This window comes from Kitasatospora sp. GP82, from assembly GCF_029892105.1.
In the GTDB taxonomy this organism is placed as follows: Bacteria; Actinomycetota; Actinomycetes; order Streptomycetales; family Streptomycetaceae; genus Kitasatospora.
Genome location: NZ_JARZAJ010000011.1, coordinates 57,672 through 113,836, shown reverse-complemented (window position 1 = coordinate 113,836; position 56,165 = coordinate 57,672). Strand labels below are relative to the sequence as shown.

Sequence of the window (56,165 nt, the reverse complement as noted above, 5' to 3'; positions counted from 1 at the left end):
CAACAGCTAGCGAGCCTGTTGCAGAAGTGCCGCCGAGCCCGCGACGCCGAGCTCCACTTCCGTGACAATCCAGGGGGAACCGTGATCACACCGAAGCTGTCCAGCACCGTCGAACGGCGGCTGCTGGTGAACTACCGGATCGAGCCGGAGGCCGCCGCGCGGCTGCTGCCCGCTCCGCTGCGGCCGCAACTGGTCCGCGGGTGGGCGGTCGCGGGCATCTGCCTGCTCCGGCTCGGCGACACCCGTCCGCACTGGGCCCCGCGCGGGGTCGGGCTGCGCAGCGAGAACGCCGCGCACCGGTTCGCGGTCGAGTGGGACGGCCCGTCGGGCCCTGAGACCGGCGTCTACATCCCGCGTCGGGACAGCGCTTCGGCGATCAACGTCCTGGCCGGCGGGCGGCTCTTCCCCGGCGAGCACAGCGCCGCGACCTTCGAGGTCCAGGAGAACGCCGACGAACTGCGCATCTCCTGTGCCGGACGCGACGGCGCCACCCGGGTCGCCGTCACCGCGAGCCCCGCCGAAGAGCTCTGGGGCAGCAGGCTCTTCGACGACCTCGACCAGGCGTCGGCCTTCTTCCGCCAGGGCACCAAGGGTTTCTCGGCCACCCGTTCCGGCCTTCGGCTTGACGGTATGGAACTCCGGACGGACGACTGGCGGATCGAGGCGGCCGTCGTCCACTCCGTCCACTCCTCGTTCTTCGACGATCCCGGGAACTTCCCTCCCGGCAGCGCCGCACTCGACTGCGCGCTGCTGATGCGCGACGTCCAGGCCGACTGGCACCCGCTGCCGGCCATGCCGACGGCCGCCTGAACGACGGGGCGGGGCGGGGCGGTGGCAGCGCGCCGCGGGTTCGAGGACGCGTACGACCGGCCTGCGGCGCTCGCCACCGGCTGACGCTCCGTCGTCCGCGACGCGTCCGGCGGCCGGCACCTGTCGAACGTCGCAGGCCGGCCGCCGGGCCACAATGACGCCATGAGTTTGATCTACATCCTGGCCGGACTCCTGATCCTGCTGATCACGGTGGCCAGCATCCTGCGCACCCTGGTGGTGCCGCGCGGACTGTACTCGGTCCTGGTCTACCGGCTCTGGGCCCTGCTGCGCGGCGCACTGAAACGGCTGGCGGCACCCTTCGGCGGCGGCTACCGGGTGCACGACCGGGCACAGACCTGGCTGGCTCCGCTGATACTGCTCTGCATGCTCAACACCTGGCTGGTCAGCATGCTGTTCGCCTACACCCTGCTGCTGCACGGCACTTCGGGCCTGCCCTGGGGCGTCTCCTTCCGCGAGGCCGGGTCCAGTCTCTTCACCCTGGGCTTCGCCAGCAGCAACCGTCTGCGGCTCAGCACGCTGGACTTCCTCGCCGCCGCGAGCGGCCCGCTGACCATCGCCCTGCTGATCGGCTACCTGCCCACCCTCTACGGCGCCTACAACCGGCGCGAGGTGGAGGTGACCTTGCTGGAGTCCCGGGCGGGCGAACCCGCGTGGGGCCCCGAACTGCTGGCCAGGCAGTCGCTGGTGGACACCGAGACCGCGCTGCCGCAGCTCTACCGCGACTGGGAGCGGCTGGCAGCCGACATCGGCGAGGGGCACTCCAACTACCCGGTGCTGCTCTCCTTCCGCTCCCCGCAGCCCAACCGCAACTGGGTGGTGGCGCTGCTGGCGGTGATGGACGCCGCCGCGATCCAGCTCTCCATCTGCCCGAGCACGGCTCCGCCGGAGGCCCGACTGGTACTGCGCGCCGGGTTCACCGCCATGCGCGACATCGCACGGACCCTGCGGATCGACTTCGACCCGGACCCGGAGCCGGACACCCCGATCCGGCTCACCTTCGAGGAGTTCGACGCGGCGGTCGCCATGGTGACCGCGAGCGGGACCGTCAAGGAACGCCCGACCGCCGACGCCTGGCCGCACTTCCGGGGCTGGCGGGTCAACTACGAGGCCCTGGCGTACGAGCTGGCGCGGCGCAGCGATGCCGTCCCCGCCCTCTGGTCGGGCCCGCGCGACTTCCCCTCAAGCCCCATCCCGCCCCGCCGCCCGGCCGACCGCCGCCCCAAGCCCAGTTGAGCGGAGAACCCTTCAGGGGCGCGGTGGCCCCGGGGAATCCCCGGTCCAGCCGCACAGCTCAGACGGTGCAGCTCAGACGGTGCAGGCCGAGCCCGTCGTCAGGGCCTGCTCGGCGGCGGCCAGGATCTCCACCACCCGCAGGCCGAAGGCCGCACCGCACGGGTGCGGCTCCCCGCCGCGCGCCGCACCGAGCAGGGCGTCCACCGCACGCCCGAAGCCGACCAGCGGACTCTCGTTCCGCTCGGGCATCCGGACGAGCCCGGCTGCACCGCGCAGCTCCAGGCTGACTCCGGACACGGCCGCCGCCCGGGGTGTGGCCAGGCTCAGCGTGGCCGTGCTGGAAGCACCCTGGGCGTGCCGCAGCACCAGGTGCACGGTGCCGCCGGGGCCCTCGGCCGCCGTCACCCGGACCACGTCCCCGAGCACCGGCAGCAGGACGGACAGGGCGTGCGGCCCGACGTCCCAGAGCGCGCCCTTCTCGTGCCGCCAGGGCGAGGGGACGTACGGGCGGTCGCTGTCGGCGGCGTAGACCGAGCCGAGCCACTCGCAGCGGGCGGTGAACCACTCGGGCTGCGCCGACTGCTCGGCCAGCCAGGACGCCTGATCGCCGCCGAAGCGCAGGGTGAAGAACACCACCGAGGCACGCCCGGCCCGCTCGACCGCCTCGGCCACCCGCCGGGCCTCGGGCACGGTGAGCGCCACCGGCTTGTCCAGCAGCAGATGGCACCCGGCCTCGGCGGCCCGCAGCGCGAGCTCGGCCTGCACGGACGGCGGCAGCGCGACGGAGACCGCGTCGACCTTGCCGAGCAGCTCGTCGAGGTCGGTGCAGGCGGGCACGTTATGCTCGGCGGCGAGCGCTGCCGCCGCCTCGGGCCGACGGCCCCAGACCCCGGCGAACTCCACCTCCGGATGGGCGGCCAGCCCTGGTGCGTGCACCCGCCCGGCCCACGACCCGGTGCCCAGTAGTCCTATCCGCATGCCCTGCCTCTCCCCACCGTCCGGCAACCGCGCACGCCCGCGATCCCGGATCGTACGCACCACCACTGACAGTCCGTCACCGCCGGGACGTCAGTCCCTGACCGGCTCCATCGGCGTCCCGCTCCTGCCGCCCGAGGTCTCGGGGTGCTCGGCACGGGCCTTGGCGGCCCTGCGCTTGAACAGCCAGGCGGAGAAGGCGCCGACGACGAGGGCCACGACCAGACCGATCCAGGCGAAGCTCGACAGCCACTTCTCGGCGACCTTGCCCACCTGGTAGACCAGCAGCGTGGTACCACCGGCCCAGATGACGCCGCCGAGCACATTGGCGATCAGGAACTTCCAGTACGGCATCCTCAGCGCGCCCGCGAGCGGACCGGCGAAGATCCGCAGCAGTGCGATGAAACGGCCGAAGAAGACGGCCCACATGCCCCACTTCTCGAAGGAGCGCTCGGCGGTCTCCAGGTGGTCGGGCCCGAAGTGCCTGGGGAACTTGCGGCCGAGCTTGTCGAAGAGCTGCTTGCCGCCCTTGCGCCCGATCGAGTAGCCGATCGAGTCGCCGACGACCGCTCCCAGGATCGCGCAGATCGCCACCCCCCAGGGGTTGACCGTGCCGCTGACGGCCAGCATCGACGCCGCGACCAGCGCGATCTCACCCGGCAGCGGGATACCGAGGCTCTCGAATCCGATGATCAGCCCGACCAGCGCGTACACGGCCGTCGGTGGAACGCTGTCGATCCACTGGTCGATGTGCAAGGTCGGTTACCTCCGTGGGGCAGGACGAGACCGCGGGTCTCGCGTGTGACAGGCCGGGTCGATCGAGGGGCGGACCGGGCGGGCCTTCGCCTCCCCCGGCGGACCGGCGATCCCCTCAGGGCAGCCTAACCCGACAGCCCACCCGCGCTGGCAACGGTCAGTGCTCGCCGATTGTTCCTGCGGCAGACGGCGCCGATCGGTCCGCGCCTGGCGCTGCGGCTGCTACCGGTCCGCCGGCTTCCGGTCCGCGAAGCGCAGGGCGACCACCGAGGGCCGCCTGGCGCCCAGCAGCGGCAGCCGGGCCACCACCGGGAGCAGCCGGCCTGGGCAAGGCCCGCGTGATCTTCGATTACGAGGGGCTCGACTCCGATATCGAGCGCGACCGCCGGTGGATCATCCAGCGCGCGGAGGACGCCCGCGAGTACAGCCAGAGGCTCAGCTACAACGTGCGAGCCACGAAGGCGCGCCAGCGCGAGCGCGGGGAGTGGTCGCAGGCCGCACCGTACGGGCTTCGGACGAACCGCAAGACACGCAAGCTGTCCCCGGACCCGAAGACCTGGCGATTCATCGCCTTCATGTTCCGCGCCGTCGCCCTGGGAGTCAGTCTGCGGTGAAGACCGCGTCGAAGCCCACGGTGAAGTAGCCGGCGTTGTCACGGATCAGGTACCGGATGCCGGCGGTGCGCACGTCGTCCAGGGTCATCAGGAGATTGCGGGCCTGCTGGATGGCCCATTGGGCAGTGACGTTGCGGGTGACGCCGGCGATGTGCACCCGCCGGGTGCCGTGCTCGATGAAAACAGGACGAGCTCGACGTCCTTGGCCGCAAAAGAGCGGGCCAGCAGACGTGGCCAGCTGAGCAGGAGGCAGCCGAATCGGTAGGCGAGACGAAACGTCACGATCCCCAAGCGTGCGGTGCCGGGCTCGGGCACACTCTCGACGTGATCACATCGTGACCCTGAAGCTGCAGCTCAGTGCAGGTGACAGGGTTGTCGGCACCCACAGGGTCAGAAGTATGAGCCAGCGGTCGGGAGCACCGCGCCCGCGAATCCGACGGCACATGGCACGCGAGGCTCCTGAACGGGCCGTTTACTGCCGCCCGTCCAGAAGCCTCGCTCCGTACTGGAGATCTCAGTGGCGGGAGAGGCCGTGGTCGCTGTTTGCGGCGCAGCCGCCGGTTGCGCAGGTGTCGAGCCAGGTGCTGAAGTCGTCGTCGTAGCGGTTGCCGATGTCCGAGTTGTAGACGGCGTAGCCGCCGGCGTAGTCACCGGCCTGGAACTTGGCGAGCATGTTCTGGATGTCCGCCGGGTGTTTCTCGAACATGTATCGCACCGCCAGGTAACCCCAGGGGTAGGTGCGGGTCACGTCACTGTTGTCGTACGTGCCCTGCCACAGCGTGCTCAGCGCATAGGTGTGCTTGCCGGCTTCGGCGACTGCCTCGGTGTCGGTGACACCGCGGTAGCTGTAGGAGACGTACTCGGCCAGTCCCTCGATCCACCAGATGTCTGGGACGGTGATTTCCTGGGTGAAGTCGCCCTTCATGTCGTAGCGGCCGTCGAGGTAGTGCGTGTACTCGTGGTTCAGGTTCCATATCCGCGCCGCGAAACCGTCGTCCGAGCTCTTCTGGTACATGATGGAGCGGACCTGGTTGGCGGGGTCGGCCGGGTTCCCGGTGAGGGTGATGCCGCCGTTGTCGGTGTCGACGCCGAATATCGCTCCTGCGTAGGTCTGGTAGTCGCCGCGGCTGGCGAAGACGACGACCTGGATGGAATCCTCGTGCTGGTCGGGGATCGGGCCGCTGTCGTTCACGAGGTTGTGGAAGTACCCGTCCTGCTTCTGGAGGCTGTCGCAGGTGGCGGCGAGCTCGTCGGAGGTCATCGCCTGCGCGCGGATGGTGCGCGTCCCGTCGCAGGTGTAAGTGGTCGGCAACGCCGCCGCGGTGAGCTGGTCGGTCAGGTTGCACGTGCCGTAGTACGAGCAGCTGTCCTTGTCGTTGGAGTCGGCCTGCTGCGCGATGCCGACCCACAGCGGGGCGGTCGGGCCGGTGATCGACGAGGCGTCCAGCAGCCCCTTCATGAGCGGCTGCACCTTGTCCTGGAGCGCGGAGTGCTGGACGAAGCGGGCCATCTCGATGCCGGCGTTGGAGGTCAGGAAGGAGTTGTCGGTGCCCAGCAGCCCGAGGTGGTTCTGGGCGAAGGCGTAGAGGGTGTCGAGGATGCTCGGGTCGTTTGTGACCGCGTCGACGAAAGCGGGGTTCTGGTGCCCTCGGAACAGCGGCGTGTAAACGTTGTTGACGGCGTTGATCATGGAGGGGAACGCGTCGAACGAGCTGTCGTAGGCGTTCAGGACCTGCTTGTAGGTGCTGAGGTACCGCGCCTGCTCGTTGGCGCTGTCGGTGAGGGTAATCGCCTCACCGACGACGTCGCCGCTGGCTTGACTGACGTCCATGAAGTGCGGATTGGCGACGAACGTGTCCAGGGCGCCTTCGATGGCGGTCGACAGGTCCGTACCGTAGCTGCCGGTGTCGCTGGGATCGTGGAACTGGACGTAGTAGCCGGCGCGCAGGAAGGTTACGAGCTGCTGCACGCTGGTCGAGTTGTCGCCGGGGTACGTCGTCGCGGCGCTCTGGAAAGCGTCGGCGATGGTGACCATCTGGGCTTCGCGGAACACGTTGTACGCGTCCCCACCGGTGATGGTGAACAGAGTGTTGACACAGTCGGTGGTCGATGCCTTGACGAAGTCGACCAGATCCGATCCGCTCCGGCTGGCGAAGTCTGCCGGGGTACAGGATGCCGCGTCGGCCCGCGCCGCTTTACTCCTTTCTGCCGTCGCGCTGTGCGTTTTCGCCGTTGGGATGTGGGGGCGGAGTCGGGCGGTGGTAAGTGGTGTGCTTTGCGCAGCAGGGCGGTCCGAAGCGGTGGTGGCCGGACCGGTCGGCGGCAGCGGCCGCTTCGCGTTTCTGGTTCCGGCGACGGCCTTGGTATGGGCGGTTGGACCGGGCACCGCGAGAGCCGGGGTGGCCAGCAGGCCGGTGATCGTGGCGAAGGCTGCCAGACAGACGGCCATTGATCTGATACGACGGTGACGTGCCATGAGTTGCTCCTTGTCCATCCGGCCGACCGCGCGTTGATGCGGCTGGCCTTGGTGCTGCGGAACGTGACGTCCTCACAACAGGAGAGACGGGAGGGCGCCGGCGATAACAAAAAACGGGGCATGAACTGCCCCGGGTTTCGTAGAGTTCGGTCTTGGTTCCCCCCGACCGCCCCCTCGCCTCCCTGGGCCCACGTCACCCGCCTGCCGGAGGCGCCGCCGCGCCGCTTGTTGCCGCGGCCACGACCCGCCCAGGTGCGGCCGGAGGACCAACTCCCTGACCCTGGTGGCGAAGTCGGGTGGTGAAGTCGTGGGACAGTGGTGGCCTGACCACTGAAGAGCGTTCTCTGCCAAGGGTGCGGGGGGTTTCGCGTGTTACGTCCGGTCGAGGTTCCGCCGATCCCTGAGGCCACGGCTGAGCTGGCGTGACAGGTACACCCGCACGGGACGGATGAGATGCGGGTGCGCGACGCGTTGGGGCCGCGGTTCACCGACGCGGACTTCACCACCGGCCCGCTCGCGACCAAGGGTTTCACGGTGCTGCCCAGAAGGTGGGTGGTGGAGCGCACCCTGAGTTGGCTGATGCGCACACGCCGCCTGGTACGCGACTACGAGCGGCACACCGACATCGCCGAGGCCATGATGCTGTGGTCGATGACCATGGTCATGACCCGCCGGCCGGCCCGGCGGCCAGCCTGAACCGGCCCGGCACGTCCTCGGCCAGCCACCCGCGGGCCACCAGCCGCTTGGCCCGAGACCGTATCGCTCGATCTTCGACGGCACCAGCTCCACCTCCAGCGCAGCCGCAATCTCCTGGCAGCTCATCGCCTCGGAATCGTCCGTTCGCTGACGGTCCGCCAACAGGTTGACGATGCGCTGATACTCCACAGCCAGCACACCTGCGTCCGATCCCGGCCCCCACACCGGCACCACAAGTGCCTCGCTCCCGTCGACTCCACACCCCCCGAGCAGCAGAAACCTCCACATCACGTCCGGTACGACAACGGCTTCTTACGCCTGGCGGGCCGCGCGCGAGCGACGGCGGCGCAGGAGCACGGTGCCGGCGGCGAGGGCCAGCGCGGCGCCGGAGGCTGTCGGCACCGTGGTCGACGGCCTGGACGGACGGGCCGGTGCGGCGTTGGCCAGGCCGTAGCCGCCGGCCAGGCCGTTGCGGTCGTACGAGGAGCCCGGCATCTTGTCGGCGTAGCGCTGGTGGACGAGCTTCTGGTAGTCGGTCAGCGACACGCTGCTGCGGCCGCCGAGCCCGTCCTGCGCCTTGTGGTTCAGCGGCTGGACCTTGCCGTCGGCGAGCGTGTACCAGGCGTGGATCTGCGGCTCGCTGAAGACCGTGGTGCCCTGGGTGGCCTTCTTGGCGTAGCCGGCGTCCTCGTCCCCATCGCGGATGCCCGCCAGCTGCCAGGAGTTGGCGCCGCGGCTGAGCAGGACGTCCGCATGGTGGCCGTCCTTGCCGGTCACCGGTGCGGCCAGGAAGGACAGGCGCACGGCGTTGCCGGCCGTCGCGGGCTTGGCGCCCTTGACGAAGTCCGGCGACAGCTCGTACAGCGCCACTGGGGCGTCCATGCTGAACGGCTGGTTGCTGTCCGCGGCTGCGCCGGCCGCCGGCATGGCCGGGACGCCGTTGCCGGCCGCGGCGACCGTGCCGAGGAAGCGGGAGACGGTGCTGTGGACCTGGTCGGAGGCCAGGACCTGGTCGGAGGCCAGGACCTGCTGCGCCTTTGGCAGGTCCGGTACGCCCGGCCGGTCGTCGGCCCGGGCCTGCGGGCAGACGGCGGTCAGCAGCGCCGTTGCGCCCACGGCGAGCGAGGCCAGCGGGCTGCCGGCCGACCGGTGCGGTGGTGGTTTCGCGTGCGAGGCGAGCCTTCCTCAGTTGTGGATCCCGATCCGGGAGTGGGTCCAGGTGAACGAGCTGTTGCTGGCGTAACTGTCGTAGTTCCACCAGGTATAGGTCTGGGTGGACGGCCACGGGTCGCCGACGGCGATCATCTTGGAGGACGGGTCGTAGCCGTAGATCACGTTCATGTGCCCGCCGCCGGCGGCCCAGCCGATCCGCACCGCGAACGGGCGGTTGCCGGCTATCTCGTTGGCGGTCTCGGCGAAGGTCGCGCTGCGGACGAACTCCTCGTCAGCGAACAACTCCCCGAGCTCGCCCCGGACCCGGATCTCCAGCGCACCCTTGGGAAACGCCGCACGGGCCACCACCGCCGTCCGCTCTGCAACCTCCGGCCATGAACGCGGCTGCACCGACACCAAGACCCCCGACCTCTCGAAACCCAGCCGGCAGCATCCCCAACAACCACCGAATTAGGCAACGGAGCCCTTCATGCTTCGCCGCCATGTCCGGCCACCCACATGACGTTGCGTGGCATCGCAATTTCTAGCGATGGCGACGTTGTTCATTTTCCCCTAACCTTGGAAGCAAGCCAAGCACGGAGGGCCATCGGACCGGGAATTGTCCATCAATTCTCAATCGCCGATCCAGAAGCAACTTCCCAGAGGAGGGATCTTCGGAAGTGGCAAATTCCTATGGCGTAAAACCCTACGGTGAAAAGAAGACCGCCGTCGTCAAGGGGCGACGCATGGCCTACATTGAGGAGGGCTCGGGGGCTCCGATCGTTTTTCAGCACGGAAATCCGACATCCTCCTATCTGTGGCGCAACATCATGCCCCATCTTGAGGGGCTCGGGCGCCTCATCGCGTGTGACCTGATCGGCATGGGCAACTCGGAGAAACTGAGCCCTTCCGGGCCGGAGCATTACACCTACGTGGAGCAGCGGGAATATCTCTTCACCTTGTGGGAACAATTGGGGATCGACCAGGATGTCGTGCTGGTGCTGCACGACTGGGGTTCCGCTCTCGGATTCGACTGGGCCAACCAGCATCGGGACCGCGTAGCAGGAATTGCCTACATGGAATCAATCGTCACACCACTGGTGTGGGACGACTGGATAGTTCCCGCACGACGCGAGGCCTTTGAGGGCCTGCGGTCGCCCGCAGGCGAAACGATGGTGCTGAGGGACAACTTCTTTGTCGAGACGCACATGCCCAGAGGGATCCTGCGTACGCTGAGCTCTGAGGAGATGGCGAGTTACATCAAGCCGTTCGCAACTCCTGGAGAGGACAGACGTCCTACACTCACCTGGCCCCGCGAGGTGCCGATCGACGGATACCCTCCGAACGTCGTAGACATTGTTCATGGCTACGGCAACTGGCTGGCGCAGTCAGATGTCCCCAAGCTCTTTATTAACGCGGATCCAGGGGCGCTGCTCACCGGCCGACCCCGAGAGTTCTGCCGCACTTGGACCAACCAGACAGAAGTTACCGTGCCTGGGAAGCATTTTGTACAAGAGGACAGTCCTGACCAGATCGGCGAGGCCATCCGTCGGTTCGTTCAGGGCCTTCGACGACCGTAGCGCAAAGTACTCAGGCCACGCCTGGAGTCCTCAAGTTTTCATTCGCAGCGTCCCCTTGAACTTGTCGGGTGCGACCACGACCAGGCCGGCTGACGGTACTGCTCGGGACATGCCGTCACGTCTCACCGATGGTTGAGCGGTTCTCAGCGAAGGTTGACGGAGCCGCTTCCAAGTGGGTTCTCGTCAGCAGCATCAGCGCGGTCACCTCCATGATGCGTGCCCCGGTGGGCGATAAAGTCGCGGCGCCGGGCGATACGGCCTTCGGGGAGCTGGTCCTCGCCGAGCGGCTGGCGTCGCCCGCTCGGCAGGCCATCCGATGACGGAAGGCGACCTGGCAGCGACTCGGACCATCCTGACGAGGGATCACCAACGACGTCCTCGATGTCGCGGGACCTCGCCGAAGGGGGCTATACGGAGGTGGACAGTCCGCCCTGTGACCTCTGCGGGCGCGCCCGCGTACTGCGCGCCGACACGCCGATGAGCGGGATTCGCCGCACTTGTGCCGTGAGTCCACAACCGCCGCGTCCTGCAGGCAACCGCCGGACCGCGCCCACGCCACGCACCAGATACCGAAAGACCGGACGTCCAAGGAGGCTGTCATGCCCTTTATCAACATGACCGTGCGAGAAGGCGCACTCACCACCGAGCAACGCCACGAGGCCATGGCCCGCCTGACAGACGCGCTCATGTTCTGGGAAAAGGTGCCCGAGACGCCCGCGGCCCGCAAGATTATGAAGGGCTGGGTCTACGAGGTCGCCGCCGACGCCGACTACAACGGCGGCAGCCCGGATCACGAGAAACCGTTCTACTTCATCGAGGTGCGCATCCTGAGCGGACGCCTCGACGTCCTGGACAAGCAGGGCATCATCCGCGACTTCACCGAGATCATCATGCGGATCGAGAACAGCGAGCGCACTCCCGAGAACCTTCGTCGAGTCTGGGTGACGATCAACGAACTCGACCGCGACGACTGGGGCATCGGCGGCCATACCGACTGGCTACGCGATTACACCACCGCCCTGGAAGAAAACGGCTGAAACGGAGCCTTGGGACGGAACAGTTCCGGTCCCGTGCGACTGCGGCGCCGGTGACCTGTCTCATCGAGCCCTGGGCGATCTCAGCGAAGGTTGACGGAGCCCCCTGTGCCGCACCGCCCGCCGTGCCGGTCAGTACGACCAGCAGCCGCGGAAATGCACCCCAGCACCGGGCCTACGGCCGGGGACGGCCGGTTGCCACTTTGTGGGGGGCGAGCGCCTGGTGCGCGCTCGTCGTCCAGCCGCGCTCGTCGGGCACGACGGGAACGCTTCCTGGATCTTCATCCGGGCCTGGTGCCCCACGCCAGCGCGAAACGGGTGCTCTGGCTTGAGGCGAGACCGACGACGTCGCTGACGGCCGCACTCCTCGTACTCCTGGGGGCTGACGCGAACTGGCCGTGCACCCGAGAGATCCTTGAACCAGTGGGTACCCGAAGGTGAGGTGGCACCATGGGCGAGCCGTCGAGCAGCCCCGGGGGCGACTCCTTCCCAGCCGCCGTGGCTTCGGCCGTGGCGACCGCGGACGGGCTGGTGGCCAGCTGGGGCGCCGGGGCGGAGCAGTTGCTCGGGTACTCCGCCGCCGAGGTCGTCGGCCGGCCCGCGGCGGAGTTGCTCTCCTCGCCGCTCCCCTCGGCTGCGAGGGAGCGGTTCGGCCGACGGGAGGGCTGGGCCGGACGGGTGGTACTCCGCCACCGGGACGGCAGTGCGGTGAAGTGCTCGTTGCGGGCTCAGCCGCTGGCCAGGGGCAACGGGCTGGGCCACTGGCTGTTGGAGGTCCGAGCAGAGCGGGAGTCCGCGGGCCGTGAGACGGACCCGCTGATCCACCAGTCGTTCGACCAGTCACCGTTCGCCCTGGCGATCTTCGACACCGAGGGCCGGTTTCTGCGGGTCAACGAGGCCATGACCAGGCAAATGGCCGCCTCCGAGCAGGAGCTGCGCGGGCTGCGGATCACCGACCACATAGCCGATCCGGCCTTCCAGCAGCCCGAGCAGTGCGTTGACAGGGTGCTGGCGACTGGCGAGCCCGAGTACCTCGTGAACTACCTCAAGGTTCCGGGAGAACCGCGGGCGCACGCCTGGATCGTCCACGTCACCCCGCTGACCGACTCGCTCGGCTCGGTGACCGGTGCGCAACTGGCCGCACTCGACTTCTCCGAGCAGTACGCTGCCCGCGAGCACCTCGCGCTGCTCAACGAGGCCAGCAAGCGGATCGGCAGCACTCTGGACGTGCTCCGCACCGCCCAGGAGCTGGCCGACGTGGCCGTGCCCACCGTCGCGAACTTCGTCTCGGTCGATCTCCTCGACGCCACACTGCGCGGCGAGGAACCCCCGCCGATCCCCCCCGACCGCCCGCTGGAACTGCGCCGCGCGGCCGTCCGATCCGACGCGAAGGAGATCGTCGCGGTCGGCGAGATGGCCCACTACGCGGAGTTCTCACCAGTCGCCCGCTGCCTGGCCACCGGTCGCGGCATCGTCGACCGGGTCAGCGGACTGGAGATCGCGCGCTGGCTCGCCCACGACCCGAAGCGCGCCGCCTGGGTGAGCCAGCACCGCCCGCACTCACTGATGGCGGTCCCGCTGCACGCCCGCGGCACCAACCTCGGCGTCGTCCTCTTCACCCGGCTCGCCCCCTTCGCAGCACCGTACGGGCAGAACGACCTGCAGGCTGCCGAGGAACTGGCGGCCCGCGCCGCGGTCTGCATCGACAACGCCCGCCGCTACACCCGCGAACGCACCACGGCCCTGGCCCTCCAGCACAGCCTGCTGCCGCAGCGGATCCTCGAACAGGCCGCCGTCGACGTCGCCGGCCGCTACCTGCCCGCCGACACGAAGGCCGGCATCGGCGGCGACTGGTTCGACGTGATCCCTCTCTCCGGCGCCCGCGTCGCCCTCGTCGTCGGCGACGTGGTCGGCCACGGCATCCACGCCTCCGCCGCCATGGGACGCCTGCGCACCGCCGTCCGCACCCTCGCCGACGTCGACCTGGCCCCGGACGAACTGCTCGCGCACCTGGACGACCTGGTCGTCCGGCTCAGCGCCGGACCCGAACCGGAAGCCGAGGCGCCCTTTGGAGAACTCGGAGCCACCTGCCTCTACGCGGTCTACGACCCCATCTCCCGCACCTGCTCGCTCGCCAGCGCCGGCCACCCCTCTCCCGCCCTGGTCACCCCGGACGGCGAGGTGGAAGTCCTCGACCTGCCCACCGGCCCGCCCCTCGGCCTGGGCAGCACGCCCTTCGAGTCCGTGGAACGCGAACTCCCCGAAGGAAGCCTCCTGGCGCTGTACACCGACGGCCTGATCAACGCCCGCCATCACGACATCGACACCGCCCGGCACGCCCTGCGCACGGCCCTCGCGGACTCAGCCCCCTCACTGGAAGCCACCTGCGACAACATCCTGACGGCGCTGCTCGACGAGCAACTCGCCGACGACGTCGCCCTGCTCATCGCCCGCACCCGCGCCCTGGGCAGCAGACATGTCGCGACCTGGGACATTCTCCCCGATCCGGCCGTCGTCGCCAAGGCCCGCGCCCAGGCGGCCGCCCAACTCCATGCCTGGGAGCTGGACGAGCTGGTCTTCGTCACCGAACTCGTGGTCAGCGAGCTGGTGACCAACGCGATCCGCTACGCGGCCCCGCCCATCCAGCTGCGGCTGATCAAGGAACGGACCCTGATCTGCGAGGTATCCGACGCCAGCAGCACCGCACCGCACCTGCGCCGCGCCCGCATCTTCGACGAGGGCGGACGCGGCCTGATGCTCGTCGCCCAGCTCACCGAACGCTGGGGGTCACGCCATACCGGCACAGGCAAGACCATCTGGGCCGAACAGCCCCTCCCCACGTAGGCGCATTCGGGCCCGCGGCGTTCAGCGCCCGGCGGTGCACCACCTGACACCCCGAGGGAAGCCTCTTGGACCAGCCCGCGCGACGGCATCACAAGGGCCGCGACACCCGAAAGCGATACGCTCGCCGCCCCGCCCGCCCCTGGCACCGGATCAACCCTGCTACGCCTCGCCATCCACAGCATCGGATTCCTCCCACGGGGCGTTGAGTGAAGTCATGCCGACACTCCCCCAAGGGCCGGGCGCCAGCTGACGATGATCGCTGCGCCGCCGTGCACGCGGAGGCCCGGTCCGCGCCTGTGACGACCTATCGGTATCGAGTCGTCTGTACATCAACTCGGTTCTGTCTCAGCGCAGAGCCCACCGGCAAGAGCCTGGATCGGGCGCATCCTGGTGTTCGTGGCGGCAGGCACGGTTCGCCCGCAGGTGGTGCAGCGGCTGTTCCGGCGGCCCGGCGGCTGGTCCGGACGCGGACCTCCTTCGAGCTGCAGCCCTTGTCGCCGATGACAGCGGCGGACCGGGCCCGAGGGCGTCCGACGCCGTCCGGGAGCGTCCGGGAGCGTCCGGGACGGTGCTCGACCAGTTGTTTCGCGTTCCGCCGGTTGCTGAGATTCGGGGTGTGCCCCGGTGCCGACTCCGGGGCGGAACCGACTCACTGGAGGAGTTCATGCGATTCACCAGGACCAGGAAGCGCGCCACGGCCGCCGTGATCGCCGCGGTGGCGATGGCCGGGATCGGGATAGGGACCGCGACCTCGGCCCAGGCCGCCGAGGGCACCTGGCAGTTCGGTACCGGTGGCTGTGTGGCGCTGGAGGAGATCAACCTCGGGAGCGACTACCACGACTACATGGCGATCGTCCCGACCCAGAACCCCGGCCACTGTCTTTTCGGTGTCTTCAACCGGAACACCTGGAGCTGGATGGGCAACGGCGCGAGCGGCAGCTCGGCCGCGCAGGGGTGGTTCTACGACGGTCCGGGCCAGAGCCTGGAGGCGTGCCTGATCGACACGGCCAACAACAACACCTGGGCATGCGGCCCGATCAACTGAGCAAGGTGCGGTGAGTGAGGCAGGAGCGGGCCCTTGCGGGTCCGCTCCCGCCGCTCGACTGCCGTGGGGACCTGACGCGAGCTCAACCAAGGTGCTGAGCAGGGACCCGAACGCTCCGGGACGCCGTCCGGGTCACTTCGTGAGTGAGTCGAGCAGGGCCCGGGCTTCGTCCGCCTCGGGGATGTTCAGCGAGGTGTGGATCTCGACTGCCTGTTCGGCGTGCTCCCGAGCGGTGTCGGATTCTCCCAGGCGCTGGTGCGCGCGTGCCAGCCCGAAGTGGATGCGGCCGAGGTTGTACCGCTCGCCGGTGTGCGGGAGGTACTCGATCGCGGCCCGGTAGTGCTGGAGAGCGCTCGCCGGAGCGTCCATGGCCAGCAGGGCGTCGCCGAGCAGGGTGTGCGACTCGGCCTGGCCGAAGGTGTCGCCGAGGCCCTGATGCAGATCCAGCGCCTCCTGGTACAGGTCGAGCGCCTCCGGATGGCGCTGCAGCTTCTGCTGGTACTCGCCGAACTGGTTGAGCACTATGGCCTGGCCGAGGCGGTTGCCGCTGCGCCGGTGGAACTCCAGCGCCTCACGGTGGTAGTCCAGGGCCTCCTGCAGTTGTCCGAGTCTGGTCAGCGTGGGCCCCAGATTGCTCAGGACGATCGCCTCGACCGCCGGCTCGGGGATGTCCCGGCTGAGCCGCAGCGCCAGCCGCTGGTGGCCGAGGGCCTCCTCCAGACGACCCATCCGGGTCAGGGTGAAGCCCAGGTTGGCCAGGACATGGGCCTCACCGTTGCGGTTCCCGATCCTCCGCTGGATCTCCAGGGCCTGGCGGAGCAGGTCAAGCGCCTGGGGGAAGTCGCCGAGCTGGTACTGGACCAGCCCGAGATGCCGTAGCGCGGTTGCCTCACCGGCCGGACTGCCGAGCTGCCGGGTGGCCCGCAGGGCCCGGGTACCCAGCACGAGCGCTTCATGGGCGGGCATGTTGCGTTTGAGATGGCGCCAGAGGACCGCCGGCAGGTCCGCCGCGTACTCCGGCAGGTCCGCGTCGGCGGCGTGGCGGGCGACCGCCAGCAGGTTGGCCTGTTCCCGGGCCAGCCAGTGCGCCGCGTCCGTCTGGTCGGCGAACACCAGGGGGGTACCGCTGGGCGCGGGTGGCCGCGGTCGATGATGCCGTTCCAGCGGGGCCAGTCGGTCCATCGCCGAGGCGGCGGTGTAACGGTAGTGGTCAAACAGCCGTATGAGCGCAGCCCGCCGGCCGGGTTCGGATTCCTCGTGGGCGAGCAGTTCACCGGCGAAGGTGCGAAGCAGGTCGTGGAAGGTGTACCGAAAGGCCGTGTGCTCGATCAGCAGGTGGTGGTTGTGCAGCGACTCCAGGAGTTCCTCGGTCTCGTCCAGGGGTGCTTCGACCAGGGCGGCGAGGGCGTGCGGCGCGAAGTCCTCGCCGGGGTGCAGCGCGGCCAGCCGGAACACACGCTGCTGTGCCGGGGTGAGGGCGTGGTAGGAGTCCACGAAGGCCGCCGCAACGCCCTGGTCGTGGTTGGAGAGCTCGGTCAATAACTTCTGCGGACGCCGGATCCGCTGCAACAACTCGACGGGCGTCCAGGCGGGATGATGGGCCAGTCTGGCGGCGGCGATCCGCAGCGCCAGGGGCAGCCTGCCGCACAGTGCGACGATCTCGTCCACGGTGGAGGCATGGCCGGCGACCCGGTCCAGGCCGACGATCCGGGCGAACAGCTCGACGGCCTCGTCATGGCTCAGCACGTCCAGCGGCACGCTGACCGCCCCGTCCAGTGCGGGCATTCGCCGCCGGGACGTCACCAGCGTGAGGCAGCGCGGGTCGCCGGGGATCAACGGGCGGACCTGCTCGGCATCGACGGCGTTGTCCAGCACGATCAGGTACCGCCTGCCGGCAGCCCGGGTGCGCCACAGCTGGGCGCGTTCCTCGGTGAGCAACGGCAGCGCACTCTCGCTGACACCGACCGCCCGGAGCAGACTCGCCAGCGCCGCGCCCGGTTCGAGCGGCCGCTGGCCCGGAGTGAAACCGCGCAGGTCCACGAAGAGCTGCCCGTCGGGGAACCGGCTGGCGAGGGTGTGCCCGGCATGAACGGCCAAGGCGGTCTTGCCGACGCCGGCCATGCCGTCGATGGCCGAGATCACCAGCGGACGAGCGTTGCCCGGTCCGGCGGCCAGCTCCAGCAGCCGGTCCACCTCGCTGCGCCGTCCGGTGAAGTCCGGGACGGCGTACGGCAGCAGTCGAGGCACCACGCGTTCGGCCGGCTCCATGCCCGGCTGCGGCTCCGGTTCTCCGCGTACCGCGGCGAGCAGTCGGTCGCGGACGGCCGGGTCCAGGCCCAGGGCTGTTGCCAGCCGCGTCACCGACGACAGGCGAGGCCGCCGCCGCCCCGACTCCAGCACGCTGATCGCATGCGTCGAGACACCTGACTGTTCCGCGAGCTCCTCCTGCGTCAACCCGGCCGAGAACCGGTACTGTCGCAGCAGCGTTCCGAAATCCCCCAGCATGATCGCCTCCGAACGGTGGTCACTCTGCGGGAGTGACGACGGCAGGAACGGCCTGACGCCCCAGACGCGTACCCCCGTCGGCGACTCCCAGCCTGCAGCCCTGGCGGGTGCCTGACAGCAGAGCATCATAGAACGCCAAGCAAACGCCATGGAGCGCTCAGTTGGTGTTGGCCAGGATGGTCCCCGGCACACGCTGGATCGGCCGATCGGGCCGATCCCTCAAAGGGGGACATATGACCGGGCAACACATCGGCGGGGATCCAGACCGGTTATCGCAGCAGATTTCAGCCACGATGCCCGATCCGGGCGAAGCGACCACACCGCAGGAGTTCGTTCGCCGACTCCAGGCGTTCAAGGTATGGTCGGGCAGCCCATCGCTGCGCGAACTCGAGCGCCGCACCGGCCTTCCACGCAGCACCCTTTCGGGAGACCTGAGCCATCAGCGGATTCGTCTCCCGCCCCTGGAACGGGTGTTGGCGCTGGTCACTGCCTTCGGCGCGTCCGCCGAGGAACTCGCACGCTGGCAGTTGGCCTGGCAGCGCATCCAGATGCGGCAGCAGTCGGCCGAACCGCCGGTGCCGGCTTCGCGCTCCGCCGTCGAGCCGCCGAGCAACGCTCAGGATTTGTGGATCGGTGCGGGGAGGGACGCGGAGGGCGCACCTTCCCGAATGATCCGTGATGGTCTCCGAGTAGGCCCGCGTTGCAGCGTGGGTCGGGAAGGTACGCCCGTGCTCAGCGTAGTCACCGATGACGGCTCCACCCAGTCCGGTTCCCTGATCGACGAGATCGTCCGCGAGGGCGCCCGCCGGATGCTGGCTGCCGCGCTGGAGGCGGAAGTCAATCAGTACATAGCCGAGTTGGCGGCCGAGACCGACGAGCATGGACGGCGTCTGGTGGTCCGCAACGGTCACCACCGGCCCCGCACGGTGGTCACCGCGGCCGGCCCGGTCGAGGTCACCGCGCCTTGCCTGAACGACCGCCGCATCGACGACAAGACCGGCGAGCGCAAGCGGTTCTCCTCGAAGATCCTCGCGCCGTGGTGCCGCAAGTCGCCGAAGATCTCGGAGGTCCTGCCGCTGCTCTACCTGCACGGACTGTCGTCAGGGGACTTCGGTCCCGCACTGGAGCAGTTCCTCGGCGGCACGGCCGGCCTGTCGCCCGCGACCGTCACCCGGCTGACGAAGCAGTGGAGCGACGACCACGCCGGCTTCCAGGAGCGGGATCTGTCCGACCGCGACTTCGTCTACGTATGGGCCGACGGGGTCCACCCGAAGGTCCGGCTTGGTCAGGCGCACTCGTGCGTCCTGGTCCTGCTCGGCGTCCGCCTGGACGGCACCAAGGAGCTGATCGCGCTGGCTGAGGGGCTGCGGGAGTCCACCGAGTCCTGGGCCGACCTGCTGCGCGACTGCCGCCGACGCGGCATGCGAGACCCCGAGCTCGTCATCGGCGACGGCGCGATGGGCCTGTGGAAGGCACTCGCCGAGGTCTTCCCGGCCGCTCGCCATCAGCGCTGCTGGGTTCACAAGGCCCGGAATGTCACGAACTGCCTGCCGAAGTCCGCACAACCGGGCGCGACGAAGGCGATGCAGGAGATCTACAACGCGGAGGACCGCGCGCACGCCGAGAAGGCGATCGAGGCGTTCGCCCGCACCTACGGTGCCAAGTGGCCCAAGGCCGTCGCAAAGATCACCGACGACCAGGAGGAACTGCTGGCGTTCTACGACTTCCCGGCCGAGCACTGGGTTCACCTGCGGACCACGAATCCGATCGAGTCGACGTTCTCCACGGTCAAGCTCCGCACCAAGGTCACCCGCGGGGCCGGCGGCCCGGCCGCGGCCCTCACGATGGTGTTCAAGCTCGTCGAATCCGCCCAGGCGCGATGGCGTGCGATCACCGGCGCCCACCTGGTGCCTCTTGTCCGTGCGGGAGCCCGGTTCGAGAACGGCATCCTGGTCGAGCGCACCGAGGTGGCCGCGTGAAGGACATGTTCGCTGCACTGGAAGCCCTGACCGACCGCGATCCGGGCTGGCGTGACGTCGCCGCCGCCTCGCTCGGGGATCTGCTGCGCGGCACCGCCCTGGACACGGACACGGCCCGCCTGGTCGTCGGGCGTCTGGTCAGCCTGGCCGTCAACGAACCCATCACCCGGGTTCGGGAGTCCGCTCTGAACGCGGTCAGCGAGGCGGTCAACCACCACAGCCTGCACCTTGACCTCGTCGAACCGCTGGCGGCTGCCATGCCGACAATGGAACCCGAACTCCTCGGGCACGCGATCTACATCCTCGGCGCCACGCACGCCCCCAAGGCGCTACCGATGGTCGAGTCCTTCCTCGAGCATCCCGACCGGGATGTGCGCGAGGAAGCCTGCCTCGCCGCAGCCGAGATCACCGCCTCAAACCCAGCCCGCGAACGGCCCGAGCACCCCGACCCCGCGCCACGCCAGCCCCCATGACCTGCGGACTTCAGGATGGAATTAGCTCATTGGTGGTCGAGCGGGGTGAAGTCGTCGTCGATCCACACCGCGGGGGCGGTCGCGAGCCAGTCGGCAACGTGGTTGCGCTTCCAGAGGTAGCCGTCGGGGTGGCTGGTGGTGATCGGCAGGGTGGTGGTCCTCGCCCGGCGGTGGAGCACCTTGTGGACGTTGGACCCGCATGTTCTGCCCCTGGCCATCAAGTCGCGAGTAGGCCAAGCCCAAGAGGCGATCTGAGAGTGGAACTCTGTCGGAGTCAGGTTGGACAAGGCCGATACAGCTGCCCTACAGAACGGCCTCAACCCACGGAACGAAGATCATCGTTCGCTCTACGTTGCCCTCACCAGAGCACGTCGCAGCAGCGTCGCCGTCCAACCACCGCGCGCCTCGTTTCAGTCGGGTGGGTCCCACCATTCCGCCCGTCACGACTGCTCGGGCCGCTCGGCAAAGTCCAGGACGGTGACCGAGGGACGGCGGGTAGCCAGCAGTGGGACGGCCAGCGCGAGTGGCAGGAGGGCACCAACGATCCCGCGTCCGCCGGTCGGCCGGACGTCCCGCACCTCCGTCACCGCCGCACTCGCGGTGCGGAGCTTGTACCGCTCACCCGAGTCCATCGCCCACGGCATCGCGGGCGCCTGGTAGCCACGGGTACGCATCTTGCCGCTCAATGTGAGCCGGCTGAACCAGCGCGGCACGGCGTCCAGCACCATCGAGCCACCCGGGAACAGCTCGGCACAGCCCCCGATCAGGGCCCGCACCCGGGCCGGCTGGAGATACATCAACAGGCCCTGCGCGGTGACCAATACCTCACGGCTGCGGTCAACCTCCTCGGCCCACCCCAGCTCGGTGACGTCAGCGGCCAGATAGCGCTGCCGCGGCCCGGGCGGCAGCAGCTCCTCCCGCAGCGCCACCAACTCGGGCAGGTCCACGGTGATCCACCGGGCCCGGCCGTTGTCGACCCGCCAGTACTGGGTCTCCAGCCCATCCCCCAGGCACACCACAGTGCCACGCGGCTCCCGCAGCAGGAAGTCCGCCACCTCACGGTCGAAGCAAGCCACCCGCAGCGCCTGCAGCTGGGCCAGAGTGCCGCTGGTGCCAAACCGATCAGCGAACGGGTAGTCAATCCGGTCGACCAGCTCCACGGCCTTCGGATCGAACAGCACCGCGTCCGGCCGGCGGGCCTCGACGGCACGCTGATACAGCGTCCAGAGCGCGGTCTCGGGCACAGCACTGAGCTCGGCCGACAGCATTCCGGTCGGCGATGGTGCCGACGGTTCGTCAAAGGCCACGCGGGTCTCCTCGGGAGCGGGCGGAATCGAGAGCGGCAGAAGGGGAACACATAGATCGGCAGAGGTTCACCGAACAGTCTGGCATCAGGTCAGGTCGCCGGCCTGCTCAGCCGATGCCGAACGCCCGTCGGCGGTTGCTGAGAGAAACCGGCCGGTGTCAGCCACCACTGCGGCCGAGCCGACCAGCCGACGGGCCGGGAACGAGTCGGCGGCCGGCCGACGGGCCGGCGCCTGGTCGGCACCGCCTATCCGTGCCGATCATCAACACGTTACATAACCAGCTTCGCGCATCACCTGGGTCCGCAGCACGATGGGTCGCGCGACGGGCGGCAGCAGGCGCTCGCGCAGGGCGACGGTCTCGGGCAGGTCGGCCGAGAGCCAGTTCGCACGGCCGTTGTCGACACGCCAGTACTGCGTCTCCAGGCCCTCGCCGAGGCAGACGACGGTGCCCCGCGGGCAGCGGTCGAGGAAGTCGGACACCTCGCGGTCGAAGGAGGCGACCCGCAGGGCCTGGAGCCGGAGGAGGAGGCTGCTGCCGGTGCCGAAGCGCTCGGCGAAGGGGAAGTCGATCCGCTCGACCAGCCCGACCGCCTTGGGGTCGTCGAGCAGACCGTCGGGGCGGCGGGCCTCCAGGGCCCGGTAGTAGAGCGTCCAGAGTGCGGTCTCCGGGACGGCGTCCAGCTCCGGCTTCACCAGGGCCGCCGGTTCCTGGGCCCCCGGGGCTGTCGGGCTCTGCTCGGGTTGGTCCAGCGCCATCTGACCCTCCTTCACCTGGTCGACCTGGGCATTCTGGCACCGACCGGGCGCCGTACCGGTCAGCCGATGCTGAACGCGCCGTCCGGGGGTGGTGGGGAGTCCTGGGCGTCCGCGTCGCTGACGGGTGCCGTGCGGCCGATCAGTTCGGCGAGGTCCGGACCGTCGCAGAGCCTGGCCGGGAAGGGGTCGGCGGCCAGGCGCCGGCTGAGCGCCTCGACCGGCAGCGGGCGATCGGAGCCGATCAGCAGGATGTTGCCGTAACGACGGCCGCGCAGCACGGACGGTTCGGCGGCCAGGCAGGTGTACGGGAAGACGGCGCTGACGGTCGCGGCCTGGGCCTTGGCGAAGGCGAGCGGCGGGCCGTCGGCCAGGTTGGCGGCGTAGCAGCCGCCGGGGCGCAGGGCGGCCGCCGTCAGCCGGAGGAACTCGACCGAGGTGAGGTGGGCGGGAGTGCGCGAGCCGCGGAAGACGTCCGCGACCACCAGGTCCGCGCCGGCGGCCGGGGCGTCCCGCAGACCGTCGCGGGCGTCGGCGACGGCGACCTCGATGCCGGACGGCCAGGGCAGGTGGTCGGCGATCAGCTGTATCAGCGGCCCGTCCACCTCGACCACCCGTTGGCGGGAGCCAGGACGGGTGGCGGTCAGGTAGCGGGGGATGGTGAGTGCGCCGCCGCCCAGGTGCAGGGCGTCCAGCGGCCGGCCTTCGGGGGCGAGGGCGTCGACGAGGTGGGCGAGCCGCTGGATGTACTCGAATTCGAGGTAGGCCGGGTCGGCGAGGTCCACGTACGACTGCGGGGTCCCGTCCAGGGTCAGCAGCCAGCCCTGCTCGCGGTCGATGTCGGGCATCAGCTTCGCTGTGCCGAGGGCGACCCTGCGCTCGACCGGACGGCGCTCGTCGGCCTCCGGTTCCGGCTGGTCGCTCATACTCGCTCCTTCTTGCACACGCCGGCCGCTTCGCGGCACCCGGCAACCAGGCACTGCATCGCGGACTCGGGGCTCGGCTCGATCAAGTGCGGGCGCGGGCGCCCTGCGCCTCCGTGGAGTGCTGCCCGCGCCGCGCCGCGTACCCCGGGCCTCCCGCTCATGCGGTCGGTGCCGGGAGGTAGGCGGCGAGCCAGCGGTCCAGCTCGGCGAAGACCTGCGCACGGGCCTGCTCGCCGGAGAGGACCAGGTCGTGCATCCCGCCCTCGATCCGGACGGTGGTCACATGGCGTCCGAGGCGGGGCGCGAGGGCGGCGATGTCGTCGGCTCGGAGCACCGCGTCGGTGCGGAGCAGCGCCGGATCCCACTTGGCGGTCAGGGTGGAGGCGGTGGAGGCCATCAGCAGGACCGGGCAGTCGATCGCGAGACCGTGCCGGATCTGACGGTGCCCGCGCTGGATGGCGGCCAGCCAGCCCGCGAAGAGCGGGAAGCCCTCGGCGGGCTTGAGGGTGAGGTCGAAGTCCCACTCACCGCGGTGGTCGCGGTGCAGGCTGTGTACGTAGTGCGGGTTGAGCGGTGCGGGCAGCTTGCGAGTGGCGGCGAGCCGGCCGATCGCCTCGACGGCCGGGGCGCCGAGGGTGCGGATCGCCGGGGCCGCGGGCATCGACAGGAAGGGGCTGTTCAGGAAGAGCCCGTCGATCAGTCCGCGCCGCGCTCGGCGAGCGGCCCACAGGGCGGCGATCAGCCCGCCGGTGGAGTGGCCGTTGAGCAGCAGCTGCGTGTGCCCGTCGATCTCCCGGATGATCCGGACGGCCTCGTCCAGCTCCTCGTCGTAGGCCCGCAGGTCCCGGACGAAGTTCGGCGACTGGTGCGGCCTCAGCGAGCGCCCGTACTTGCGCAGGTCGAGGGCGTAGAAGGAGAAACCGGCCGCGACGAAGTGATCGGCGAGATTGGTCTGGAAGAAGTAGTCGGTATAGCCGTGGAGGTAGAGCACGGCCCGCTGGGACCCCGGGACGAGCCGCCGGACCAGGGTCGCGCTGACGGCGCCCTCCTCGTCGGCGACCAGCGGCAGTTCGGCCGCCTCGTACGGTGCACCCAGGATGTCTTCTCGGAACTCCACGTCTGCTGCCGCCCCCAATCTCTGCTGTGACCTGCTGTTGCAGGGAGCACCGACGATACCGTCCGCCGGGCGGAGGTCAGCCGTCGGAGTCCCCGGCGGCCGGGGTGCTCGTACCGCGCAGCACGGAGATGACGCCGAGGCCCGCCGCGCTGAGCGGGACGGCGAGCAGCGCACCGAGGATCCCGGCCACACCGGAGCCCGCCACCACAGCGATCATGATGGTGGCGGGGTGCAGTTCGACGGTGCGGCTCTGGATGACCGGCTGCAGGATGTTGCCCTCGATCATCTGGACGGTGAGCACCACCCCGAGCGCCCACAGCGCGGTGCCGAGGCCGCCGTCCGCGAGAGCCACCAGGACCGCGACCGTCCCCGAGAGGAACGCCCCGATGAAGGGGATGTAGGCGCCCATGAACACCAGCGCGCCGAGTCCGGCTGCGCCCGGCACGCCGAGGAGGAGCAGACCGATGGTGATGAAGGTGGCGTCGATCAGCGCAATCAGGGTGGTGCCGCGCATGAACCCGGCCATCGCGGCGAACGCCTTCCGCCCGCAGGCGATCACCGTCTCGGCCCTGTGGTCCGGCAGTACCGCCCGGACCTGCTCGCCGGTGCGGTGTCCGTCGCGCAGGAAGAAGAAGACCAGGGCCAGCCCGAGCACGCTGCCGGTGATCAGCTGGGTGACCAGCCCGAGCCCGGAGAGGACACCGTCGGCCAGCGAGGAGACCAGCGAACTGCCGGAGCCTGCGGACTGCTTGAGCGCGTAGCGGAGCTTGTCGCCGAGCGGCCCGAGCCAGCCGGCCAGCTGGTCGCCGGCCTGCCGCAGCGAGTCGGCGATCTGCGGGGCGCTGTGCACCAGGGAGTTGGTGAGCACGGCCAGTACCGCGAAGACCGCGAGGACCAGCACCACGCAGGTCAGCCCGGCCGCCGCGCCGCGTCCGAGACCGCGTCCCACCAGCCAGAGCATCACCGGGTAGAGCAGCGCGGTGGCCAGCAGCGCGAGGATCACCGGGACGGTGGCGGCCCGCAGGGCGACGAAGGCGTAGATGACGAACCCGGCCACCGCCAGGAAGAGGATCACGGCGGCCGACCAGGCGGCGGCGCTCCGGACGGCGGGCGGAAGTGCGGCGTACGGCGGCCGGGGGTGGTCTGCGGATCCCGCCGGACCGGTGCCGTCTCCGGGCGTGGGGTCCTCCGGCATACCGTCTCCCGCGTCGAAACCTCCAGATCACCCCATATCAGCACAGGATCTGATGAAATATCCGACTCTCGAAACCCTCGGCGTGGTCGGCTACGAGTCCGGCCGGCCCCTGGTCGCCCCGGGCTGCCGGCCCGGTCACTCCGCCGGATCCACCACTATCCGCTCCCCGCCCGTGAAGGCGAGCAGCCGCTCGCCCTCCGCCGTGACCTCGGCGTGCTCCGCCCGCCGCAGCCTGACGAACGGCCGTACCCGCAGCGTGCCCTCGGCCAGCCGCCAACTGCCCGCGACCAGACCGTCCACCAGGACGGAGCCGAGCACGATCCCGTTCCTGGTCATCACCCGGGGCCGGTACTCCTCGGGCAGGACGCGGGTGCGGTCCGCGTGCGAGAGCAGCAGGTTGTCGAAGGGTGCCAGCAGGCGCACCGGCGCGGGTGTGTCCTCGGACGGGCGGGGCGCCTGCGGCAGGTCGTAGAGGATGCGGCCCCGCTCGTCGTGGAAGAGCTCCAACTGCGGGGCGAGGCGCGTCAGTACGGAGCCGAGTCCGGTCAGTCCGCACCACTTCTGCACATCGGCGGCGCTCGCCGGGCCGAAGGCGGCGAGGTAGCGCAGGACCAGCCGCTCCACCGAAGGCGCCGGGTCGAGCGGTCGGCGCAGCCAGTGTTCGGCTGTGGTGTGCGCGGCCGGGCCGCTGCGCCCCCAGATGCCGCGCGGCGGTACCTGCACCAGCGCCAGCCTCGTCCGGGCGGCCTGGGCCAGCGCGGCCGGTTCGGATCCCGGGAAGCCGGGCGCGAGCAGCCCGCCCAACTGCTCGAAGGTGCGCGGCTCCTGCTCGACCAGCACCCTGGCCTGCGCGGCGACGGCGTCGAGGTCGGCACCGGCCAGGCGCTTTCTCCAGTTGCCCGCGAACCCCCGCTCCAGCACCGGCTGGAGGACCGGACGGAGCGTCAGGCAGTCCTCGGCCGTCACCAGGTGGATGGTGCTCCGGTGCAGGGCGATCCTGACCGCCTCGCGGCGTTCGATCAACTCGCTGAGCCGCTGCGGACGGAAGCCGTCCAGCCGTGACCAGAGGCCGAGGTAGGGCGGGTCGGGGACGGCCTGGGCCTGGAGGCCGCCGAGGTGCGCGACCATGGCGGCCGCGTCCATCGCGCTCCGGGCGAGCAGATGCTGGCGGGCCAGCAGGGCCCGGCCGAGCGCACGAGTGCGCAGAACCGGCCGGATCATGCCCGGCGGTCCGCGATCCGGCGGTCCAGGAACTTGCGCAGCACGGAGATCCGGTTGCTGGTGAGCGAGTCCACGCCGGCCCGCTCCAGCCGGAGCATGGTGCGCCGAAGGTCCACCGTCCAGGTGCTGACGGCCAGTCCGGCCTCGCGGGCGGCGCCGACGTACGCGGCGTCGACCAGGCCGAACGGCGGGTTGACGTAGCGCGGCCGCAGATCGTCCAGCAGGGCGCGTCCGGGCAGCCTGGGGTGTTTCCAGGTGAGCGCCAGCTCGGCCTGCGGCGCGTGCTCCCGTACGGCCAGCATGGCGGCGACGGGACCGCAGAAGGCGACGCGGTCCTCGACTCCGAGGCCGGTGACGGCGGCCCAGGTGGCGGCTGCCGGGCCGGCGTCGTCCAGGTCGACGAGGAGCTTCGCGCGCGGCGTGGCGGTGACCGACTTGAGCACCTCGGCGAGGGTCGGCACCCGCAGATCGCCGCTGCCGAGTTCGGCGAGCTGGTCGAGGGTGACCGAGCCGATCCGGCGCGGGTCGCCCCAGAGGCGCTCCAGCGTGCGGTCGTGCAGCACGACGGGGACGCCGTCGCGGGTGAGCTGGACGTCCACCTCCACGGCGTCGGCCCCGGCCGCGAGGGCCGACTCGACGGAGGCGAGGGTGTTCTCGCGGTACCGGTAGGGGTCGCCCCGGTGGGCGACGGCGAGCACCTGACGGGAGGACGGAGCAGACACGGTTATCTCACTCGGCGGTATGTGGTCGGGCGTGACCAGGACGTGGTCGGACATGGGTGACGAGGTATCAGCCGCGCTCGACGACCACGTTGGTCGACTTGATGACGGCGGTGGCAGGGGCGCCGGGCACCAGGCCGAGTTCCTCGGCCGACTGCCGGCTGATCAGCGAGACCACTCGGAACGGGCCGGCCTGGATCTCCACCTGAGCGGCCACGTCGCCGAGCACCACGTCGGTGATGATGCCGGGGAAGCGGTTCCGGGCGGAGGAGGGCCGCCCCTCGGCCTCGGCGTTCTCGGGCTTGGCGAGCTCACGGGCGAAGGCGGCCAGTTCGGCACCGGCGATGATCCGGTGGCCGTGCTCGTCCCGCTGGGCGGCGAGGCGGCCCGCGTCGACCCAGCGCCGCATGGTGTCTGCGCTGACGCCGAGCATCGCCGCGGCCTCGCCGATGCGATAGGGGTTGATCGGCCGGGCGGACTGGCCCATGGGCGCTCCTGGCGGTGTGTGATCCGGTGCTGCTGTTCTCGTCCCGGGTCATCCTGCCGTACGCGGGGACGTCGCTCGACCAAGGGCCGGTCGGAAACTTTTCGGATTTAAATAGTATTAATCGGGCATGATCGGACGCGTTGGATCGTTGCCGCACTGGATCCGTCGCCGGAGGCGACGGATCCAGTGCGGCAACACAGAGCTGACGAGGGAGATCCGGATGGCACACGGGGCGGAGTCGGTCCCGTTCGCGTTCATCGCCGAGGCGGAGCGCTACCAGAGCAACGTCACCCCGCCCGCGCGGGAACGGCGTTCGGCGAAATCGGTACTGGCCGGGCTGTTGATAGCCCTGCTGGTGGTGGCAGCCCTGACGACCGCCGTCCTGGTGGGTGCGCCGGCACTGAGGTCGCCCGCCGCCTGAACGCAGCGGCCGAGCCGTCCCGACCGGGGCGGCTCGACCCTTTCCCGGGCTCCCGTCCTCCACTCGTTCCGCGCCGCCCCGTTCTCCGGGCCGCACGCCCGGTCACGGCTCGCCGAAGAGATCCCGCCGTACCGCATCACCCGCCGTGAGCACCGCACCGGCCAGCACCGCGCCGCCACCGGCCGTCCCGGCCCGCACCTCGGTGCGCAGCGGCAGCAGCCCGGCCAGCCGACGCTCCACCAGATCGGCCAGCTGCTCCCCGCCCGCCCGGCCGACCTCGCCGCCGAGCACCACACAGCCCGGGTCGAGCACCACGCACAGCGCTGCCGCACCGACCGCGATCCGCTCGGCCAGCTCGTCGAGGAAGGCCGCTGCCGCCGGGCCTCCGTCGAGCGCGGCGCGGACCACAGTCTCGGCCCGGGTCACGGCCTCGGCCTGGGCCTCCGACTGCGGCGTGGCGGCGATCCCGGGGACCGCCAGACCGTGACGGCGGGCCAGGGCCCAGATCGCGTCGCTGCACACCAGCGAGTGGAAGCCGCCTTCGCAGCCGGTGGCGCTCGGGAGTATCTCGGTACCCGGCACGGGCAGGAAACCGATCTCACCGGTGCCGCCGGAGGCGCCCCGGCGCAGCCGTCCGTCCAGGACCACGGCGGCCCCGACGCCGTGGCCGAGCCAGAGCAGGACGAAGGTGTCCCGGTCCCTGGCGGCGCCGATCCGGTGTTCGGCGATCCCGGCCAGGTTGACCTCGTTCTCCAGGATCAGCTCGGTGTCCGGCTCGGCGCGCAGTGCGGCCAGCAGGTCGATGTGCCAACGCGGCAGCTTCTCGGGGTGGTTGAGCTCACCGGTGGCCGGGTCCACCAGGCCCGGTGCGCCGACGGCCACGGTGTGCAGCCGCTCGGCCCCGGCCTCCCGCGCGCTCTTGCGCAGGGTGCGGATCGTCCGGGCGGCGAGGTCGCCGGAGTCCGCGCCCTCCTCGGCCCGGATCTCGGCGGTGGCCAGCGTACGGCCCGTCAGGTCGGCGACCACCAGGCCGACACCGGTCGCGCGTACGTCGATGCCACCGAGGTGGGCCCGGTCGGCAACCAGCGCGTACAGGCGGGCGTTGGGGCCCCGCCGTACCTCGCCGCTCTCGCCGACCACCTCGACCAGACCGCTGCGCTGGAGGCGTTCCAGCAGGTCGGCCACGGTGGGGCGGGAGAGCCCGGTGAGCCTGCGCAGTTCCGGGGCGGTCAGGGGGCCCTGACCGAGCAGCAGGTCCAGCGCCAGCCGGTCGTTGATGGCGCGGGCGGTGCTCGGAGTGGCCGTGCGCGCGGTTGTCATGAAGATGCATCCTTCCAGAGGTTTCTATCAGGATCCCTGCCTGATAATTTAGCCAGCGCCAGGCCGCGCCATACTGTCCGGGAGGGGACGAGGCCATGTCGCAGTTGCAACCACAGGCCACCAGGGATGTGCGACGCGCCAGAGTGGGCGTCGCGCTGGTCTTCGCCGTCCACGGCGCGGTCACGGGAAGCTTCGTCACCCGTATCCCCTGGATCCAGGCCCATCTCGATCTGAGCCCCGGTCAGCTGGGCCTCGCCCTGGTCTCCCCCGCCGTCGGCGCTTCGCTGGCGATGCCGCTCGCAGGGCGGATCGTCCACCGCTTCGGGGCCCGCGCCGCCGTCCGAGGTCTGCTGACGCTCTGGTGCCTCTCGCTGGCGCTCCCCGCCCTCTCCCCCGACCTGCCGCTGCTCTGCCTCTCCCTGCTGATCTACGGCGGCACCTCCGGAATGGCGGACGTCGCGATGAACGCCCAGGGCGTCGAGGTCGAGGAGCGTCTCGGCCGCTCGATCATGTCCGGACTGCACGGAATGTGGAGCGCGGGCGGCCTGGTTGCCTCCGGCTTCGGCGTCCTGGCCGCCCATCAGCGGCTGGACGCCCGCCTCCAGCTCTCCGTCACGGCGCTGGTCCTGGTCGCGCTGGCCCAGGTGGTCTGCACCGGCCTGCTCGACGTCCGGCCGGAGCCGGAGGCCGAGGCCCCGCCGCGTTTCGCCCTGCCGCCCCGATCGGCGCTGGTCATCGGCCTGGTCGGGTTCTGCGCCGTCTTCGCCGAGGGCGCCAGCATGGACTGGAGCGGTGTCTACCTGCGGGACATCACCGGCTCCTCGGCCAGTACCGCCGCCGCCTGCTACAGCGCCTTCGCCGCCACCATGACGGTCGCCCGACTGGCCGGGGACCTGGTGATCCGCCGTCTCGGCCCGGTCCGCGCGGTACGCCTCGGCGGCGCCGTCGCCACCCTCGGGGGCGTCCTCGTCGTCGCGGCGGACACCCCCTACCTCGCCATCCCCGGCTTCGCCCTGGTCGGTGTCGGCATCGCCGTGGTCGTCCCACTGGCCTTCGCGGCAGCCGGGCGCACCGGCCCCAACCCGAGCCAGGCCATCGCCGGTGTCGCCACCGTCACCTACACCTCCGGTCTTGTCGCCCCCGCGATCGTCGGCGGAATCGCCCAGGCCACCTCGCTGACCGGCTCGTTCATGGTGGTGACGGCCCTCGCGGCCGCGCTGGTACCGAGCGCCGGCGCTCTGCGGCAGGGGCCCTCGGGCGGCGGGCAGGCGGCGGAGGCTGCGTCCCTCGAACGCTCCTCAGACTGACGCCGCGGCGCGGTCGCCGCCGCACCCTGCTCCGCCAGGCCCTGTCCGGCTGCCCTGCTCGGCTGCCGCGAGCGCGGCGCCGCCGGGCCTTGCGCGCGACCCCGTCGGGCTCCCGCCGCGCGCCACACCCCCGCGACGCCCCGCTCGCGGCCTCCGAGTAGGGACGAGCGGCGGGCATGGCATCCTCCTAGGCATGAATTCCGCAGCTCAGCCCCTGTCGCCAGCCCGCCGCCGAAACCCGCTCGGGGCGCACGTTCCGGTCGCCGGGCGCGGGCTGGTCGGCACCGGGCTCGCATATGCGCGGAAGGTCGGCGCCGAGGCGGTACAGGTCTTCGTCGCGAATCCGCGCGGCTGGGCCACCCCCGAGGGCAACCCGGCCCAGGACGCGGAGTTCCGTACGACCTGCGCCGAGGCGGGCATTCCCTCGTACGTCCACGCGCCTTACCTGATCAACTTCGGCTCGGACAGTGCCGCGACCAGGGCCCGTTCCGCCGACTCGTTGCGGCACTCGCTGCTGCGCGCCCACCGGATAGGCGCGCTCGGTGTGGTCGTCCACACCGGTTCGGCGGTCGGCCGCGCACCGGACGGCGGCTCCCGGTACGCGGCGGCGATGGCCCAGGTCCGCGAGGACGTACGCCCGCTGCTGGACGAGCTCGACGCGCTCGGCGAGGACGCGCCCCGGCTGCTGCTCGAACCGACCGCCGGGCAGGGCAGTTCGCTCTGCTCCCGGATGGAGGACCTCGCCGAGTACGCCGCCGCGCTCGACCACCACCCCAAGGTCGGCGTCTGTCTGGACACCTGCCACGCCTTCGCCGCCGGGCACGACCTCGCCGCCCCCGAAGGCGTCGCGCAGACCCTGGACGCGCTGGTCGCCGCCGTCGGGCCCGGCCGGCTGCGGCTGATCCACGCCAACGACTCGATGGACGTGGTCGGCGCCCGCAAGGACCGGCACGCCAACATCGGCGCCGGGCACATCGGCGCGGCCGCCTTCCGCGAGCTGCTCGCCCACCCCGCCACCGAGGGAGTCCCGCTGATCATCGAGACCCCGGACGGGCGCCACGATCCCGAGCGCATCGAGGGCGCCCGCCACCGGGCCGACCTCGATCTCCTCAAGCGCCTGCGCGGCGAGGCCCATCCGGCCCAGGTGATCGGCCCCAAGGGGTCAGTGATCGTCGGCGATCGGTGAACGCTGGACCGGTTGGCCGATGTGCTCCTCCGCTGGAGCAGGACGGCGAACAGCTGCCGCAGGTGGGCGTGGGCATGACCCGGACACCGGTCCGTCCGCGGCACACCGTGGAAGAGGCGGTTGCCCGCCCGACCTGGCCCGGTGCGGGTGACCGCGTGGCCGTTCCCGACGGAACGCGGTGGCGCTCAGAACCGCGCGGCTGCCATGTCGATGGCCTCCTTGGCCGTCTTCAGGCCGAGGCCGGTGCGCTCGCGGTAGACCTTGATGGCCTGGATCTTCTTGCCCGCGTGAACGAACTTCATCACCTCGGGCATCCGGCGGGGGTCCGTCTCCGGCAGCGGGTGGGTGATGCCGAGGTGGGTCAGGATCGTGTCGAGCTTCGACTCGATCGCGATCAGTCGCTGTTCGAGCGTCACATCGTCCGTGGGTTCCATGGGCAGCACCCTAGTCCTTGCGGAACGGACGGCCGATCGCCAGTACCACCCGGCGAGGCCCCGCACCCCGCAGGGCGTCGCGGTGAGCGGGCCCGGCGTCGACCGGCCGGCCCGCCAGGTACGCTCACCCGGTGCTCCCCGACGCCTCCCCCACCCGTTCGCCCTGGCTGCGGCTTGCGCTGCTGCTGGTCATCCTCGGTGCGGCGGCGAGCTCGCTGCTGTTCTGGGATCCCACCCGGCTGCTGACGACCGGGGCGCCGGGCCTGTGGCGACTGCCCGCCTTCGCCCTGGTCTACGCGCTGGGCACACTGGCCTTCGTGCCGAAACCGGCACTGAACACGGCCGCCGGGCTGCTCCTCGGCGTCGGCTGGGGCCTGCCGCTGGCCGTCGTCGGCACCACACTGGGCGCGGCAGTCGCCTTCGGGCTCGGACGGCTGCTCGGACGTGACGCGCTCCGGCCGCTGCTCAAGGCCAAGGTGCTCGCGGCCCTCGACCGCAAGCTCACCGAGCAGGGCTTCCGCAGCGTGCTGCTGCTCCGCCTCGTCCCGGGCGTTCCGTTCCAGGCGGCCAACTACGGCGCCGCCTTCTCGGGCGTACGGGTACTGCCGTTCCTGGCCGCCACCGCCCTCGGCGTCCTGCCCGGCACCGCTGCGTACGTCATCGCGGGCGCCAGCGCCGGTTCCCCCGACTCCCCCGCCTTCCTTCTCTCCGCCTCGGCGATCGCCCTGATGACCGTCCTCAGCCTCCTCTCCCTCTGGCGCGCCTCCCGTCGCCCGAAGACGGTCGCGGTGTCCGCCACCGCCTCCTCCTGACGCAGGCCGAGATCGCCTCGGGGACGGCGGTCACCGGTGGCCGGCAGCGAGCGTCGGCGCGTGCGACCCGCCTGGGCCCTCCGGGCCCCCCACGTGCTCGCCACTGCCCTCGGCAGTCTCACGACCGCCCGGCTCGGTCAGGGGAGTTCGAGTGCCGGATCAATTCGCTGTCGGTGTGTCAGTGGCCTTCGCCAGAATGTGTGTCATGAGCACTGACGCCGATTCCGCCCGCCCGGTCCGACTCGACCCTCCGCTGGTCGCCGACGAGGCGCCCATGCTGACCGCCTGGCTGGACTTCCACCGTGCCACCCTCGCTCTCAAGTGCGAGGGCTTGACGGACGAGCAGCTCCGGCTGCGCTCCGCCGCCCCCTCCTCGCTCTCGCTGCTCGGCCTGGTGCGGCACCTGGCCGCGGTCGAGCAGTACTGGTTCCAGCACATCCTCGCCGGGGTCGATCTCGACGGCCGGGCCCTGTACTGGACGGAAGAGGACGAGGACGCCGACTTCAACCAGGTGGACACCGCCGATGCCGCCGAGGGCTTCGCCACCTGGCGTGCCCAGATCGAGCTGGCCCGCGAGGCGGTGGCCGGCCTGCCACTGGCCACCATCGGCAAGAACCCTCGCCGCGGCCAGGATGTGACGCTGCGCTGGATCCTGGTGCACCTGATCGAGGAGTACGCCCGGCACAACGGACACGCCGATCTGATCCGGGAATTGATCGACGGTTCCACCGGCGAGTGAAGCTGTTACACGGTTGTTGACAGGGAGTCAATTCTTCACTGACGGACACCGATATGGTCTACGCGCGCAACCGTCCACCGAGCCGTGGCGTCGCAGCAGATACCGACCAGGTCTGCTCGCCACGCACCGCACGGAGGCCGCGAGCGGGCACCGAAGCGGTGATCAGTGCGATACTCGGACAGTTCCGACGAGTGGATGACGTGTCAAAAGGGCACGGACACCCGGGGGGACGGGTACGGGACGAGGCAAGGAGGCGCGGCATGGGAGCACTTCGCGACGAGCACCACAACGGGTGGCTGATGCCCTCCGGCAACTACGCCGCGGCAGTGTACGACGATCCATGGGCAACGCAGGCAATGACGCCCGCGGCCCCCGCGGCCCAGGCCCCGGCGAAGATCGTCTCGCTGAAGCCCACCGGGTTCGAGTCCGCCCGTACGGTCGGCGAGCACATCCGCGCGGGCATCCCCGTGGTCATGGACGTGACCGAGATGGACGAGGGCGAGGCCAAGCGCATGGTCGACTTCGCCTCCGGCCTGGTCTTCGGCACCCGGGGCGGGATCGAGCGGATCGCCCGCCGGGTGTTCCTGCTCACCCCGGCCGACGTCGAGGTGACGGTGATCGACCGGCCGCTGGACGAGACGGGTTTCTTCAACCAGAGCTGAGCCCGGGCCCGGGCCGACCCCACCGGGCCGGCCCACCCGACCGGGCTGTCTTCGGCCGGGGACGACATCACGATGTCGTCCCCGGCTTTTTGCTGCCCCAGAACCCCCGAAGCCTGTCTCGAATGAGATCCACGGGAAAACATTGAGACATCAATGTCTCATTTGAAGTAGACTCGAAGCATGGCTACTGACCGTGACTCCGTCCTCGAGGCAGCCGTCGGCGTGCTGTCCCGGCGGCCGACCGCGCATCTCGACGAGATCGCCCGCGCCGCCGGAATCAGCAGAGCCACGCTGCACCGGATCTTCCCGGGCCGCGAAGCCCTGATCCGCGAGGTCGGCGCTCTCGGCCTGCGCAAGTTCGCGACCGCCCTCGACACGGCGGAGATCGAATCCGGCGATGCACAGTCCGCGCTGCGCCGCCTGGTGGACGCGATCGTCCCCGACGCCGCGCTGTGCGCCTTCCTCGCGGGCGAGAGCCAGCTGTACGACGACCCCGGGATCAACGAACTCTGGGAGCTCCAGGACGCCCGGGTGCGCGCACTGTTCCTGCGCGGCCAGCAGGAGGGCGTCTTCCGGATCGAGCTCTCGGCCGGCTGGCTCAGCGAGGCGTTCTTCGACCTCGTCGCAGGCGTCGGCTGGGCCGTCCAGGACGGCCGGCTCGCCCCTCGTGACAGTGCCTACTCGCTCGCCGAACTCTTCCTCGGCGGCGCACTCAGGAGACCTGACCGATCATGACCGCCACCTTCACCACCAGAGCCCGGCAGCGCTGGGCCGGCCTGGCCGTCCTGGTCCTGTCGGTCACCCTGGTCGCCGTCGACGCCACCGTCCTCTCCCTCGCCATTCCCTCCATCAGCGAGACCCTCAGCCCGAGCGGCACCCAGCTGCTCTGGATCGGCGACAGCTACTCCTTCGTGCTCGCCGGTCTGCTGGTCAGCATGGGCGCGCTCAGCGACCGGATCGGCCGCAAGAAGCTGCTGCTGCTCGGCTCCTCCGCCTTCGGGCTCGCATCGCTGCTCGCCGCGTACGCACCCGGCCCCGGCTGGCTGATCATCGCCCGCGCCCTGCTCGGCGTGGCCGGGGCGACGATCATGCCGTCCACCCTCTCACTGATCCGCAGCCTCTTCCCGGACGCCCGCGAGCGGGCTACCGCGATTGGCATCTGGGGCGCCGGAGCCACCGCGGGCGCAGCGCTCGGCCCGCTGGTGGGCGGGGTCCTGCTGGAGCACTTCTGGTGGGGCTCGGTCTTCCTGCTGAACCTGCCCGTACTCGTGCTGCTGCTGATCTTCGGCGCCTGGCTGCTGCCCGAGTCCAGGGACCCGAGACCCGGCAGCTGGGACATGCCGAGCGTGCTGCTGTCGATGGCCGGTGTGATCGGCATCGTGTACGCGATCAAGGAGCTGGCCGCCGACGGATTGAAGCACTGGTACCTCCCCGTCGTCCTGGTGGTCGGCGTGATGGCGCTGGTCGCCTTCGTCCGGCGGCAGCTGCGGCTGGCGACGCCGATGCTGGACGTCCGGCTGTTCCACAACCCGCGCTTCACGGCGGCCGTGCTCGGCTCGCTGACCTCACTGATCGGGCTCTCCGGTGTGATCTTCTTTATGTCGCAGTACCTCCAGCTGGTACGCGGCTACGCTCCGCTCGCGGCCGGGATCGCCGAGATGCCCGCCTTCGCCGGTGCGGTGGTCGGTGGCCTGCTGACCGCCTGGACGGCCCGCCGGGCAGGTGCCCGCGCGACCCTGGTCGGCGGTCTGCTGGTGATGGGTACGGGGATCGGTCTGCTCGGCTGGGTCCACCAGGACAGCGCGTACCTGCTGCTCGGCGTCGCCTTCCTCGCGGTCGGCACCGCCGAGGGCGTGGTCTACACACTGGCGTCGGACCTGGTGCTCGGCGCCGCGCCCGCCGACCGGGCCGGCGCCGCCTCGGCCGTCTCCGAGACGGCGTACGAGCTCGGTACCGCACTGGGCATCGCCCTGGTCGGGTCGGTGGTCACCGCCATCTACGCGGGATCGCTGAACCTGCCCGACGGGACCGGGGCCGCGGCGGCAGAGCGGGCCAAGGAGTCGATAGGCGGCGCGGTCGAGGCCGCCGGGTCGCTTCCCGCGGAGGTGGGCCGGCCTCTGCTCGCCCACGCGGAACATGCCTTCGTGCACGGCATGAACGTTGCTGCGGTCATCGCGGCCGGGCTGCTGCTGGTCTCGGCCGGCGCCGCCTGGTACCTGCTGCGCTCTCGGCCCGGCGACGCGGCGACGGCCGACGGACCGGCCGACGCAACCAGCGGACCGGCAGGTGCGGCAGGCACGACCGGCCCGGTCGGCAAGACCGAGCGGTCGGAGCTGGCGGCCTGACCTCAGGCGCGACGGTGAGTGGCCCGGAGAGGACTCGCGTGCTGCCGTCAGTGGCGGAGGGGGAGTTCCAGTTCCGCCCAGACCACCTTGCCGTCCTTGGTCGGGCGGGTGCCCCAGCGGTGGGCGAGTTCGCTCACCAGGTGCATACCGCGGCCGCCCTCGTCCTCCGCCGCCGAGGCTCGGACCCGAGGTGGCGGGCCGCCCGAGTCGGCGACCTCGACGGTCAGCGTGCGGTCGCGGAACAGCCTCAGGCGCCGGGGTGACTCCGCGTGCAGCAGGGCGTTGGTGACCAGCTCGCTGACCATCAGCTCGGCGAAGTCGGAGAGCGAGGACAGGCCCCAGCTCTCCAGCGTGGCCCGGGTGAAGCGGCGGGCCCGGCTGGGCAGCGGCCCTTCCCCGTCCAGTGGCAGGGTGGCGATCCGGTCGGCGGGGACGGGCAGCGCACGGGCCATGATCATGGCGATGTCGTCGTCGGTCCCATCGGTGACCAGTGCGGACAGGGCCGCGTCACAGCTCGCCTCCAGGGTCCGGCTGCGCCCCGCGAGGGTGCGCGAGAGCAGGCCGATGCCCTGGTCGATGTCCTGGCCCCGGCGTTCCACCAGACCGTCGGTGTAGAGCGCGACCAACCCGCCCTCGGGCAGGGCGAACTCCATGCTCTCGAACGCCACCCCGCCGACGCCGAGCGGCACCCCCGGCGGCAGCTCCACCGGGCTGGCCACCCCGTCGGGCGAGACCCGCAGCGGCGGAAGGTGCCCGGCTGCGGCCACCGTGCAGGTGCGCTCGACCGGGTCGTACACCGCGCAGATACAGGTCGCGAACTGGCTTTCGCCGATGCCCATCGCGGTCTCGTCCAACCGGGTCAGCACCTGCTCGGGCGGCATGTCCAGGGTCGCCAAGGTGCGGGCCACCGTCCGCAACTGACCCATGGTCGCGGCGGCGCGGATGCCGTGGCCCATCACATCGCCGACCACCAGCGCCACCCGGCCGCAGGAGAGCGGCACCACGTCGAACCAGTCACCGCCCACCTCGCTGACCAGACTGCTCGGCAGATAGCGGTAGGCGATCTCCAGCCCGAGGGTGCGGTGGATCTCCTGCGGCAGCAGGCTGCGCTGCAGGGTGAGCGCGGTCTCGCGCTCACGCCGGTAGAGGCGGGCGTTGTCGAGCGCGATTGCGGTCCGTGCGACGAGTTCCTCGGCCAGAGCGACGTCGGCGTCGGTGAACGACTCCTGATTGCGTGTACGGACGAACTCCGAACCACCGAGCACCATGCCCCGGGCCATGATCGGCACCAGCAGGTACGAGTGGATGCCGGCCTCCAGACCCGGCGCAACCCGCTCCGGTTCGGAGACCAGCGCGGAGAGGATCTGCTCGTCCACATTGGTGCGCAGCAGCGGCCGGCCGCTGCGCAGGCACTCGGTGTAGGTCCGGTCGGCAGCGTACTGGGAGGTCTCCCCCACCGCATCGGAGGCGTTGACCAGGCCCGACTCGTACGCCTCGCCGACCGCCACCGCGCGCAGGATGACGCCTCGGTCGGAGGCGATCGGGGCCGGTTCCTCGCCGCGCAGGACGGGCTCCAGCAGGTCCACGGTGGCGAAGTCGGCGAACCGGGGGACGACCGCCTCGATGAGTTCCTCGGCGGTGCGCTGGAGATCGAGGGTGGTGCCGATCCGGGCGGTGGCCTCGGCGAGCAGGGTGAGCCGCTCCTGGGCGCGGGCGGCGCGGGCCTCGGCCTGGAAGCGCTCGGTGACGTCGATCAGCGAGGAGCTGAGGCCCAGGACCTGTCCGGTGGAGTCCTCCAGGCGGTAGTAGGAGGCGGACCAGGCCCGGTCGCGGCGCGGGTCACCCGGGGTGCGGCCGTGCGAACGGGCGTCCACGACGGGGCGTCCGGTGGCGAGGACCTCGCGCATCACGGCTTCGATCTCGGTGCTGTTCAGGCCCGGCAGGACGCTGCTGATCCGGCGGCCGATGTGATCGGCGATCGACACCCCGTTGATCCGTGCCAGCGCGCTGTTGAGGCGGACGAAGCGCAGCTCGGTGTCGTAGACCGCCATGCCGATCGGGGACTGGGTGAAGCAGCCGTCCAGGACGGCGAGGTCCGCTTCCACCCGGCGCAGCCCTTCCAGGTCCGAGGCGGTGGCCAGCAGCATCCGCCGCCCGTCGGGGCCGGTGACCGGGTAGGTGTGGAACTCCAGCTCGATCAGGTGGCCGTCGCGGTGGCGGACCGGGACAGGACCCGACCAGCCGGTCCCGGCCATGATGCGGTCGAACATGGCGGTGATCCCGGACCGCTCGGACTTGGGGACGAGGAGCTTGGCGGCATAGGCGCCGACGGCTTCGGCCGCCGCGTAGCCGGTGAGGTTCTCTGCGTCCACGCTCCAGTGCAGGATTCGGCCGTCGCCCTCCAGCAGGGCGCTGGCGAGAGGTACCACCCGGTGGCCCTCCGGGCGCGCCGAGTCGGCGCCGGCCGCCGCCTCAGCGTCCTGGCCGGCACCATCGGGAGCGGTCCGCTCGAATCCATGCATGATCAGGAACCCACCTGCCAGGTACCTTCCCGGTCGGGGCCGGGGCAATCCGGCTCACACCAGACTGTACGGCGCAAGGCCGCCCGGCGACTCCTCGCAGCAACGAGCGCTGCGGGCCGTCGGAGTGCTGCTCCGGACGGGTGGTACCGGGTGTTCGGCGGGGTGGTTGCCGTGGACGTCCGCGGACGGCCTCGTGCGGCCGATCCCGGGTGCGACCTCGGCCATACGCTGTCGACGGACCCGGGGAGCGGGCACTTCTCACCCCGGTGGAGCGCCGGTCGCGCCGAGCGGGCAGGGCCCCGCGCCCCCGGACGGTGCATCACCGTCCGGGGAAGGTCGGCCGGACAGCGCCTATGCGGTGGGCGCGCCCGGGAGGACGGCGTCGAGGGTGCGGGCCCACTGCCGGATGACACCGCGGCGGCGCGGGCCGTCGTCGGTGAGGAGGTTGGCCAGGCCCAGGCCGCGGGCCATGTCGAGGGTGGCCTGGACGGTCTCCCTGACTCCCGGGGTGGACTCGTCCACCCCGAGGAAGTCGACTGCCGCGCGGTGGGACTCGCGTCCGACGTGGTTCTCCAGTGCGATGATCCGCTCCCGCAGCGGTTCCTCGGTGGCAGCGGCGACCCAGAGGTGGAGGGCGGCGCGGAAGAGAGGTCCGGTGTAGAGGCGGACGATCATCTCCACCACCGCCTCCGTCCGGGCCTCTCCGGCGGGCGGCAGCTCGCCGGTGTGGGCCCGGACGGCGGCCAGCCGCTCGGCGGTGACGTGTTCGACCGCGGCGGTGAACAGGTCCTCCCGGGTCGGGAAGTGGTGCTGGGCCGCTCCCCTGGTGACACCCGCCCGCTCGGCCACCACCGCGACCGTGGACCCGTTCCACCCGAGCTCGGCCAGACACTCCACGGCCGCTTCCAGCAGCTTGCGGCGGGTCGCCCGGCTGCGGCTCTGCTGCGGGGCGCGGGGGGCGGTGGCGTGGAGGTTCATGGCTGCTTTCGGGTGACGGTGCGTCGGTTGCGGCCGATCCTCTCAGATCATCCGCCGAGTCCGGACGGCGACCGGTAGCGGGTGGGGATCAGCGGGCGCGGTCGCGCAGTTCACGACGGAGGATCTTCCCGGACACGGACTTGGGCACCGCATCGAGGAACTCCACCGCCCTGACCTTCTTGTACGGCGCCACCTGCCCGGCCACGAAGTCGACGACCTCCTGCTCGGTCAGCGCACTGCCCGGTGCGCGGACGACGTACGCCTTCGGCCGTTCGACGCCGTCCTGACCGGTCACGCCGATCACCGCGGCGTCCACGATCTGCGGGTGGGTCAGCAGCAGTGCCTCCAGCTCGGCCGGGGCGACCTGGTAACCGTTGTACTTGATCAGCTCCTTGACCCGGTCGACCACGAAGAGGTAGCCGTTTTCGTCCACGTAGCCGATGTCACCGGTGTGCAGCCAGCCCTCCTCGTCCAGGATGGCGTCGGTCTCGGACGGCCTGGCGAAGTAGCCCTGCATCACCTGAGGTCCGTGGAAGAGCAGCTCACCCTGCTCGCCGACGCCGAGTTCCTTTCCGGAGCCGTCCAGGGAGACCACCCGCAGCTCGGTGGAGGCGACCAGTTTGCCGACCGTACCGCGCGGCGGGTTCGGGTCGTCCAGCGGCACCACGTGGGTGACGGGAGAGAGTTCGGTCATCCCGTAGCCCTGGTGGATGCGGGGCAGGCCGAGGCGGCGGGCACAGGCGTCGGCCAGTTCGGCGTCCAACGGGGCCGCCGCGCTGAGGATGTAGCGGATGGAGGAGAGGTCGTACTGCTCCACCAGCGGGTGTTTGGCGAGCGCGAGGACGATCGGCGGGGCGACGAACACGCCCTCGATGTGCTGCTCCTGGATGGTCCGCAGGAACTGCTCCAGGTCGAAGCGGGGCAGGACGACGACGGTGGAGCCGCTGCGCAGCGGTTGGTTCAACAGGGCCGTCAGCCCGTAGATGTGGAAGAAGGGCAGCACGGCGAGGATGCGTTCGCCGACGGCCGTCCGGTGTACCGAGTCGGTCTGGAGCAGGTTGCTGGCGATGTTGCGGTGGCTGAGCATCACGCCCTTGGGCAGTCCGGTGGTGCCGCTGGAGTAGGGCAGCACGGCGATATCGGTGGCCGGTTCGATCAGGGGCTGCGGTTCGGGGGCGGTCGAGGCGAGGAGATCGCCGAGCGAGCGATGGCCCTCGGCCTGGTCGCAGAGGAAGATCTCCTGGATCGGATCCCCCTCCGCGGCGAGGACGTCGGCCGCCTGCCTGGCGGTCGCCAGGAAGTGCGAGACGGTGATGATCCAGCGGGCATGGCTGTCGCGCAGCTGCCCGGCCAGCTCCCCGGCGGTGGCCAGGGAGCTGACGGTGGTGACGGTGGCCCCGGCCCGGGTGGCACCGTAGAAGGCGGCCGGGAAGGCGATGCTGTTGGGGCTGTACAGCGCTACCACCTCGCCCTTGCGGACGCCCGCCTCGGCCAGACCGGCCGCGATCCGCCTGCTGGCCGAGTCCAGTTGGGCGTAGCTGACGGACGCTCCGGTGATGCCGTCGACGAGGGCCGGCACGTCGGGGTGCCGGCCCGCACCGGCCAGCACCGCTTCGTGGATCGGCAGGTCGAGGGGCTCGATCTCGGGGTGGTCGCTGCGGAACACCATGCATGCCTCCGGGTCGGCTGGGTGGTACGAGTCCTCCCAGGGTGACCCGAGTCGCGCCGTGAGGACAGAGCGCGAACACGAACCTCGCGTCACACCGGTGCGGTCGGTACCGGTTCAGTACGACTTGGGCAGGCCCAGAGTGTGCTGGGCCACATAGTTGAGCACCATCTCCCGGCTGACCGGTGCCACTCGGGCGACCCTGGTGGCGGCGATCAGTGCGGCGAGACCGTACTCCTGGGTGAGCCCGTTGCCGCCGAGGGTCTGCACGGCCTGGTCGACGGCGCGGCAGGCGGCCTCGCCCGCGGCGTACTTGGCCATGTTGGCGGCCTCGCCCGCCGCCGCGTCGTCGCCGCAGTCGTAGAGGTGCGCGGCCTTCTGCATCATCAGCCGGGCCAGTTCGACCTCGATGGTGCACTGGGCGAGCGGGTGGGAGATGCCCTGGTGGGCGCCGATGGGGGTGTCCCAGACGGTGCGTGTCCTGGCGTACTCCACGGCGGAGTCGAGGGCCTGGCGGGCGAGCCCGAGGGTGAAGGCGGCGGTCATGATGCGCTCGGGGTTGAGCCCGGCGAAGAGTTGCAGCAGACCGGCGTTCTCGTCTCCGACCAGGGAGTCCGCGGGCAGCCGGACCTCGTCCAGGAAGACCTGGAACTGCCGTTCTGCGGTGACGAGTTCCATCGGGATGGGCCGGTATTCGAAGCCGGGGGTGTCGCGGGGGACGACGAAGAGGGCCGGCTTGAGCTTACCGGTGGCGGCGTCCTCGGTGCGGCCGACGAAGAGGACGGCATCGGAGTGGTCGATGCCGGAGACGAAGACCTTGCGGCCGGAGAGCAGCCAGTCGTCGCCGTCACGGCGGGCGATGGTGGCGATGCGGTGGGAGTTGGATCCGGCGTCGGGTTCGGTGATGCCGAAGGCCATCCTGCGGGTGCCGTCGGCCAGTCCGGGGAGCCACCGCTGCTTCTGCTGCTCGGTGCCGAAGCGGGCGATCACGGTTCCGCAGATGGCGGGAGAGACGACGAGCATCAGCAACGGGCTTCCGGCGGCGCCGAGTTCCTCCAGGACGATGGCGAGTTCGCTGATGCCGGCGCCTCCACCGCCGTACTCGGTCGGGAGGTTGACGCCGAGGTAGCCGAGTTTGCCCGCCTCGGACCAGAGTTCCTCGGTGGGCAGCCCCGCGCGGGCCTTGGCCTGGAAGTACGCGGCGCCGTAGCGGCGGCCGAGGTCGGCGACGGCGCGGCGCAGGGTCCGGCGTTCAGGGGATTCGATGAACACGGACATGGGTGGTGTGGTCCTCTCCGTGCGGATCTTCGGACATGTGCTCGGCCGTGCAGGAGCTCAGGGCAGTTGGCCGGCTGCCGTCTGCTGCACGACGGCCAACAGGGCTCCCAGTTCGACCTGCTGGCCGGGGCTGACGCGGAGTTCGGTGAGCAGGCCGTCGGCGGGGGCGCAGACGCGGTGCTCCATCTTCATCGCCTCCAGCCAGAGCAGGGGTTGGCCTGCGGTGACGCGCTCGCCCGGGGCGACGGCGGTGCGGACGACGGTGCCGGGCATGGGGGCGAGCAGTGCACCCGGGTCGGTGTGGACGGCGGGTTCGAGGTGGCGCGGGAGAGCGGTGAGGGTGATGGCGCCGAGCGGGGAGTCGAGGTGGACGGCGTCGCCGTAGGTGGCGATCTCGAAGGTGCGGGTGAGGCCGCCGGTGCGGAGGGTGACGCGTCCGGGCGTGGCGGCGAGGAGCTCGGTGTCCGGGTGGCCTTCGGCGTGCAGGCCCGTGCGGGTGAGGCGGTATCGGACCTCGTGCTCGGTACCGTCGGCGGCGCGGTAGCACTTGAGCTGGGACTGGGAGGGCAGGTTGCGCCAGCCGGAGGGGAAGGCGTTCGGCCGGGCGGCGGCGTCCGCGAGGGCGGCGGCGAGGGCGGCCAGCGGAGCGTGCTTGTCCGGTCCTGCGGGGTTGAGTTCGGCGGCGTGTTCGGCGAGGAAGCCGGTGTGCAGTCGGCCGTCGAGGAAGGCCGGATGCCTCAGGGCGGCGACCAGGAGGTCGCGGTTGGTGGTCAGGCCGTGGATCCGGGCCCGGCCGAGGGCGTCGGCGAGTCGGCGGGCGGCGGCGGCCCGGGTCGGAGCCCAGGCGATCACCTTGGCGAGCATCGCGTCGTAGTGGATGCCGACGGCCGCCGGCCCGGTCACACCGGAGTCCAGCCGCAGCCCGCCCTCCCGGCCTGTGGTGGTGAACTCTGCGCATGCATCGGCCAGTTGGAGCAGGTGCAGGGTGCCGGCCTGCGGCCGCCAGTCGTGTTCGGGGTCCTCGGCGTAGAGGCGGGCCTCGATCGCGTGGCCTCGGATCTGCGGCTGCCCGGACGGGAGCGCTTCGCCCTCGGCGATGCGCAGTTGGAGGGCGACGAGATCGAGTCCGGTGACGCACTCGGTGACGGGGTGTTCGACCTGGAGGCGGGTGTTCATCTCCAGGAAGAAGATCCGACCGTCGGGTGCGAGCAGGAACTCGGCCGTACCGGCGCCGGTGTAGCCGATGGCGCGGGCGGCCGCCACGGCGGCGCGGTGGAGTCCGGCGCGGCCCTCGTCCGAGAGGCCGGGTGCCGGGGCCTCCTCGATGACCTTCTGGTGCCGCCGTTGCAGCGAGCAGTCCCGTTCGCCGAGGGTCCAGACGGAGCCGTGCTCGTCGGCCAGCAGCTGGACTTCGACATGGCGTCCCGTCGGAAGGTAGGGCTCGCAGAACACCTCGTCGCTTCCGAACGCTTTGGCCGCCTCCGCCCGTGCGGACTCCAGTGCTCCTTCGAGCTCCGCCAGTCGGCGGACGATCCGCATGCCGCGCCCGCCACCGCCGGCCGCCGCCTTGACCAGGAGCGGCAGGTCGGCCTCGGTGGGCTGTGCCGCCACCGTCAGGACGGGGACCCCGGCGGTGGCCATCAGCCGCTTGGCCTCGGTCTTGGACCCCATCGCGGCGATCGCCGAGGCCGAGGGTCCGATCCAGGTCAGTCCGGCCTCCTGGACGGCGCTCGCGAACTCGGCGTTCTCGGACAGGAATCCGTAGCCGGGGTGGACGGCGTCCGCCCCGGCGGCCAGAGCCGCCTGGATGATCAGGTCCGCGCGCAGATAGGTGTCCGCCGGCGCGGCGCCCGGCAGCCGTACGGCGGTGTCGGCCTCGTGGACGTGCGGGGCGTCGGTATCGGGGTCGGAGTGGACGGCAACGGTGGCGATGCCGAGTTCACGGCAGGTGCGGAAGATCCGGCGGGCGATCTCGCCACGGTTCGCGACCAGGAGTGAGGTGATCATAGGTCTGCTCTCTCCAACTACATTCGGAAGACGCCGTATCCGCGCGCGCCCTCGACCGGGGCGCTGTGGATCGCGGAGAGGCAGAGGCCGAGGACGGTGCGGGTGTCGCGGGGGTCGATGACGCCGTCGTCGTAGAGCCGGCCGGAGAGGAAGACGGGCAGCGACTCCGCCTCGATCTGCTGCTCGACCATGGCCCGGATCGCGGCGTCCGCGTCCTCGTCGTACGGCTGCCCCTTGGCCGCGGCCGACTGCCGGGCGACGATGGAGAGCACCCCGGCGAGCTGCTGCGGGCCCATCACCGCCGACTTGGCGCTCGGCCACGCGAACAGGAAGCGCGGGTCGTACGCCCGTCCGCACATACCGTAGTGCCCGGCCCCGTAGGAGGCGCCCATCAGTACCGACAGGTGCGGGACGCGGCTGTTGGAGACCGCGTTGATCATCATCGCACCGTGTTTGATGATGCCGCCCTGCTCGTACGCCTGACCGACCATGTAGCCGGTGGTGTTGTGCAGGAAGAGCAGCGGGAGGTCGCGCTGGTTGGCCAACTGGATGAACTGGGCGGCCTTCTGGGACTCGGCGCTGAACAGCACACCCTGGGCGTTGGCCAGGATGCCCACGGGGTAGCCGTGCAGGGTGGCCCAGCCGGTGGCCAGGCTGGCGCCGTAGAGCGGCTTGAACTCGTCGAAGTCGGAGCCGTCGACCAGCCTGGCGATCACCTCGCGCGGGTCGAAGGGGACTTTGAGGTCGCCGGGGACGATGCCGAGCAGTTCCTCCTCGTCGTACTTGGGCGCCGGCGCGGCCGGCTCCGGGTCCGCGCCCGCCTTGCGCCAGTGCAGGCGGTGGACGATCCGGCGGGCGATCCGCAGGGCGTCCGGCTCGTCCAGGGCGAAGTGGTCGGCCAGCCCGGAGGTTCGGGCGTGCATCTCGGCGCCGCCGAGCGACTCGTCGTCGGCCTCCTCGCCGGTGGCCATCCTCACCAGTGGCGGACCGCCCAGGAAGACCTTGGCGCGTTCCTTGACCATCACCGTGTGGTCCGACATGCCGGGCACGTACGCGCCACCGGCGGTGGAGTTGCCGAACACGACGGCGACGGTGGGAATCCCGGCGGCGGAGAGCCGGGTCAGGTCGCGGAAGAGGGCACCGCCGGGGATGAAGATCTCCTTCTGGCTGGGCAGGTCCGCGCCGCCGGACTCGACCAGGTTGACCAGCGGGAGGCGGTTGCGGAGCGCGATCTCGTTGGCGCGCAGGGCCTTTCGCAGCGTCCAGGGGTTGCTGGCACCGCCCCGGACGGTCGGGTCGTTGGCGGTGATGACACACTCGGTGCCCTCGATCACGCCGATACCGGTGACCAGCGCGGCGCCGACCGGATAGTCACTGCCCCAGGCGGCCAGCGGGGAGAGTTCGAGGAAGGGCGAGTCCGGGTCGATCAGCAGCTCTATCCGCTCACGCGGCAGCAGTTTGCCCCGGCTGCGGTGCCGTTCGACGTACTTCGGGCCGCCCCCGGCGAGTGCCTTGGCATGCTCGGTGTCGAGTTCGGCCAGCTTGGCGAGCATCGCGTCCCGGTTGGCGGTGTACTCGGGCCCGGTCGGGTCCAGCCGGGTGGACAGGACGGTCACAGCAGGGCCTCCGGAAGGTCGAGGTGGCGGGCGCGCAGCCACTCCCCCAGTGCCTTGGCCTGCGGATCGAACCGAGCCTGTGCGGCGACGCCCTGGCCGAGCAGTCCTTCGATGGTGAAGTTGACCGCGCGGAGATTGGGGAGGAGGTGTCGGGTGATGGTCAAGTCCGAGGTCTCCGGCAGGAGTTGGCGCAGCACGTCGACGGTCAGGGCGTGCGCGAGCCAGCGCCAGCCCGGTTCGGTGCGGGCCCAGACGCCGAGGTTGGCGTCACCGCCCTTGTCGCCGCTACGGGCCCCGACCAGCAGGCCGAGCGGCGCCCGCCGGGTGGGTCCTGACGGCAACGGGCTCGGCAGCGCAGGCTGTTCGAGCTGGACGAGCTCCCGGGTGCTGGTCGGCGGCGGTACCGCGCGGCTGGTGCCGTCGGGGAGAACGGCCGTGTGGGCGACCTCGCGGGTGTCGACATGGGCCGTCTCGAACACTCCGTAGGGCGTGCCGGGACCGGGCGGAGCGGTGAGATGGAAGCCCGGGTAGCTCGCCAGGCCCAGCTCGACCGCCGCGCTGCCCAGAGAGCGCCCGACCAGGCGCTGGTCGGCGTCCCGGACGGTCAGCCGGAGCAGGGCGGAGGCCGTCTCCTCGGTGTCGGCGTCGGGGTGGTCGGTGCGGGCGAGGGTCCAGCGCAGCTCGGCCGGGCGCGGATCGAGGGCCTGCTCCAACTGCTCCTGCAGAAGAGCCGACTTGGCCTCCGCGTCCAGGCCGGTCAGGACGAAGACGACCTCGTTGCGCCAGCCGCCCAGCCGGTTGAGTCCGACCTTGAGGGTGGGCGGTGGCTCCTCACCCCGGACGCCGCTGATCCGGACCCGGTCGGGGCCGTCCTGGCCCAGTCGGACGGTGTCCAGTCGCGCGGTCGCATCAGGCCCGGCGTAGCGCGCACCGGCGGTCTCGTACAGCAGTTGGGCGGTGACGGTCTCGACGGTGACGGCGCCGCCCGTGCCGGGGTGCTTGGTGATGACGCTGCTGCCGTCGGCCTCGATCTCGGCGATCGGAAAGCCCGGACGGCGTACGTCGTGCTCGCGGAAGAAGGCGTAGTTGCCTCCGGTGGCCTGCGCTCCGCACTCCAGGACGTGCCCTGCGACGACCGCTCCGGCGAGCGCGTCGAAGTCCTGCGGACCCCAGCCGAAATGCGCGATGGCCGGTCCCACCACCAGTGCGGCGTCGGTGACCCGGCCGGTCACCACGAGGTCGGCACCGCCGCGCAGGCACTCGGCGATACCCTGGGCGCCGAGGTAGGCGTTGGCGGCCAGCAGCCCACCGGGGAGCGCCAACTCCTCGGCCCTCGGCAGCAGATCGTCTCCGCCTACCCGGCCGACGCGCAGCGGGATACCCTGCTTGTCCGCCAACTCGTGCAGTGCGTCGGCCAGTCGGGCCGGGTTGAGTCCGCCCGCATTGACCACGATCCGCACGCCGGCCTCGTGCGCCAGGCCGAGACACTCCTCCATCTGGCGCAGGAAGGTCTTGGCGTAACCGAGTTGGGGATCCTTCAGCCGGTCGCGGGCGAGGATCAGCATGGTCAGTTCGGCCAGGTAGTCGCCGGTGAGGACGTCCAGCGCGCCGCCTGTGAGCATCTCCCGGAACGCGGAGAACCTGTCCCCGTAGAAGCCGGACGCATTGCCGATCCGCAGCACCGTATGCCTCCCCTGCCGCCGCCCGCTCTCGCGGTGCCGCCTGCCAACGGCCAGCAGCCTGGCACCGGGCGGGCGATAAAGCAAGCATGCATGCTTGTTTTCATTCCGGCCAAGTCTCTTGACCTGAAGTGCACTTGATCTCATACGGTCACAGACATGGTCTTCACTCCCAAGGAACGCGCATACCTGGCCGGTCAGCAGCTGGGGCGCCTCGCCACCGTCACTCCGGCCGGTGCACCGCAGGTCAGGCCCGTCGGCTTCAGGCTGAACGAGGACGGGACGATCGACATCGGCGGCCCGAAGCTGAGCAGCTCCCAGAAGTACCGCAATGCCCTGACCAACCCCCAGGTGTCCTTCCTGGTGGACGACATGACGCCCGAGGACGACCCCGAGGCGGTCGCGCCAGGCTGGGGCCGGGGCGTCGAGATCCGGGGCCGGGCGGAACTGCTGGTTCTCGACCAACCGCCGCTCATGCCCGGGTTCTTCAGCAACGAGGCCATCCGGATCCACCCCGAGCGCATCATCCCGTGGAACCTGGAGTCCAAGGGCAGCACTCCGCGCAACGTCGGCTGAGCCGCCGGCGGGACCGCCTGAGCGGACACGGTCGCAGGGCTGTTCGCGTTGTCCGAGCGGACACGGTCGCAAGGCTGTTCGCGTTGTCCGAGCGCTCAGAGGGCGCCGACGAGCTTCTGGTGCAGGCCGTCCAGCCCCGGCGCGGCGAGTGAACGGGCCGCCAGCCAGGCGGCGGCACCGGCCGCGTTGCCGGCGAAGGTGATCTCGGCCCCCGGCCACTGCTCGGCGATCCGTCCGCCGACGGCCGCAGCGAGCGGCGAGGACGGCGACAGCACCCCGCCCGCCAGCACCACCGGGTCCACCGACCCCACCGCACGGACCGTCCCCAAGGTCGCGAGGAGATGCCCGGCGGCCTCCTCGACCAGGGCGAGTGCCTCGGGTTCGCCCGCCTCGGCCGCCCGCAGCACCATCGGCGCGAGCCGGGCGAGCCGTACCGGGGCCTCGGCGTGCACGGCTTTGATCAGTGCGGACCGCAGGTTGCCGGCCTCGCCGACCCCCAGCAGTCCGTCGACCACCGCGCGGGCCGGCCCGGTCAGCCGCTCGCCCCGGTCGATCCGGGCCAGCGCGAGCCGGACGGCCGCATGCCCGAGCCAGTAGCCCGAACCCCGGTCGCCGAGCAGCCATCCGTGCCCGTCGGCGAGGCGGACCGGGTTGAAGTCCCGGCACTCCCCCGCCACCGCACCCGTCCCACTGATCAGGACCGAGCCGACCGGGCTGCTGGTGCCCGCCGCGAAGGCGAGTTCCACATCGGTGACCTGCCGGGGTGCGACGGTCAGTCCGGCTGCCGACCAGACCTCCGTCAGGTCGGCAGCCGAGACCAGGCCACCCGCAAGGCCGAGCACTCCGGCGGCGACCCGGGCCGGATCCACCCCGGCCAGCGCCCTGTCCAACGAGTCGGCGATGCTGCGGGAGGCGGCGGCGCCACCGTGCGAGACGGGATTGCCGCCGTCGCCGCGCGCCGCCCCGACCACCCGGCCGTCCAGGTCCGCGACCACCACCCGGGTGGCAGTGCCTCCGACATCCAGACCCAGGACCAGCGGTGTGCTCATGCGTCCACCTCGCCGTGTTCACTCATACCGCCGCCGTACCGGACCGCGCTGCGACCACGCCCCTCGGGCACGACGCCAGCCTCGCACTGTTCGGGGGGCTCGGGGCAGTACACGGTCACCAACCACCGAAAGATCTCTCCGAAACCTTGTCGAAAGAAATGTTTCGAGCGTAGTGTTTCGAGACATGGCTCCCGAAGAATCCCTGCCGCCTCCGGGCGACGGCAAGGGCACCGAGCGACCCCTGCGACAGCTCCGCGATCCACGGACCATGCGGGCGATAGCGCATCCGACCCGCCTCGCACTCCTGGAGGCACTCGGCCACCACGAGCGGCTCACCGCGACCGAGGCCGCCGAGATCATCGGCGAATCACCGACGAACTGCGCATTCCACCTGCGCACACTGGCCAAGTACGGCTTCGTCGAGGAGGCCGGAGACGCCCCGGGCCGACGCCGGCCCTGGCGGCTGAGGAACATCGGCTTCGCCTTCAACGGCACCGCCGAGGACGCGGAGACCGCGAGCGCCGCCGAGGCCCTGACCAGACTGCTGTGGGACACCTGGCTCGGACGGGCCGGTGTGGTGAACGCCCGCCGAGCCGGATTCCACGGGACCTGGCAGCAGGTCACCAGCGCCCAGCAGACCGTCGCATACATGACGCCCGACGAGGCCGACCAGTTCATGGCCGACCTCGGCCGGCTCCTGGGACGCTACCGGGACCGCCTGGAGAATCCCGCCCTCCGACCGCCGGACGGTCTGCCGATCGAACTGCTCCTGTTCAGCTACCCGCTCGACGCGACCAATTCGGAGGACTGAGCCGTGCGACTGCTGCTGGCCAACCGGAACGCCAGGCTCTACATCCTCGGCCAGAGCCTGTCGTCCCTCGGCGACTCCGCGCTCTGGCTGGCCCTTGGCATCTGGATCAAGATGCTCACCGGCAGCGCCTCCGCAGCCGGCCTGTCCTTCTTCATGTTCACGCTCGGCGGCCTGGGCGGCCCGCTCGGTGGCCTGCTCGCCGACCGGGTACGGCGGCGCCCCCTGCTGATCGTGGTCAATCTGGCCACCGCGGCACTCGTCCTGTTCCTGCTCCTGGTCGGCGGCCGGCAGCAGGTCTGGCTGATCTACGCGGTCATGTTCGGCTACGGCCTGTCCGCCGCGGTTCTCGGCCCGGCCCAGAGTGCGCTGCTCCAGACCGTGATACCCGAGGAACTGCTCGGCGAGGCGAACAGCGTCATGCAGACCCTTCGGGAGGGAATGCGGCTGATCACTCCCCTGCTCGGCGCGGGTCTGCTCACCGCGTTCGGCCCGACCCCGGTGATCGTGGCCGACGCGGTCACGTTCCTGATAGCCGTCGCCGCCCTGCTTGCCATGCAGGTACACGAGGAGCGGCCGAAGCCGTCCGGGCAACGGCTGATCGCCGAGGCCGTCGCCGGCGCCCGCCACATCCGCCGCACCGCCGTACTACGGCAGGTGACCTTGGCAGCCGGTCTGGCGATCGTCGCGTTCGGGCTCGCCGAGACGGCCGTCTTCGCTGTCGTCGGCCAAGGACTGCACCGTCCCGACGGCTTCATCGGGGTGGTGGTCTCGACACAGGGCGTCGGTGCGATCGTCGCCGGGCTGACCGCGACCGCGCTGATGCGGCGCCTCGGGGAAGGCCGCCTGGTCGCCCTGGGGCTGGCCAACGCGACGCTCGGCTTCCTCCTGCTCGCCACCTCCTCGACGGCAGCAGCGCTCGCGGGCGCCGCGTTCGTCGGCTCGAGCCTCCCCCTGATCACGGTCGGTCTCATGACGCTCTTTCAGCGGCGTACACCCCCGGAACTGATGGGCAGGACCGATGCCGCGCTCGGCCTCGTTCTCTCCACCCCGCAGACGATCGCGATCGCCCTCGGCGCCGCTCTGATCTCCGTAGTGGACTACCGGATCCTCCTGCTCGGCGTCGCGGGCCTGGTCCTGCTGGCCTCGGGCTACCTCTTCACCCGCGCCGAACTGCGCTCACCGGACCGGGCCTTGGCCGCCAGCGCCGCCGCGCCGGCATGCAGCCGGGACACACCGGCCGCCGCCCCCTCGCAGAGCACCTCCAAGCCGAGTCCGGTCGCGTCCGGTCGTAGCGGGAAGGTGTAGTACGACTGGTAGAGCAGATAGGGGAGATGAGCGTCCGCGCCGTCCCGGCCGATCGTGAGCGTGGCGACGAGGACCGATCCGTTCGAGCTCGGGTGCGGCTCGGAGAGGGTCAGCTCCCACTCGTACGGCTCCGGTTCCACCGGAAGGTCCAGGACAGCCTGCGCGAACTCCCCTACCTTCTCGGCCCCTTGGAAGGGCAGGGTCTCCTGCCACCTCGGCGATCCGGCATCCAGCACCCACTCCCCTGCGGGCCCGCGCCCGACCGCCAGCACCCACTCGCCGCCCTCGTCGTCGCGCCAGCGGTGGTCGAACACCCGGTTCAGCTCCGTACCACCACTCTCTCAGCGCCGCGGTAGTGCCGATGGCCCATTGCGCGCGCGAAGGCACACTCGGGCGGGTGAACGGTAGGTGTGCTTGCCCGGCAGTGGGGACGGTGATGCGAAAAATTGCTGCGGGACGGACCACCCTGGCGCAGGCCGGAGGCGGTGGTTCCCGCACGACCAGGCACCATCCCACCAGGAATGGAGAAGACTGTGAAGGACATCCGTAGGGCCCTCGTGCTTTCCGGGGCAGCCTGTGCACTCGTACTCGGATCGGCCGGAGCGGCCTCCGCCTCCGCCACCGCCACGGGCACGGCCGTCGGCTCGCCGAGCGTGCTGTCCGGCAATGTCATCCAGATTCCGATCCACGTCCCGATCAACATCTGCGGCAACACCGTCAACCCGATCGGCCTGCTCAACCCCGCCACCGGCAACACCTGCTCCAACGTGGGCTGACCTTCTCCGCCTGACCGGCCGACGGGAACCGGTGCCGCCTCCGCTGCGGCACCGGTTCCCGTCGTCTCTCCTGTCGTCTCTCCTGAAGCCCGCTCCGGCGAGGAACGCGTCGAGCGTCACGACGTCCAGGAAGCGCAAACTCGTGTGGTCGACGCGCAGCACGGTACATCCGTCGCAGGTAGCCAGAGCACGGCGGCTCCCGTGCAGGCGACTCTCCACCACCGCCGGACACCTCGGCACGGAGGCTGCCGCAATTCCAGCTCGGCCACGGCCAGGTCGCCGGCCCCGCGCTCGCTGGGCTCACTTGACAGAGGCCGACCCGCCATGGACGCGCCAAGGCCCACCGGGGCAGCGTGCTCGCAACCTCCGTCGGCCTGCTACTTCCCCACCCGCTCGACGATCAGCTCGCAGAGTTCGTGGGTGCGCAGGGCGTCGCGGGCGGAGACGGTGCGGCCGGTGCGGACGGCGTCGAGGAAAGCGAGGACGACCTGCTCGATCCCGCGCTGGCGGGCCACCGACACCCAGTCGCCGCGACGGCGGAGGGTCGGCTGGCCCTTGTGGTCGATCACCTCGGCGAGGTTGACCACCACGCGCTTGGAGTCACCGCCGGAGACCTCCAGGACCTCCTCCGTGGAGCCGCTGACCCGGTTCATGATGCCGAGAGCCGTGAAACCCTCCCCGGACAACGTCAGCACCAGGTGCTCCAACAGCCCGTCCCGGGTGCGCGAACGGACATCCACATGCTCGACCTCGCCCGGCACCAGGAAGCGGAGCGTGTCCACGACGTGGATGAAGTCGTCGAAGACCAGTGTGCGGGCTGCCTCCGGCAGGCCCTCGCGGTTCTTCTGCAGCAGGATCAGGTCGCGCGGACGCTCCTTGGCCAGCAGGTAACCGGGCGCGTGACGGCGGTTGAAGCCGACCATCAGCGAACGGCCGGTCCGCTCGGCCAGGTCCACCAGATGCCGGGCACCGGCCAGGTGGTGGTCGAGCGGCTTGTCCACGTAGACGTCCACGCCCGCGTTGAGCAGCTGCTCGACGATCGGGACGTGCTGGTCCGTCGCGGCATGGACGAAGGCGGCGCGCAGCCCGCTGCCGATCAGCTCGCCGAGGTCGGTGAAACGGTGGGCGGCCGGGATGCGGTACGTCTCGCCGAGGCGGTCCAGCTTGGCGCGGTCGCGGGTCATCAGACGCAGGTCCAGGCCGGGCAGGGCGGTGAGGACCGGCAGGTAGGCCTTCTGCGCGATGTCGCCGAGGCCGATCACTCCTACCGGCATCGGCCCGGTCGCGGGGTCGAGGGTGTTGGCCTGCTCGCTCATCGGGTGCTCCTGCCGAGGGGATCCGGTTCGGGTGGCCTCGCAGCAGTGCGGCCGACCGAGTCAGCAGCATATGCCAGAAGCGGTGTTGAGCAGCTCCGATGCACAGAGGCCCCGCAGCCACGGCCGAAGGAGACACGGATCCGGCTGAGAACAGGCCGAGTTCGGGGCGGATCCGGCTGGGGACGAGGCAGAATGGCCGTATGGCCATTGCGCGTTGGAACGACGAGATCCTCGCCGAGAGCTCGGAGACCACGGTCGTCGAGGGCAACCACTACTTCCCGCTCGCCTCGGTGCGGACGGCGTTCCTGACGCCCTCGCCGACCACCACCGTGTGCCCCTGGAAGGGCACCGCCTCCTACTACACGGTGCAGGTCGCGGGCGCCGAGAACCCGGACGCAGCCTGGTACTACGCCGACCCGAGCCCGGCGGCCGCGCAGATCGCCGGGCATGTGGCGTTCTGGCGGGGTGTCGAGGTCACCGACGACTAGCGCCGCTGTGGCCGCTCCGGGGTCGACCTCGGCCAGGCACTGACACGAGCACCGGAACACTCATGGCGAACACACGCAGTGGAGAGCCAGTTGACCATCCGTCAGTCCGCCGAGAGTCCCTGCGCCGCCGCCGTCAGCGCGTCCAGGACGGGCCGGATCAGCGGGTGCTGCTCGGCGCCGCTTCGGACGGCGGCGAAGACCTTGCGGGTGGCCAGCGCGCTGTCCACCGGGCGGACCGCGACCAGGGAGAGATCGACGCCGCGCAGCGCCGAGCGCGGGACGAGCGCCACACCGGCGCCCGCCGAGGCCAGCGCCACCACCGCCCGGAAGTCGTCGGAGGAGTGCACCAGCCGAGGCTGGAAACCCGCGTACTCGCAGGCGAGCAGCACCACGTCGTGGCAGGGGTTGCCCGGGTAGGGGCCGATCCAGGGCTCGGCGGCCAGGTCGGCGACGGCCACCGGACCGTGCCCAGCGGCCAGCGGATGGCCGAGCGGGAGCACAGCCTCGAACGGTTCGGCGTAGAGCGGCACCCTGGTGAGCCGCTGGTCGTCGGCGCGCGGCGCGCCCCGGTACTCGACGGCGACGGCGAGGTCCGCCAGGCCGTCCAGCAGCATCGGCAGACTGGCGTCGCCCTCGGCGTCCAGCACCTTGATCCGGACACCGGGCACGCTCTTGGCCAGCGCGCTGATCGCCGGAGCGAGTACCAGCGCGATTCCGGTCGCGAACGCCGCCACCGTGACCTCGCCCGCAACGCCCTCGCTGTAGGCGGCGAGGTCGGCCTCGGCCCGTTCGAGCTGGGCGAGCACCGCATCGGCGTGCCCGAGCAGGATCTCCCCGGCCGCGGTGAGGCGGACGCCCCTTCCGTCGCGGGCCAGCAGGTCGTGGCCGGTCTCCTGTTCGAGAGCGGCGAGCTGCTGGGAGACGGCGGAGGGGGTGAGGTAGAGGGCTGCGGCA

Annotated in this window: 52 protein-coding genes and 1 pseudogene (2 of these 53 cut by a window edge); 25 read left to right on the top strand and 28 right to left on the bottom strand. The window is 70.9% G+C overall.

Annotation, left to right across the window (positions count from 1 at the left end; genetic code table 11):
- The 3 genes from P3T39_RS13685 to P3T39_RS13675 form a co-directional block, all read left to right on the top strand.
- A protein-coding gene (locus tag P3T39_RS13685; protein ID WP_280697804.1) for a metalloregulator ArsR/SmtB family transcription factor crosses the window boundary here: on the top strand, positions 1 to 10 show its final stretch. The gene continues 308 nt to the left of window position 1, outside the view; 10 of the gene's 318 nt are visible here — the last part of the coding sequence; its start codon lies off the left edge, out of view; it ends in the stop codon at positions 8 to 10.
- 71 nt (positions 11 to 81) lie between these two features.
- The gene (locus P3T39_RS13680) at positions 82 to 810 is read left to right on the top strand and encodes a DUF2071 domain-containing protein (protein WP_280697803.1); all 729 of its coding nucleotides are present in this window, start codon (positions 82 to 84) and stop codon (positions 808 to 810) included.
- A gap of 162 nt (positions 811 to 972) precedes the next feature.
- Entirely contained in the window at positions 973 to 2,064 is a 1,092-nt protein-coding gene (locus P3T39_RS13675; protein WP_280697802.1) for a hypothetical protein, read from the top strand.
- 72 nt (positions 2,065 to 2,136) lie between these two features.
- Here P3T39_RS13675 and P3T39_RS13670 read toward each other — a convergent pair whose 3' ends face one another.
- Both P3T39_RS13670 and P3T39_RS13665 read right to left on the bottom strand, forming a co-directional pair.
- Positions 2,137 to 3,042, bottom strand: a complete 906-nt coding sequence (locus tag P3T39_RS13670; protein ID WP_280697801.1) for a Gfo/Idh/MocA family oxidoreductase — start codon at positions 3,040 to 3,042, stop codon at positions 2,137 to 2,139.
- A 90-nt stretch (positions 3,043 to 3,132) separates the two neighbouring features.
- A complete protein-coding gene (locus P3T39_RS13665) occupies positions 3,133 to 3,795 on the bottom strand; it encodes a DedA family protein (protein ID WP_280697800.1) in 663 nt (220 codons plus the stop codon).
- A 338-nt stretch (positions 3,796 to 4,133) separates the two neighbouring features.
- Here P3T39_RS13665 and P3T39_RS13660 point away from each other — a divergent pair, with 338 nt between their 5' ends.
- The gene (locus tag P3T39_RS13660; protein WP_280697799.1) at positions 4,134 to 4,409 is read left to right on the top strand and encodes a hypothetical protein; all 276 of its coding nucleotides are present in this window, start codon (positions 4,134 to 4,136) and stop codon (positions 4,407 to 4,409) included.
- Here the strand turns inward: P3T39_RS13660 and P3T39_RS13655 are convergent.
- Positions 4,396 to 4,566, bottom strand: a complete 171-nt coding sequence (locus tag P3T39_RS13655; RefSeq protein ID WP_280697798.1) for a hypothetical protein — start codon at positions 4,564 to 4,566, stop codon at positions 4,396 to 4,398. The two genes, P3T39_RS13660 and P3T39_RS13655, sit on opposite strands and share 14 nt — an antisense overlap.
- Positions 4,567 to 4,923: 357 nt before the next feature.
- Positions 4,924 to 6,885, bottom strand: coding sequence for a collagenase (locus tag P3T39_RS13650; protein WP_280697797.1), 1,962 nt, complete (start codon positions 6,883 to 6,885; stop codon positions 4,924 to 4,926).
- Between the two features lie 519 nt (positions 6,886 to 7,404).
- Here P3T39_RS13650 and P3T39_RS13645 point away from each other — a divergent pair.
- Positions 7,405 to 7,581: pseudogene (locus tag P3T39_RS13645) on the top strand (transposase); the annotation flags it as partial.
- A gap of 312 nt (positions 7,582 to 7,893) precedes the next feature.
- Here P3T39_RS13645 and P3T39_RS13640 read toward each other — a convergent pair.
- A complete protein-coding gene (locus P3T39_RS13640; RefSeq protein ID WP_280697796.1) occupies positions 7,894 to 8,697 on the bottom strand; it encodes a hypothetical protein in 804 nt (267 codons plus the stop codon).
- 69 nt (positions 8,698 to 8,766) lie between these two features.
- Positions 8,767 to 9,036, bottom strand: a complete 270-nt coding sequence (locus tag P3T39_RS13635; RefSeq protein WP_280697888.1) for a papain-like cysteine protease family protein — start codon at positions 9,034 to 9,036, stop codon at positions 8,767 to 8,769.
- 377 nt (positions 9,037 to 9,413) lie between these two features.
- On the opposite strand from P3T39_RS13635, the gene P3T39_RS13630 reads away from it, so the two are divergent.
- From P3T39_RS13630 to P3T39_RS13610, 5 genes are all read left to right on the top strand, one after another.
- Complete coding sequence (locus P3T39_RS13630; RefSeq protein WP_280697795.1) at positions 9,414 to 10,313, top strand: haloalkane dehalogenase; 900 nt, start codon at positions 9,414 to 9,416, stop codon at positions 10,311 to 10,313.
- Between the two features lie 128 nt (positions 10,314 to 10,441).
- Positions 10,442 to 10,633 (top strand): hypothetical protein, encoded by a 192-nt coding sequence (locus P3T39_RS13625; RefSeq protein ID WP_280697794.1) that lies wholly within the window; start codon positions 10,442 to 10,444, stop codon positions 10,631 to 10,633.
- Between the two features lie 279 nt (positions 10,634 to 10,912).
- On the top strand, positions 10,913 to 11,350 hold the full coding sequence (locus P3T39_RS13620; RefSeq protein WP_280697793.1) for a hypothetical protein: 438 nt from the start codon (positions 10,913 to 10,915) through the stop codon (positions 11,348 to 11,350).
- Positions 11,351 to 11,797: 447 nt separating this feature from the next.
- Positions 11,798 to 14,191 carry a SpoIIE family protein phosphatase gene (locus P3T39_RS13615; RefSeq protein ID WP_280697792.1) on the top strand — a complete coding sequence of 798 codons (2,394 nt, stop codon included), beginning with the start codon at positions 11,798 to 11,800 and terminating at the stop codon, positions 14,189 to 14,191.
- Positions 14,192 to 14,855: 664 nt separating this feature from the next.
- A complete protein-coding gene (locus P3T39_RS13610; RefSeq protein ID WP_280697791.1) occupies positions 14,856 to 15,236 on the top strand; it encodes a hypothetical protein in 381 nt (126 codons plus the stop codon).
- A gap of 132 nt (positions 15,237 to 15,368) precedes the next feature.
- On the opposite strand, the gene P3T39_RS13605 is transcribed toward P3T39_RS13610, so the two are convergent.
- On the bottom strand, positions 15,369 to 17,741 hold the full coding sequence (locus P3T39_RS13605; protein ID WP_280697790.1) for an XRE family transcriptional regulator: 2,373 nt from the start codon (positions 17,739 to 17,741) through the stop codon (positions 15,369 to 15,371).
- Positions 17,742 to 18,469: 728 nt separating this feature from the next.
- On the opposite strand from P3T39_RS13605, the gene P3T39_RS13600 reads away from it, so the two are divergent.
- Together P3T39_RS13600 and P3T39_RS13595 are read left to right on the top strand one after the other, a co-directional pair.
- Complete coding sequence (locus tag P3T39_RS13600; RefSeq protein ID WP_280697887.1) at positions 18,470 to 19,720, top strand: IS256 family transposase; 1,251 nt, start codon at positions 18,470 to 18,472, stop codon at positions 19,718 to 19,720.
- Between the two features lie 5 nt (positions 19,721 to 19,725).
- Positions 19,726 to 20,193, top strand: coding sequence for a HEAT repeat domain-containing protein (locus P3T39_RS13595; RefSeq protein ID WP_280697886.1), 468 nt, complete (start codon positions 19,726 to 19,728; stop codon positions 20,191 to 20,193).
- 26 nt (positions 20,194 to 20,219) lie between these two features.
- On the opposite strand, the gene P3T39_RS13590 is transcribed toward P3T39_RS13595, so the two are convergent.
- From P3T39_RS13590 to P3T39_RS13550, 9 genes are all read right to left on the bottom strand, one after another.
- Positions 20,220 to 20,411, bottom strand: coding sequence for a hypothetical protein (locus P3T39_RS13590; protein WP_280697896.1), 192 nt, complete (start codon positions 20,409 to 20,411; stop codon positions 20,220 to 20,222).
- A 222-nt stretch (positions 20,412 to 20,633) separates the two neighbouring features.
- A complete protein-coding gene (locus P3T39_RS13585) occupies positions 20,634 to 21,500 on the bottom strand; it encodes a class I SAM-dependent methyltransferase (RefSeq protein WP_280697789.1) in 867 nt (288 codons plus the stop codon).
- 261 nt (positions 21,501 to 21,761) lie between these two features.
- Positions 21,762 to 22,256 carry a class I SAM-dependent methyltransferase gene (locus tag P3T39_RS13580; protein ID WP_280697788.1) on the bottom strand — a complete coding sequence of 165 codons (495 nt, stop codon included), beginning with the start codon at positions 22,254 to 22,256 and terminating at the stop codon, positions 21,762 to 21,764.
- 59 nt (positions 22,257 to 22,315) lie between these two features.
- A complete protein-coding gene (locus tag P3T39_RS13575) occupies positions 22,316 to 23,179 on the bottom strand; it encodes a fused MFS/spermidine synthase (protein WP_280697787.1) in 864 nt (287 codons plus the stop codon).
- 157 nt (positions 23,180 to 23,336) lie between these two features.
- Positions 23,337 to 24,296: an alpha/beta hydrolase gene (locus tag P3T39_RS13570; protein WP_280697786.1), complete on the bottom strand. Its 960-nt coding sequence runs from the start codon at positions 24,294 to 24,296 to the stop codon at positions 23,337 to 23,339.
- A 76-nt stretch (positions 24,297 to 24,372) separates the two neighbouring features.
- Positions 24,373 to 25,491 (bottom strand): AI-2E family transporter, encoded by a 1,119-nt coding sequence (locus P3T39_RS13565; protein ID WP_280697785.1) that lies wholly within the window; start codon positions 25,489 to 25,491, stop codon positions 24,373 to 24,375.
- 135 nt (positions 25,492 to 25,626) lie between these two features.
- Positions 25,627 to 26,712 carry a winged helix DNA-binding domain-containing protein gene (locus P3T39_RS13560; protein ID WP_280697784.1) on the bottom strand — a complete coding sequence of 362 codons (1,086 nt, stop codon included), beginning with the start codon at positions 26,710 to 26,712 and terminating at the stop codon, positions 25,627 to 25,629.
- Complete coding sequence (locus P3T39_RS13555; protein WP_280697783.1) at positions 26,709 to 27,488, bottom strand: glycerophosphodiester phosphodiesterase; 780 nt, start codon at positions 27,486 to 27,488, stop codon at positions 26,709 to 26,711. Before P3T39_RS13555 ends, P3T39_RS13560 begins: the two co-directional genes overlap by 4 nt.
- 13 nt (positions 27,489 to 27,501) lie before the next feature.
- Entirely contained in the window at positions 27,502 to 27,918 is a 417-nt protein-coding gene (locus P3T39_RS13550; protein WP_280697782.1) for a TOBE domain-containing protein, read from the bottom strand.
- Positions 27,919 to 28,138: 220 nt separating this feature from the next.
- On the opposite strand from P3T39_RS13550, the gene P3T39_RS13545 reads away from it, so the two are divergent.
- Positions 28,139 to 28,339 (top strand): hypothetical protein, encoded by a 201-nt coding sequence (locus P3T39_RS13545; protein ID WP_280697781.1) that lies wholly within the window; start codon positions 28,139 to 28,141, stop codon positions 28,337 to 28,339.
- A 102-nt stretch (positions 28,340 to 28,441) separates the two neighbouring features.
- Here P3T39_RS13545 and P3T39_RS13540 read toward each other — a convergent pair whose 3' ends face one another.
- On the bottom strand, positions 28,442 to 29,659 hold the full coding sequence (locus tag P3T39_RS13540; RefSeq protein WP_280697780.1) for an ROK family transcriptional regulator: 1,218 nt from the start codon (positions 29,657 to 29,659) through the stop codon (positions 28,442 to 28,444).
- Between the two features lie 95 nt (positions 29,660 to 29,754).
- Here P3T39_RS13540 and P3T39_RS13535 point away from each other — a divergent pair, with 95 nt between their 5' ends.
- Positions 29,755 to 30,966 (top strand): MFS transporter, encoded by a 1,212-nt coding sequence (locus P3T39_RS13535; protein WP_280697779.1) that lies wholly within the window; start codon positions 29,755 to 29,757, stop codon positions 30,964 to 30,966.
- Positions 30,967 to 31,159: 193 nt separating this feature from the next.
- Positions 31,160 to 32,152, top strand: coding sequence for a deoxyribonuclease IV (locus P3T39_RS13530; RefSeq protein WP_280697778.1), 993 nt, complete (start codon positions 31,160 to 31,162; stop codon positions 32,150 to 32,152).
- 185 nt (positions 32,153 to 32,337) lie between these two features.
- On the opposite strand, the gene P3T39_RS13525 is transcribed toward P3T39_RS13530, so the two are convergent.
- Positions 32,338 to 32,586: a ribosomal protein L7/L12 gene (locus P3T39_RS13525; RefSeq protein WP_280697777.1), complete on the bottom strand. Its 249-nt coding sequence runs from the start codon at positions 32,584 to 32,586 to the stop codon at positions 32,338 to 32,340.
- A gap of 131 nt (positions 32,587 to 32,717) precedes the next feature.
- Here P3T39_RS13525 and P3T39_RS13520 point away from each other — a divergent pair, with 131 nt between their 5' ends.
- The 5 genes from P3T39_RS13520 (at position 32,718) to P3T39_RS13500 (ending at position 37,144) form a co-directional block, all read left to right on the top strand.
- Complete coding sequence (locus tag P3T39_RS13520) at positions 32,718 to 33,398, top strand: VTT domain-containing protein (RefSeq protein WP_280697776.1); 681 nt, start codon at positions 32,718 to 32,720, stop codon at positions 33,396 to 33,398.
- Between the two features lie 205 nt (positions 33,399 to 33,603).
- On the top strand, positions 33,604 to 34,137 hold the full coding sequence (locus P3T39_RS13515; RefSeq protein WP_280697775.1) for a DinB family protein: 534 nt from the start codon (positions 33,604 to 33,606) through the stop codon (positions 34,135 to 34,137).
- 260 nt (positions 34,138 to 34,397) lie between these two features.
- Entirely contained in the window at positions 34,398 to 34,799 is a 402-nt protein-coding gene (locus tag P3T39_RS13510) for a cell division protein SepF (RefSeq protein ID WP_280697774.1), read from the top strand.
- A 180-nt stretch (positions 34,800 to 34,979) separates the two neighbouring features.
- Positions 34,980 to 35,534: a helix-turn-helix domain-containing protein gene (locus P3T39_RS13505; RefSeq protein WP_280697773.1), complete on the top strand. Its 555-nt coding sequence runs from the start codon at positions 34,980 to 34,982 to the stop codon at positions 35,532 to 35,534.
- Positions 35,531 to 37,144: an MFS transporter gene (locus P3T39_RS13500; RefSeq protein WP_280697772.1), complete on the top strand. Its 1,614-nt coding sequence runs from the start codon at positions 35,531 to 35,533 to the stop codon at positions 37,142 to 37,144. Before P3T39_RS13505 ends, P3T39_RS13500 begins: the two co-directional genes overlap by 4 nt.
- Positions 37,145 to 37,191: 47 nt before the next feature.
- Here P3T39_RS13500 and P3T39_RS13495 read toward each other — a convergent pair whose 3' ends face one another.
- The 7 genes from P3T39_RS13495 to P3T39_RS13465 all read right to left on the bottom strand — a co-directional run bounded on the left by P3T39_RS13495 (position 37,192) and on the right by P3T39_RS13465 (position 48,893).
- Entirely contained in the window at positions 37,192 to 39,666 is a 2,475-nt protein-coding gene (locus P3T39_RS13495; RefSeq protein ID WP_280697771.1) for a SpoIIE family protein phosphatase, read from the bottom strand.
- Between the two features lie 351 nt (positions 39,667 to 40,017).
- The gene (locus tag P3T39_RS13490; protein WP_280697770.1) at positions 40,018 to 40,644 is read right to left on the bottom strand and encodes a TetR/AcrR family transcriptional regulator; all 627 of its coding nucleotides are present in this window, start codon (positions 40,642 to 40,644) and stop codon (positions 40,018 to 40,020) included.
- Between the two features lie 88 nt (positions 40,645 to 40,732).
- The gene (locus tag P3T39_RS13485; RefSeq protein ID WP_280697769.1) at positions 40,733 to 42,313 is read right to left on the bottom strand and encodes a 4-coumarate--CoA ligase family protein; all 1,581 of its coding nucleotides are present in this window, start codon (positions 42,311 to 42,313) and stop codon (positions 40,733 to 40,735) included.
- Positions 42,314 to 42,427: 114 nt separating this feature from the next.
- Complete coding sequence (locus P3T39_RS13480; RefSeq protein ID WP_280697768.1) at positions 42,428 to 43,588, bottom strand: acyl-CoA dehydrogenase family protein; 1,161 nt, start codon at positions 43,586 to 43,588, stop codon at positions 42,428 to 42,430.
- Between the two features lie 57 nt (positions 43,589 to 43,645).
- Complete coding sequence (locus P3T39_RS13475) at positions 43,646 to 45,595, bottom strand: biotin carboxylase N-terminal domain-containing protein (protein ID WP_280697767.1); 1,950 nt, start codon at positions 45,593 to 45,595, stop codon at positions 43,646 to 43,648.
- A gap of 17 nt (positions 45,596 to 45,612) precedes the next feature.
- Positions 45,613 to 47,211 carry a carboxyl transferase domain-containing protein gene (locus tag P3T39_RS13470; RefSeq protein WP_280697766.1) on the bottom strand — a complete coding sequence of 533 codons (1,599 nt, stop codon included), beginning with the start codon at positions 47,209 to 47,211 and terminating at the stop codon, positions 45,613 to 45,615.
- Positions 47,208 to 48,893, bottom strand: coding sequence for a DUF1446 domain-containing protein (locus tag P3T39_RS13465; RefSeq protein WP_280697765.1), 1,686 nt, complete (start codon positions 48,891 to 48,893; stop codon positions 47,208 to 47,210). The genes P3T39_RS13470 and P3T39_RS13465 overlap by 4 nt, the downstream gene beginning before the upstream one ends.
- A gap of 156 nt (positions 48,894 to 49,049) precedes the next feature.
- Between P3T39_RS13465 and P3T39_RS13460 the strand changes: the two genes are divergently transcribed.
- Positions 49,050 to 49,466: a PPOX class F420-dependent oxidoreductase gene (locus tag P3T39_RS13460; RefSeq protein ID WP_280697764.1), complete on the top strand. Its 417-nt coding sequence runs from the start codon at positions 49,050 to 49,052 to the stop codon at positions 49,464 to 49,466.
- Positions 49,467 to 49,561: 95 nt separating this feature from the next.
- Here the strand turns inward: P3T39_RS13460 and P3T39_RS13455 are convergent, their stop codons facing one another.
- Entirely contained in the window at positions 49,562 to 50,515 is a 954-nt protein-coding gene (locus tag P3T39_RS13455; RefSeq protein ID WP_280697763.1) for a BadF/BadG/BcrA/BcrD ATPase family protein, read from the bottom strand.
- Positions 50,516 to 50,699: 184 nt separating this feature from the next.
- On the opposite strand from P3T39_RS13455, the gene P3T39_RS13450 reads away from it, so the two are divergent.
- The 3 genes from P3T39_RS13450 (at position 50,700) to P3T39_RS13440 (ending at position 53,407) form a co-directional block, all read left to right on the top strand.
- Positions 50,700 to 51,326 carry a winged helix-turn-helix domain-containing protein gene (locus tag P3T39_RS13450; protein ID WP_280697762.1) on the top strand — a complete coding sequence of 209 codons (627 nt, stop codon included), beginning with the start codon at positions 50,700 to 50,702 and terminating at the stop codon, positions 51,324 to 51,326.
- Between the two features lie 3 nt (positions 51,327 to 51,329).
- Positions 51,330 to 52,631: an MFS transporter gene (locus P3T39_RS13445; RefSeq protein ID WP_280697761.1), complete on the top strand. Its 1,302-nt coding sequence runs from the start codon at positions 51,330 to 51,332 to the stop codon at positions 52,629 to 52,631.
- A gap of 521 nt (positions 52,632 to 53,152) precedes the next feature.
- Complete coding sequence (locus P3T39_RS13440; RefSeq protein ID WP_280697760.1) at positions 53,153 to 53,407, top strand: chaplin; 255 nt, start codon at positions 53,153 to 53,155, stop codon at positions 53,405 to 53,407.
- Positions 53,408 to 53,784: 377 nt separating this feature from the next.
- Here the strand turns inward: P3T39_RS13440 and P3T39_RS13435 are convergent, their stop codons facing one another.
- Complete coding sequence (locus P3T39_RS13435) at positions 53,785 to 54,681, bottom strand: Gfo/Idh/MocA family oxidoreductase (RefSeq protein WP_280697885.1); 897 nt, start codon at positions 54,679 to 54,681, stop codon at positions 53,785 to 53,787.
- Between the two features lie 242 nt (positions 54,682 to 54,923).
- Between P3T39_RS13435 and P3T39_RS13430 the strand changes: the two genes are divergently transcribed.
- Complete coding sequence (locus tag P3T39_RS13430) at positions 54,924 to 55,211, top strand: DUF427 domain-containing protein (RefSeq protein ID WP_280697759.1); 288 nt, start codon at positions 54,924 to 54,926, stop codon at positions 55,209 to 55,211.
- A gap of 101 nt (positions 55,212 to 55,312) precedes the next feature.
- Here the strand turns inward: P3T39_RS13430 and P3T39_RS13425 are convergent, their stop codons facing one another.
- Positions 55,313 to 56,165: the 3' portion of a LysR family transcriptional regulator gene (locus P3T39_RS13425; RefSeq protein ID WP_280697758.1), read on the bottom strand. The gene runs 65 nt beyond the window's last position; only the last 853 of its 918 coding nucleotides appear in the window; its start codon lies beyond the right edge, outside the window — the gene reads right to left on this strand; it ends in the stop codon at positions 55,313 to 55,315.

Bases quoted from the DNA above. Each gene is read 5' to 3' on its own strand.
- P3T39_RS13540 (WP_280697780.1), bottom strand. From the start codon at position 29,659: ATGACAACCGCGCGCACGGCCACTCCGAGCACCGCCCGCGCCATCAAC.
- P3T39_RS13530 (WP_280697778.1), top strand. From the start codon at position 31,160: ATGAATTCCGCAGCTCAGCCCCTGTCGCCAGCCCGCCGCCGAAACCCG.
- P3T39_RS13485 (WP_280697769.1), bottom strand. From the start codon at position 42,313: ATGGTGTTCCGCAGCGACCACCCCGAGATCGAGCCCCTCGACCTGCCG.
- P3T39_RS13615 (WP_280697792.1), top strand. From the start codon at position 11,798: ATGGGCGAGCCGTCGAGCAGCCCCGGGGGCGACTCCTTCCCAGCCGCC.
- P3T39_RS13535 (WP_280697779.1), top strand. From the start codon at position 29,755: ATGTCGCAGTTGCAACCACAGGCCACCAGGGATGTGCGACGCGCCAGA.
- P3T39_RS13590 (WP_280697896.1), bottom strand. From the start codon at position 20,411: ATGGCCAGGGGCAGAACATGCGGGTCCAACGTCCACAAGGTGCTCCAC.
- P3T39_RS13510 (WP_280697774.1), top strand. From the start codon at position 34,398: ATGGGAGCACTTCGCGACGAGCACCACAACGGGTGGCTGATGCCCTCC.
- P3T39_RS13605 (WP_280697790.1), bottom strand. From the start codon at position 17,741: ATGCTGGGGGATTTCGGAACGCTGCTGCGACAGTACCGGTTCTCGGCC.
- P3T39_RS13500 (WP_280697772.1), top strand. From the start codon at position 35,531: ATGACCGCCACCTTCACCACCAGAGCCCGGCAGCGCTGGGCCGGCCTG.
- P3T39_RS13580 (WP_280697788.1), bottom strand. From the start codon at position 22,256: ATGGCGCTGGACCAACCCGAGCAGAGCCCGACAGCCCCGGGGGCCCAG.
- P3T39_RS13620 (WP_280697793.1), top strand. From the start codon at position 10,913: ATGCCCTTTATCAACATGACCGTGCGAGAAGGCGCACTCACCACCGAG.
- P3T39_RS13495 (WP_280697771.1), bottom strand. From the start codon at position 39,666: ATGCATGGATTCGAGCGGACCGCTCCCGATGGTGCCGGCCAGGACGCT.
- P3T39_RS13595 (WP_280697886.1), top strand. From the start codon at position 19,726: ATGTTCGCTGCACTGGAAGCCCTGACCGACCGCGATCCGGGCTGGCGT.
- P3T39_RS13435 (WP_280697885.1), bottom strand. From the start codon at position 54,681: ATGCCGGTAGGAGTGATCGGCCTCGGCGACATCGCGCAGAAGGCCTAC.
- P3T39_RS13525 (WP_280697777.1), bottom strand. From the start codon at position 32,586: ATGGAACCCACGGACGATGTGACGCTCGAACAGCGACTGATCGCGATC.
- P3T39_RS13670 (WP_280697801.1), bottom strand. From the start codon at position 3,042: ATGCGGATAGGACTACTGGGCACCGGGTCGTGGGCCGGGCGGGTGCAC.
- P3T39_RS13460 (WP_280697764.1), top strand. From the start codon at position 49,050: ATGGTCTTCACTCCCAAGGAACGCGCATACCTGGCCGGTCAGCAGCTG.
- P3T39_RS13455 (WP_280697763.1), bottom strand. From the start codon at position 50,515: ATGAGCACACCGCTGGTCCTGGGTCTGGATGTCGGAGGCACTGCCACC.
- P3T39_RS13480 (WP_280697768.1), bottom strand. From the start codon at position 43,588: ATGTCCGTGTTCATCGAATCCCCTGAACGCCGGACCCTGCGCCGCGCC.
- P3T39_RS13650 (WP_280697797.1), bottom strand. From the start codon at position 6,885: ATGGCACGTCACCGTCGTATCAGATCAATGGCCGTCTGTCTGGCAGCC.
- P3T39_RS13550 (WP_280697782.1), bottom strand. From the start codon at position 27,918: ATGGGCCAGTCCGCCCGGCCGATCAACCCCTATCGCATCGGCGAGGCC.
- P3T39_RS13575 (WP_280697787.1), bottom strand. From the start codon at position 23,179: ATGAGCGACCAGCCGGAACCGGAGGCCGACGAGCGCCGTCCGGTCGAG.
- P3T39_RS13515 (WP_280697775.1), top strand. From the start codon at position 33,604: ATGAGCACTGACGCCGATTCCGCCCGCCCGGTCCGACTCGACCCTCCG.
- P3T39_RS13490 (WP_280697770.1), bottom strand. From the start codon at position 40,644: ATGAACCTCCACGCCACCGCCCCCCGCGCCCCGCAGCAGAGCCGCAGC.
- P3T39_RS13610 (WP_280697791.1), top strand. From the start codon at position 14,856: ATGCGATTCACCAGGACCAGGAAGCGCGCCACGGCCGCCGTGATCGCC.
- P3T39_RS13430 (WP_280697759.1), top strand. From the start codon at position 54,924: ATGGCCATTGCGCGTTGGAACGACGAGATCCTCGCCGAGAGCTCGGAG.
- P3T39_RS13625 (WP_280697794.1), top strand. From the start codon at position 10,442: ATGGTTGAGCGGTTCTCAGCGAAGGTTGACGGAGCCGCTTCCAAGTGG.
- P3T39_RS13545 (WP_280697781.1), top strand. From the start codon at position 28,139: ATGGCACACGGGGCGGAGTCGGTCCCGTTCGCGTTCATCGCCGAGGCG.
- P3T39_RS13555 (WP_280697783.1), bottom strand. From the start codon at position 27,488: ATGTCCGACCACGTCCTGGTCACGCCCGACCACATACCGCCGAGTGAG.
- P3T39_RS13560 (WP_280697784.1), bottom strand. From the start codon at position 26,712: ATGATCCGGCCGGTTCTGCGCACTCGTGCGCTCGGCCGGGCCCTGCTG.
- P3T39_RS13440 (WP_280697760.1), top strand. From the start codon at position 53,153: ATGGAGAAGACTGTGAAGGACATCCGTAGGGCCCTCGTGCTTTCCGGG.
- P3T39_RS13505 (WP_280697773.1), top strand. From the start codon at position 34,980: ATGGCTACTGACCGTGACTCCGTCCTCGAGGCAGCCGTCGGCGTGCTG.
- P3T39_RS13475 (WP_280697767.1), bottom strand. From the start codon at position 45,595: ATGATCACCTCACTCCTGGTCGCGAACCGTGGCGAGATCGCCCGCCGG.
- P3T39_RS13565 (WP_280697785.1), bottom strand. From the start codon at position 25,491: ATGCCGGAGGACCCCACGCCCGGAGACGGCACCGGTCCGGCGGGATCC.
- P3T39_RS13675 (WP_280697802.1), top strand. From the start codon at position 973: ATGAGTTTGATCTACATCCTGGCCGGACTCCTGATCCTGCTGATCACG.
- P3T39_RS13450 (WP_280697762.1), top strand. From the start codon at position 50,700: ATGGCTCCCGAAGAATCCCTGCCGCCTCCGGGCGACGGCAAGGGCACC.